This is a genomic window from Bernardetia sp., assembly GCF_020630935.1.
Lineage (GTDB): Bacteria > Bacteroidota > Bacteroidia > Cytophagales > Bernardetiaceae > Bernardetia.
Genome location: NZ_JAHDIG010000025.1, coordinates 1 through 57,671 on the forward strand (window position 1 = coordinate 1; position 57,671 = coordinate 57,671).

The 57,671-nt window shown below is 33.6% G+C and carries 54 protein-coding genes and 5 tRNA genes (1 of these 59 running past the window's edge); 28 read left to right on the forward strand and 31 right to left on the reverse strand.

Annotation, left to right across the window (positions count from 1 at the left end):
• Positions 1-164: 164 nt before the first annotated feature.
• Positions 165-908 (forward strand): hypothetical protein, encoded by a 744-nt coding sequence (locus QZ659_RS08700; protein ID WP_291725000.1) that lies wholly within the window; start codon positions 165-167, stop codon positions 906-908.
• Positions 909-1,037: 129 nt separating this feature from the next.
• A complete protein-coding gene (locus QZ659_RS08705) occupies positions 1,038-1,784 on the forward strand; it encodes a vWA domain-containing protein (protein WP_291725003.1) in 747 nt (248 codons plus the stop codon).
• Between the two features lie 43 nt (positions 1,785-1,827).
• Here QZ659_RS08705 and QZ659_RS08710 read toward each other — a convergent pair whose 3' ends face one another.
• The 10 genes from QZ659_RS08710 to QZ659_RS08755 form a co-directional block, all read right to left on the reverse strand.
• Positions 1,828-2,550, reverse strand: a complete 723-nt coding sequence (locus QZ659_RS08710) for a hypothetical protein (RefSeq protein ID WP_291725007.1) — start codon at positions 2,548-2,550, stop codon at positions 1,828-1,830.
• Positions 2,551-2,771: 221 nt separating this feature from the next.
• Entirely contained in the window at positions 2,772-4,106 is a 1,335-nt protein-coding gene (gene ftsA / locus QZ659_RS08715) for a cell division protein FtsA (protein ID WP_291725010.1), read from the reverse strand.
• A gap of 75 nt (positions 4,107-4,181) precedes the next feature.
• Positions 4,182-4,952: a cell division protein FtsQ/DivIB gene (locus QZ659_RS08720; RefSeq protein ID WP_291725013.1), complete on the reverse strand. Its 771-nt coding sequence runs from the start codon at positions 4,950-4,952 to the stop codon at positions 4,182-4,184.
• Between the two features lie 197 nt (positions 4,953-5,149).
• Positions 5,150-5,758 (reverse strand): OmpH family outer membrane protein, encoded by a 609-nt coding sequence (locus QZ659_RS08725; protein WP_291725017.1) that lies wholly within the window; start codon positions 5,756-5,758, stop codon positions 5,150-5,152.
• A 132-nt stretch (positions 5,759-5,890) separates the two neighbouring features.
• Positions 5,891-6,409: an OmpH family outer membrane protein gene (locus tag QZ659_RS08730; RefSeq protein ID WP_291725021.1), complete on the reverse strand. Its 519-nt coding sequence runs from the start codon at positions 6,407-6,409 to the stop codon at positions 5,891-5,893.
• A 74-nt stretch (positions 6,410-6,483) separates the two neighbouring features.
• Positions 6,484-7,062, reverse strand: a complete 579-nt coding sequence (locus tag QZ659_RS08735; protein WP_291725024.1) for an OmpH family outer membrane protein — start codon at positions 7,060-7,062, stop codon at positions 6,484-6,486.
• 195 nt (positions 7,063-7,257) lie between these two features.
• Positions 7,258-9,888 carry an outer membrane protein assembly factor BamA gene (bamA, locus tag QZ659_RS08740; RefSeq protein WP_291725027.1) on the reverse strand — a complete coding sequence of 877 codons (2,631 nt, stop codon included), beginning with the start codon at positions 9,886-9,888 and terminating at the stop codon, positions 7,258-7,260.
• A gap of 105 nt (positions 9,889-9,993) precedes the next feature.
• Positions 9,994-10,791, reverse strand: a complete 798-nt coding sequence (locus tag QZ659_RS08745; RefSeq protein ID WP_291725029.1) for an isoprenyl transferase — start codon at positions 10,789-10,791, stop codon at positions 9,994-9,996.
• Positions 10,792-11,130: 339 nt separating this feature from the next.
• Positions 11,131-12,300 carry a PP2C family protein-serine/threonine phosphatase gene (locus QZ659_RS08750; RefSeq protein WP_291725033.1) on the reverse strand — a complete coding sequence of 390 codons (1,170 nt, stop codon included), beginning with the start codon at positions 12,298-12,300 and terminating at the stop codon, positions 11,131-11,133.
• Positions 12,301-12,414: 114 nt separating this feature from the next.
• The gene (locus tag QZ659_RS08755; RefSeq protein ID WP_291725036.1) at positions 12,415-14,010 is read right to left on the reverse strand and encodes an Ig-like domain-containing domain; all 1,596 of its coding nucleotides are present in this window, start codon (positions 14,008-14,010) and stop codon (positions 12,415-12,417) included.
• Between the two features lie 391 nt (positions 14,011-14,401).
• On the opposite strand from QZ659_RS08755, the gene QZ659_RS08760 reads away from it, so the two are divergent.
• From QZ659_RS08760 to QZ659_RS08770, 3 genes are all read left to right on the forward strand, one after another.
• Positions 14,402-14,476 (forward strand) — tRNA-Val (locus QZ659_RS08760).
• A 43-nt stretch (positions 14,477-14,519) separates the two neighbouring features.
• Positions 14,520-14,594, forward strand: a tRNA-Val gene (locus QZ659_RS08765).
• Between the two features lie 97 nt (positions 14,595-14,691).
• Positions 14,692-15,327, forward strand: coding sequence for an HAD family hydrolase (locus QZ659_RS08770; RefSeq protein WP_291725039.1), 636 nt, complete (start codon positions 14,692-14,694; stop codon positions 15,325-15,327).
• 58 nt (positions 15,328-15,385) lie between these two features.
• Here the strand turns inward: QZ659_RS08770 and QZ659_RS08775 are convergent, their stop codons facing one another.
• Both QZ659_RS08775 and cdd read right to left on the reverse strand, forming a co-directional pair.
• A complete protein-coding gene (locus QZ659_RS08775) occupies positions 15,386-19,459 on the reverse strand; it encodes a LamG-like jellyroll fold domain-containing protein (protein WP_291725041.1) in 4,074 nt (1,357 codons plus the stop codon).
• 140 nt (positions 19,460-19,599) lie between these two features.
• Positions 19,600-20,094, reverse strand: coding sequence for a cytidine deaminase (gene cdd / locus QZ659_RS08780; protein ID WP_291725044.1), 495 nt, complete (start codon positions 20,092-20,094; stop codon positions 19,600-19,602).
• 191 nt (positions 20,095-20,285) lie between these two features.
• Here cdd and QZ659_RS08785 point away from each other — a divergent pair, with 191 nt between their 5' ends.
• The 8 genes from QZ659_RS08785 to QZ659_RS08820 all read left to right on the forward strand — a co-directional run bounded on the left by QZ659_RS08785 (position 20,286) and on the right by QZ659_RS08820 (position 27,590).
• Positions 20,286-21,536 (forward strand): glycosyltransferase family 4 protein, encoded by a 1,251-nt coding sequence (locus tag QZ659_RS08785; protein WP_291725048.1) that lies wholly within the window; start codon positions 20,286-20,288, stop codon positions 21,534-21,536.
• A 139-nt stretch (positions 21,537-21,675) separates the two neighbouring features.
• Positions 21,676-23,112 carry a phosphoglucosamine mutase gene (gene glmM, locus QZ659_RS08790; protein ID WP_291725052.1) on the forward strand — a complete coding sequence of 479 codons (1,437 nt, stop codon included), beginning with the start codon at positions 21,676-21,678 and terminating at the stop codon, positions 23,110-23,112.
• Between the two features lie 184 nt (positions 23,113-23,296).
• Positions 23,297-23,686, forward strand: a complete 390-nt coding sequence (locus QZ659_RS08795; protein ID WP_291725055.1) for a hypothetical protein — start codon at positions 23,297-23,299, stop codon at positions 23,684-23,686.
• Between the two features lie 43 nt (positions 23,687-23,729).
• Complete coding sequence (locus QZ659_RS08800; protein WP_291725060.1) at positions 23,730-24,356, forward strand: hypothetical protein; 627 nt, start codon at positions 23,730-23,732, stop codon at positions 24,354-24,356.
• A gap of 251 nt (positions 24,357-24,607) precedes the next feature.
• Entirely contained in the window at positions 24,608-25,540 is a 933-nt protein-coding gene (gene hemC / locus QZ659_RS08805) for a hydroxymethylbilane synthase (protein ID WP_291725063.1), read from the forward strand.
• Positions 25,537-26,058 (forward strand): 3-hydroxyanthranilate 3,4-dioxygenase, encoded by a 522-nt coding sequence (locus QZ659_RS08810; protein ID WP_291725066.1) that lies wholly within the window; start codon positions 25,537-25,539, stop codon positions 26,056-26,058. Before hemC ends, QZ659_RS08810 begins: the two co-directional genes overlap by 4 nt.
• Positions 26,059-26,318: 260 nt before the next feature.
• Complete coding sequence (locus QZ659_RS08815; protein WP_291725069.1) at positions 26,319-26,603, forward strand: RNA recognition motif domain-containing protein; 285 nt, start codon at positions 26,319-26,321, stop codon at positions 26,601-26,603.
• A gap of 363 nt (positions 26,604-26,966) precedes the next feature.
• Positions 26,967-27,590: a hypothetical protein gene (locus tag QZ659_RS08820; RefSeq protein ID WP_291725071.1), complete on the forward strand. Its 624-nt coding sequence runs from the start codon at positions 26,967-26,969 to the stop codon at positions 27,588-27,590.
• A 48-nt stretch (positions 27,591-27,638) separates the two neighbouring features.
• Here the strand turns inward: QZ659_RS08820 and QZ659_RS08825 are convergent, their stop codons facing one another.
• The 5 genes from QZ659_RS08825 to trpA all read right to left on the reverse strand — a co-directional run bounded on the left by QZ659_RS08825 (position 27,639) and on the right by trpA (position 30,491).
• A complete protein-coding gene (locus QZ659_RS08825) occupies positions 27,639-28,151 on the reverse strand; it encodes an acetyl-CoA carboxylase biotin carboxyl carrier protein subunit (RefSeq protein WP_291725074.1) in 513 nt (170 codons plus the stop codon).
• A gap of 65 nt (positions 28,152-28,216) precedes the next feature.
• A complete protein-coding gene (locus QZ659_RS08830; protein ID WP_291725078.1) occupies positions 28,217-28,627 on the reverse strand; it encodes a DUF983 domain-containing protein in 411 nt (136 codons plus the stop codon).
• Positions 28,584-28,913 carry a hypothetical protein gene (locus QZ659_RS08835; RefSeq protein ID WP_291725081.1) on the reverse strand — a complete coding sequence of 110 codons (330 nt, stop codon included), beginning with the start codon at positions 28,911-28,913 and terminating at the stop codon, positions 28,584-28,586. Before QZ659_RS08835 ends, QZ659_RS08830 begins: the two co-directional genes overlap by 44 nt.
• Before the next feature lie 106 nt (positions 28,914-29,019).
• Positions 29,020-29,676, reverse strand: coding sequence for a DUF4328 domain-containing protein (locus QZ659_RS08840; RefSeq protein ID WP_291725083.1), 657 nt, complete (start codon positions 29,674-29,676; stop codon positions 29,020-29,022).
• A 17-nt stretch (positions 29,677-29,693) separates the two neighbouring features.
• Positions 29,694-30,491: a tryptophan synthase subunit alpha gene (gene trpA, locus QZ659_RS08845; protein ID WP_291725087.1), complete on the reverse strand. Its 798-nt coding sequence runs from the start codon at positions 30,489-30,491 to the stop codon at positions 29,694-29,696.
• A 649-nt stretch (positions 30,492-31,140) separates the two neighbouring features.
• Here trpA and QZ659_RS08850 point away from each other — a divergent pair.
• The gene (locus QZ659_RS08850; RefSeq protein WP_291725091.1) at positions 31,141-33,258 is read left to right on the forward strand and encodes a tetratricopeptide repeat protein; all 2,118 of its coding nucleotides are present in this window, start codon (positions 31,141-31,143) and stop codon (positions 33,256-33,258) included.
• A gap of 67 nt (positions 33,259-33,325) precedes the next feature.
• Here the strand turns inward: QZ659_RS08850 and QZ659_RS08855 are convergent, their stop codons facing one another.
• From QZ659_RS08855 to ccsA, 3 genes are all read right to left on the reverse strand, one after another.
• On the reverse strand, positions 33,326-33,730 hold the full coding sequence (locus QZ659_RS08855; protein WP_291725094.1) for a DUF3127 domain-containing protein: 405 nt from the start codon (positions 33,728-33,730) through the stop codon (positions 33,326-33,328).
• A gap of 131 nt (positions 33,731-33,861) precedes the next feature.
• A complete protein-coding gene (pheS, locus tag QZ659_RS08860; protein WP_291725097.1) occupies positions 33,862-34,878 on the reverse strand; it encodes a phenylalanine--tRNA ligase subunit alpha in 1,017 nt (338 codons plus the stop codon).
• A 161-nt stretch (positions 34,879-35,039) separates the two neighbouring features.
• Positions 35,040-37,718 carry a cytochrome c biogenesis protein CcsA gene (gene ccsA / locus QZ659_RS08865; RefSeq protein ID WP_291725100.1) on the reverse strand — a complete coding sequence of 893 codons (2,679 nt, stop codon included), beginning with the start codon at positions 37,716-37,718 and terminating at the stop codon, positions 35,040-35,042.
• Between the two features lie 267 nt (positions 37,719-37,985).
• Between ccsA and QZ659_RS08870 the strand changes: the two genes are divergently transcribed.
• Positions 37,986-38,408: a hypothetical protein gene (locus QZ659_RS08870; RefSeq protein WP_291725104.1), complete on the forward strand. Its 423-nt coding sequence runs from the start codon at positions 37,986-37,988 to the stop codon at positions 38,406-38,408.
• Positions 38,409-38,412: 4 nt separating this feature from the next.
• Here the strand turns inward: QZ659_RS08870 and QZ659_RS08875 are convergent, their stop codons facing one another.
• Positions 38,413-39,345 carry a hypothetical protein gene (locus tag QZ659_RS08875; RefSeq protein ID WP_291725107.1) on the reverse strand — a complete coding sequence of 311 codons (933 nt, stop codon included), beginning with the start codon at positions 39,343-39,345 and terminating at the stop codon, positions 38,413-38,415.
• 82 nt (positions 39,346-39,427) lie between these two features.
• On the opposite strand from QZ659_RS08875, the gene QZ659_RS08880 reads away from it, so the two are divergent.
• The 4 genes from QZ659_RS08880 (at position 39,428) to QZ659_RS08895 (ending at position 43,704) form a co-directional block, all read left to right on the forward strand.
• Positions 39,428-40,966: a glycosyltransferase family 39 protein gene (locus QZ659_RS08880; protein ID WP_291725109.1), complete on the forward strand. Its 1,539-nt coding sequence runs from the start codon at positions 39,428-39,430 to the stop codon at positions 40,964-40,966.
• A 168-nt stretch (positions 40,967-41,134) separates the two neighbouring features.
• Complete coding sequence (locus tag QZ659_RS08885) at positions 41,135-41,854, forward strand: head GIN domain-containing protein (RefSeq protein ID WP_291725112.1); 720 nt, start codon at positions 41,135-41,137, stop codon at positions 41,852-41,854.
• Positions 41,855-42,095: 241 nt separating this feature from the next.
• A complete protein-coding gene (locus QZ659_RS08890; RefSeq protein WP_291725115.1) occupies positions 42,096-43,007 on the forward strand; it encodes an SDR family oxidoreductase in 912 nt (303 codons plus the stop codon).
• 154 nt (positions 43,008-43,161) lie between these two features.
• Positions 43,162-43,704, forward strand: a complete 543-nt coding sequence (locus tag QZ659_RS08895; RefSeq protein ID WP_291725118.1) for an isochorismatase family protein — start codon at positions 43,162-43,164, stop codon at positions 43,702-43,704.
• Between the two features lie 5 nt (positions 43,705-43,709).
• Here the strand turns inward: QZ659_RS08895 and QZ659_RS08900 are convergent, their stop codons facing one another.
• Positions 43,710-44,156, reverse strand: a complete 447-nt coding sequence (locus QZ659_RS08900; protein WP_291725121.1) for a hypothetical protein — start codon at positions 44,154-44,156, stop codon at positions 43,710-43,712.
• 85 nt (positions 44,157-44,241) lie between these two features.
• A complete protein-coding gene (gene rnhA / locus QZ659_RS08905; protein ID WP_291725124.1) occupies positions 44,242-44,718 on the reverse strand; it encodes a ribonuclease HI in 477 nt (158 codons plus the stop codon).
• Positions 44,719-44,949: 231 nt separating this feature from the next.
• Between rnhA and QZ659_RS08910 the strand changes: the two genes are divergently transcribed.
• Positions 44,950-46,206, forward strand: a complete 1,257-nt coding sequence (locus QZ659_RS08910) for a tetratricopeptide repeat protein (protein WP_291725127.1) — start codon at positions 44,950-44,952, stop codon at positions 46,204-46,206.
• A gap of 5 nt (positions 46,207-46,211) precedes the next feature.
• On the opposite strand, the gene QZ659_RS08915 is transcribed toward QZ659_RS08910, so the two are convergent.
• The gene (locus tag QZ659_RS08915) at positions 46,212-46,850 is read right to left on the reverse strand and encodes a CatB-related O-acetyltransferase (protein ID WP_291725129.1); all 639 of its coding nucleotides are present in this window, start codon (positions 46,848-46,850) and stop codon (positions 46,212-46,214) included.
• A gap of 41 nt (positions 46,851-46,891) precedes the next feature.
• Between QZ659_RS08915 and QZ659_RS08920 the strand changes: the two genes are divergently transcribed.
• Positions 46,892-47,941, forward strand: coding sequence for an endonuclease/exonuclease/phosphatase family protein (locus tag QZ659_RS08920; RefSeq protein WP_291725131.1), 1,050 nt, complete (start codon positions 46,892-46,894; stop codon positions 47,939-47,941).
• A gap of 85 nt (positions 47,942-48,026) precedes the next feature.
• Here the strand turns inward: QZ659_RS08920 and QZ659_RS08925 are convergent, their stop codons facing one another.
• Together QZ659_RS08925 and QZ659_RS08930 are read right to left on the reverse strand one after the other, a co-directional pair.
• Entirely contained in the window at positions 48,027-48,824 is a 798-nt protein-coding gene (locus QZ659_RS08925) for a sulfite exporter TauE/SafE family protein (protein ID WP_291725133.1), read from the reverse strand.
• 167 nt (positions 48,825-48,991) lie between these two features.
• Entirely contained in the window at positions 48,992-49,804 is an 813-nt protein-coding gene (locus QZ659_RS08930) for a 3'-5' exonuclease (protein WP_291725135.1), read from the reverse strand.
• Positions 49,805-50,085: 281 nt separating this feature from the next.
• Here QZ659_RS08930 and QZ659_RS20525 point away from each other — a divergent pair, with 281 nt between their 5' ends.
• Both QZ659_RS20525 and QZ659_RS08945 read left to right on the forward strand, forming a co-directional pair.
• Positions 50,086-51,339 carry an effector binding domain-containing protein gene (locus QZ659_RS20525; protein WP_366935858.1) on the forward strand — a complete coding sequence of 418 codons (1,254 nt, stop codon included), beginning with the start codon at positions 50,086-50,088 and terminating at the stop codon, positions 51,337-51,339.
• Positions 51,340-51,652: 313 nt separating this feature from the next.
• The gene (locus QZ659_RS08945; RefSeq protein ID WP_291725138.1) at positions 51,653-52,225 is read left to right on the forward strand and encodes a hypothetical protein; all 573 of its coding nucleotides are present in this window, start codon (positions 51,653-51,655) and stop codon (positions 52,223-52,225) included.
• A 56-nt stretch (positions 52,226-52,281) separates the two neighbouring features.
• On the opposite strand, the gene QZ659_RS08950 is transcribed toward QZ659_RS08945, so the two are convergent.
• From QZ659_RS08950 to QZ659_RS08960, 3 genes are all read right to left on the reverse strand, one after another.
• A tRNA-Lys gene (locus QZ659_RS08950) sits at positions 52,282-52,354 on the reverse strand.
• A 53-nt stretch (positions 52,355-52,407) separates the two neighbouring features.
• Positions 52,408-52,491: transfer RNA gene (locus QZ659_RS08955), tRNA-Leu, on the reverse strand.
• A 45-nt stretch (positions 52,492-52,536) separates the two neighbouring features.
• A tRNA-Lys gene (locus QZ659_RS08960) sits at positions 52,537-52,609 on the reverse strand.
• A 201-nt stretch (positions 52,610-52,810) separates the two neighbouring features.
• On the opposite strand from QZ659_RS08960, the gene QZ659_RS08965 reads away from it, so the two are divergent.
• The 3 genes from QZ659_RS08965 to QZ659_RS08975 are packed head-to-tail and all read left to right on the forward strand — an operon-like array spanning position 52,811 to position 54,955.
• Positions 52,811-53,581, forward strand: coding sequence for an SH3 domain-containing protein (locus QZ659_RS08965; protein WP_291725141.1), 771 nt, complete (start codon positions 52,811-52,813; stop codon positions 53,579-53,581).
• Between the two features lie 28 nt (positions 53,582-53,609).
• Entirely contained in the window at positions 53,610-54,146 is a 537-nt protein-coding gene (locus QZ659_RS08970; protein WP_291725144.1) for an NADPH-dependent FMN reductase, read from the forward strand.
• 20 nt (positions 54,147-54,166) lie between these two features.
• Positions 54,167-54,955: a hypothetical protein gene (locus QZ659_RS08975; protein WP_291725147.1), complete on the forward strand. Its 789-nt coding sequence runs from the start codon at positions 54,167-54,169 to the stop codon at positions 54,953-54,955.
• A gap of 16 nt (positions 54,956-54,971) precedes the next feature.
• On the opposite strand, the gene QZ659_RS08980 is transcribed toward QZ659_RS08975, so the two are convergent.
• On the reverse strand, positions 54,972-55,307 hold the full coding sequence (locus QZ659_RS08980) for a GRAM domain-containing protein (RefSeq protein ID WP_291725150.1): 336 nt from the start codon (positions 55,305-55,307) through the stop codon (positions 54,972-54,974).
• A gap of 55 nt (positions 55,308-55,362) precedes the next feature.
• On the reverse strand, positions 55,363-56,745 hold the full coding sequence (locus QZ659_RS08985; protein ID WP_291725153.1) for an OmpA family protein: 1,383 nt from the start codon (positions 56,743-56,745) through the stop codon (positions 55,363-55,365).
• 134 nt (positions 56,746-56,879) lie between these two features.
• Here QZ659_RS08985 and QZ659_RS08990 point away from each other — a divergent pair, with 134 nt between their 5' ends.
• Together QZ659_RS08990 and QZ659_RS08995 are read left to right on the forward strand one after the other, a co-directional pair.
• Positions 56,880-57,650 carry a CDP-alcohol phosphatidyltransferase family protein gene (locus QZ659_RS08990; RefSeq protein WP_291725156.1) on the forward strand — a complete coding sequence of 257 codons (771 nt, stop codon included), beginning with the start codon at positions 56,880-56,882 and terminating at the stop codon, positions 57,648-57,650.
• A 14-nt stretch (positions 57,651-57,664) separates the two neighbouring features.
• Positions 57,665-57,671 carry part of the coding region annotated (locus QZ659_RS08995; RefSeq protein ID WP_291725159.1) for a DUF4303 domain-containing protein on the forward strand (this coding region is incomplete at its 3' end). Its footprint extends 259 nt past the window's final position, so 7 of the 266 annotated nt are shown.

A 57,671-nucleotide genomic window follows, 5' to 3' on the forward strand; every position in this document is an offset into this window, starting at 1 on the left:
AAATTGAAAATTAATCCCTAATTTACGATTTTGCAACTAAAATCATATAGTGCCAGGATTTTTTTAAAAATATGAAATACTTAAGCGAAATTTATAAGAGAATTATCAGCCGAGAGCCTTCTCTACTAATTTTCATTTGTCTTATTGGCTCTTTTTTAATGATTGTGGATTCGTTTTTTATAGAAATTAAGCCTTTAGTTGATAATTTCAGAAGTGAAATAGTATTATGCTGTCTTCTGTTCGTTATTGTGCTATCTGTATTAATAGATTTACATAAGAAAAACTATCAAATATACAGATGGTTGATAGTATTAGTGATCGGAATACTGATTGCTACTCAAGTAATTTTCAATAACGGGAATATCAATGTACTTCATATTGTTCTCTTTGCTGTATTATTATTAGCAATAAACAAAAGAGCATTCATTAAACTTGTAAAAAATATGCCATCTGTAGGGCTTCCTGCTATGTATATTTTGACAAAAGTGGAGCAAGAAATAGAGCTAGAAAGTAAGCAAATAATAGATAAAAACATTTATGATAGCTATAAAAAAGCCATTAATCATAATAATACAATAGACTTAGCAATAATTGATATAAAGTTTAAAATAAAACAAGAACTCAAAAACTTCTACGACAAACACAATGAAGTAACAACCACAGAACTAAGCAAGTTACTAGAGTTTTTATACCCAAGAATTGAAGAAAGTTTAGAAGAAAATATTTTTCAGAAATTTTTAGAATTAAAAACAATAAAGGACGAGAATAAAATTCGTTTTTGGGAAATAGGATATGAAATGTTACTGCTAACCAAAAGGTTAGCAGCAGATGATTCTTTAAATGTTCAGAAAGCTCATAAAGATTTTATAGATAAACCAAAAGGGATTGAAATTCAAAAAAATCCTTAGCCAGAGTTCATCTCAGAAAATGAAATTGTTTGCAAAGTAAGTCTTTTAGATTCTAAAAGGAATCGTTTTCCTTTACAAACCCTAAATGAGACACATTTTGAAGTTTGGGAAGATGGTAAAAAAGTTGAAGTGATATCAGTAAAGCCAACTGATGAGCCAATTAAACTTAAAGTATTAATGGTAATAGATTCAAGTCGCTCCATGTTTTTTGAAGATGACACAAATAATCCTGTAGATAGGTATAAAAATGTAGAAGAAGCAATAGAAAAGCTTACAGTTAATTTAAATAGTTTATCTAAAATAGATTGGTATATTTCATTACTTTTATTTAAAGTTGATTCTCAATTTGTTTTAGGAGATGGCATTTGGTCTAACAAGACTGAAGATATAAAGAGGGGACTAAAGAAACATACAAAATTAGTAAATGAGGGTACAGCTATATGGGATACCCTATATAAAGCCGTCAATGTTATTGAGAAGGAAAAAATAGGTTATAGAGTAATAGTATGTTTGACTGATGGAGAGGACAATAGAGATAGTACAGGAGAAAAATTTCAATTAGTTAAACGTAAAGTTGAAGAAGTAAGTATTCCAATATACACAGTTGGATATGGTTTAAAATCTAATTTACTAAAAGAAATAGCTGTAGCTTCTAGATATGAGGGAGGAACTAGCAAGTATTATGGAGGGACAGATATAGAAGGCATCAAGAAAATGTTTAATGAATTACCAAAATTAGCTTCTCACGCATATAATATAAAATTTAATCGTAAAAAAAAGGACAGTAAGATTGAAATCATGGTAAAACTCTATGATATCTATGAAAAAGAATACTTTAAGGATAAATTTGAAGTGCCAATAAAGGAGATTAGTTAGCCCTAAGTATTTTTCAATATATTACTTTATAATGTAAAAAATATCAACTAAACTCAATTTTATACTCTAATCCAATTTGCTCAAAAAAACTTTCTTTCTGATAAAATATTTCCTTCTGTTCTTCTGTGAGTTCTTTTGCCTTGCCAACCACAACAAAATCTATGGCTTTCTGTGGATTTCCTTTGCCATCACAGACTAAAAAACTAATGATTTCATTTTCAAGATTCTCAAATTCTTCAAAATTTTGTTCTTCTAAAAAGACAGAAATAGCAATTTGAGGATAGACAAAATGTTCCTCTCTACGAAGCTGCTTAAAAAACTGTAAGTGTTGAGAGGTAGGAAAAATAGATTTTATCTTTCCAGAAAATTGTAATGAATTTTTTGTCTTTGCTTTTTTAGCTTGTCTTTTTTCTAAGGCACCTTTACAACTTTCACACAAATAAGGCACAGGATTTTCCCACGGCTGATATTCATACACTTTTCTGTTAGAGTAGAAATCATTTCTGCGATTGAGAAAATGAGTAGGTATACCACATAAATCACATTTTGACTTTTTGATATAAGCACGACTATACTGAGCAACCTTATTATGAATCTGACGAGGCTTTAGACGAAAATTCAGAGCCAGTTCAGAAAGTGTATAACGAAATTTTTCTTTGGCATCGAAAAGTTCTTGTTCTTCTGTGTTGAGCAGCCAATAACAACGACAAAGTTCTCTTTCGTCCTCATCTTCGGTCAAATAATCTATTTCAATCTCTGGTAACATAAACTAATTATAAGTTTTTAATGATTAGTGATTAATAAATACAAGTAGCTAGAGTACGAACAGATATTTGTTGTTTTCTGTGTTACAGAACAGGGAAAAGACTTAAATGCAGTCATCAACGAGGATAAAAAAACAGACTTAAATTTCACTTTAAATCTGTCTTCATAATTATAAAAATATGAATTGTATTCATTAATCATTAATAACTAACAATTCATCATTTAGTAGGTGCTTTTATCATCAAAATCATCAATCAAGAGTTCTTTGGTTTTTTTCAAAATATTAGCAAAAAATCCTCCTGTTGGTTTTGCAGCTTGTTTCTTTACTTCTTGTCCTTGGCTATTAATCTCATAACCTACGTCTAATGCCTTATCGTAATCTCTTTGATAAACATCTCTATCATCTAAAGTTCTGAAACCAGCCAACACCAAACCTACACCAGTAGCGTACATCGGATTCTTGACACTTTCAGATTGACTTCTTCCTAAATATTCATTCGGATAACCAATACGAACATCTAAGCCTGTTTTGTATTCAAAAAGTTCTTTCAAATATTGCAAAAGAGAACCTCCACCCGTCAAGACCACTCCACCAGCCAAACGATTTTTATAGCCCGAACGCACAATCTCTCCATAAACAAGCTCTACAATTTCTTCCATTCTCGCCTCAATAATATACGACAAGTTTTTGATAGAAATTTCTTTTGAAGAACGATTGCGAAGCCCTGGGATTGATACAACTTCATTGTCTGGAGCATCTTTTGCCAAACAGCGTCCGAATTTTACTTTCAAAAGTTCAGCTTGATTTTGCATCACAGCACAGCCTTGCTTTATGTCGGAAGTGATAATATTTCCACCAAAAGGAATCACAGAAGTATGACGAATAATTCCATCAATAAAAATGGCTAAATCAGTCGTTCCTCCTCCAATATCCACAATGGCAACACCCGCTTCTTTTTCTTCTTCACTCAGCACTGAAAGTGCAGATGCCAAAGGCTCAAGAATTAGATTATCAATCTCCAAACCTGCACGCTGCACACATTTTTTAATATTTCGAATCGCATTGGTTTGAGCTGTAATGATATGAAAATCAGCTTCTAGCTTTACACCAGCCATTCCGACAGGGTCTTTTATATTTGGTTCATAATCAACAGTATAATGTTGTGGCATTACGTGAATTATGTCTGTACCAGGTTCGGTTACGATACGATACATATCGTTGGTTAGGCGATTTACGTCAGAAGGTGTAATTTCTCCATCTTTAGAATTTCTTGTAATCCCTCCGTGATGTACCGAACTTTTGATATGCTTACCTGCAATTCCTACATTTACAATACGAAGATTTACGCCCGAATTGCGCTCGGCTTCCTCAACAGCTTGTGTTATAGCTGCTACTGTTTTATTGATATTACTGATTATTCCTTCTTTCACACCTTCAGAAACGGCTTGTCCCATTCCCAAAACTTCCAATTTATCGTATTCATTCATTCTGCCTACGATAACACAAATTTTTGTTGTTCCGATGTCTAGTCCTGCTACTATTCTTTGATTTTGCATATTTCTTTATGTCGGAATGAATATAGTGTCTTTAAAAAATTACCATATTCATCAATTAATTTTATGTTTTACTATTTATTTACAGACAATCTGATTGTCGTATCTAACACTTACCATTTGATAACTTCCCCAGCCTTTCAGAGGAACAACTTTATCATAAAAAGTCTTCAAACGAGCTAGTTTGTCTTCCATATTTTCTGGTGTACCTAGCTCAATGAGTTGCTCGCCCACCTGTGGATAAGCTACCAAATTTCCCTTTGTATCTCGCTCTAGCTGCGTAATTTGGGCTTTCCAAAACGGCTGTTTGTCTATTTCTTTGAGTGCATTTATAAATACTTTTCCCTCTGGCATCTTCCAAAAAGCAGTATCTAAAAGTTCTGTATCACTCTTTTTTTCACTTGAGAGCAACATTACTCTTGCTGTAAAATTAGGAGAAAGTGGAATTAACTTTCCTGTTTCGGTAATATAAGCACCTTTAGATGTATTTTTGTTCAAAATTCGTGCAAGAGGCTTTAATTCTTCTACCTCTATACGTAAGACTCCTTTCGAATCTATTGTTACCTGACACTCATCTACAAAGTTATTAGTTTTTATGGAGTTTTCAATTTTTTTAGTGTCTATCTCTTTTATTTTGAGGTTGTTTACATCAATTTTGGCATCCTGCCGAACCAATTTCAAAATCTCTACATCTGTCAGAAAGTGAGAAGTATCTTGAGGATTTTGGGCTGCATTCTTTACTAAAATATGTACATTTTTTACCATCTGTCCACGCTGATAGACTTCTGTAACTGCCACAACTACACAGATAGCCAAAACAAACAAAATTATTTTTATAGGGATTTTCAAATCAATTAAAAATTAAAAATTAAAAATTACGAATGAAAAGACCTTTTCATCAGTTGATTTATTTTATTCAAATCATATTGTAATTTAGCCATACTAATTCTAATTGTCTAAATTTATCATTTAGTTTTCATCAAAAATACAAAAAACCTTATTCTTTTTCAGAATAAGGTTTTTCAAGAATCAAAAATAAAGATTTTTTAGTTCTGTGCTTTCTGTGCAGCTTCCATTTGAGCTTTTAGCTCGTCTTCTAGCTTCTTGTTAGCAGCAGCTAATTCTTCTGCTGTCATTTTCACGCCTAATTTGTTCAAAACTAAAAGTGTTACATCAATTTGGTCAGTAGAGTAAAGGAAGTTGTCTTGTCCCATTCCGTCTTGGCTACTCAAAATGAATGTATAACCATTTTCTTTTCCTACTTCTTCGATAGCTGTTTTTACTTTTTTCAAAATAGGCGTTTGAAGACTCGTTTGCATTTTTTGAAGCTCTCTAGTGTAGAGTTCTTGCTCTTGTTGAAGTTCTTGCTGGAGTTTTTGAAGTTCTGCTGCCTTAGTTTGAAGTGCAACAGGAGGAATATTTGGGTCTTGACGGTCTTTCTCAAACTTTGCATATTTTGCTTCAAAATCTTTTTGCTTATCTGCTAAAATACCACTAAGTGCAGCTTCTGTTTTCTTGAGAGAATCTTGCGCTTTTTGATATTCAGGAACGTGAGGCAAAATAAGATAAGCACTTGTATAACCAATCTTTACATTTTGTGCATTGGCAGCAAAACCAAATGCAAATAGTGTGAGTAGAAGAAATATCTTTTTCATCGTTTGTTTTGTCTTGTATATAGAATTATAGTTTTTCTTTGAGCTATTGAAATTAGCTGCACTCAAAAATAATTCTGCAAAGGTAAGTAATTAATTAATTTTAATTGTTGTAAGGGTCAGAATTGATTTTTATTATTGAAGTCCTAACTTTTTGATTACTAAGTCTGTAATATCTGTTCCTTCTGCCGAATAAAGAATATAAGCTGTATTTGTACCATCTAATTCATTCAATATCAGAACATAATTTCCTTCCTTTCCAACTTCTTTTATGGCTTCACGGATTTTTTCATAGATAGGAAAAAGTAAATCGTTTTGTTTTTTCTGAAAACGCTCTTCTGCTTGTTTTTCCTGCTCTTGAATTGCAGCATACATGGTTTGAAGTTCTTGTTGTGCAGCTTGTTGTTGTGCTTGATTAGTTACAGTTTTTTCCAACTCTGCTTGTCTAGCTTGGAGTTTCTGATATTCTCCTTGTAAGTTTTTCTGAATTACTTTTTGTAATCCTTCTAGTTCAGAAGTTGCAGCTTTGTAAGCTGGCATCATACTAGCCACAGAATCTACTTGTACATAGCCTATTTTTTGAGCATTTGCTTGTGTATTGATAAAAAATGCAAAAGCAAATAAAAGGCTTAGAGATAAAATTATCTTTCTCATAATTTGAATAAGTTTTGTTTTAAGTGAGTTTGAAGGGTATTTTTTTATTTGTTGGAGATTTTAAATATTTAAGTTTATCCTTTATCGATAGAAATATTAGGGTCTTGAATACCTAGTTCTTCCAAAACGAAGTCGGTAAAGTTGTATGTCTCATCGTAGAAAAGCATGTGCAAGTCACTAGCTTTGTCAAACATAAAATGCAGTTTCTTTTGCAACGAAACAATACGTACAGCTTCCATAATTTTGTCTTGAATCGGACGAATAAGTTCACGCCTTTTCTTAAAAAGAAGTCCGTTTGCACCAAAAATACTTTCTCTGTATGTAATTAAGTCTGTTTCTTTTTGAGCAATTTCTTTTTGTTTTTCAGCATACATTTCTTCTGTCAAGAGTACTCTTTCAGCTTCTAATTTTGTACGACTGTCCAAAATCTCTTGTTGTTTTTTGGCTAGTTCAGCCTTCCACTGCTTGGTCATTTCTTCTAATTCTGAATTGGCTTGCGAATATTCTGGCAAACGCTCCAATATTTTTTGAGAATCGATATAACCAAAACGCTGAGCAGAAGCTATATTCGGATTTACTAAAGATACTAGCCCTACCAAAAATAGAGCAGAGACAGCAAAACGAATAGTTGTATTAAAAAAGGTTTTCATCATATATAGGGATAAAATTCAAAATCATTGCCAAATTTTTCAGTTACCAGTTATCAATTAGCAGTTATCAGTTTTTAACAGTTATCAAATTTAAAAAAATAAAGTAAGCTCTTTATATCATTCTGAAAAACTTTTATCTAACAAAGTCTTCCATTTCGAATTTTATTGGTAATTGATAACTGTTTACTGACGACTGATTTACCTAAGCATTTGTCCGATAGTAAAGTGGAACTGAGGACCGTTTGCAGCAGGATTGCCTGGTATTTGGTCAAATCCATACGCCCAGTCTATTCCTAAAAGACCAAATGCTGGCATAAAAATACGTGCGCCTACTCCAGCAGAACGTTTCAAATCAAATGGTTTGAAGTCTTGAAAACTTCCCCAGTTATTCCCACCTTCTGCAAACGCAAGAACAAAAATAGAGGCTGCTTGATTGAGGGTAACAGGATAGCGAAGCTCCATTACAAACTTATTGTATGCTACACCACCTTCTCTTTTTGAATCACTTGGAACAACAGAATTATCTTCATAACCTCTCAAACCAATAATATCAGAACCTAAAAGTAAGTTACCAAAACCAAGACCAGCACCACCCAAAATAAATCTTTCAAATGGACTTGTCGGAGCATTTTTATTGTATGAGCCTATGAATCCCATGTGTGCTCTTGCACTAAAGACAAGGTCTCCAGCTATTGGCGTGTACCAAGTATTGTCAAACATCCATTTGTGATATTCTACAAACTTAAATATATCAACATCTTCAGCTGTTTGGTAATCTATATTTCTGAACGAAGAGTATGGAGGAGTGAGTCCTAAACTAAGAGAAATAGTAGAACCATTGCGTGGGTAAATCGGACTATCTACACTAGAGCGAGAAAGTGTTGTATTGAAAACAATATTATTGAAAGAACCATCAATGATATTTCTAAAACCTGCTCTTGTGTAATTATTCAAACTATAACGCAAGAAAGATAGTGAGTTGCTAAGTGTAAAGTAGTTATCTGGCACTCTCAAACGGCGACCTAAAGCAAGTGTAATACCCGAGACTTGGAAATTACCTGTAATTTCTCTACTAAAATTGAACTCGCTTTGCTTTGAGTGTTGTAAACTAATAGAGAACGAGTTTGGCTTTTTGCCTCCCAACCAAGGCTCAGTAAATGAGAAAGAATACGTCTGGAACTGACGCCCACTTGCTTGAAAACGCAATGAAACTTGCTGTCCATCGCCTTGTGGAAGTGGCGACCACGAACTAAAATCTAACAAACGACTAGAAGAGAAATTATTAAATGTTAGTCCAAGAGTTCCGATGAAACCAATAGTTCCACCTCCCCATCCCCCAGAGAGTTCAATTTGGTCGTTTGGTTTTTCTACTACTGAATAGTGAATATCTACTGTTCCGTCTGCCATATTCGGAATAGGATTTATACCTATTTGTTCAGCATCAAAATATCCGAGTTGAGAAAGTTGTTGTTGTGTTCTTAATAATGCTGAACGGCTAAATTTCTGCCCTGGAACGGTATAAACTTCTCTTAAAATAACATGGTCTCTTGTACGAGTATTTCCTGTTACGATGACTTTACTTATAGTTGCTTGGTCTCCTTCAAAGATTCTCATTTCTATATCAATAGAATCATTTTCTACTCTTACCTCAATAGGCTGAATATTGAAGAATAAATATCCATCATCCATATACAGAGAAGTAATATCTAAACCTGTTGGGTTATACGACATACGTTTCTGTAAATCTTCTGGGTTGTAAACATCTCCTTTTCTGATACCTAAAACTGAACTCAAAAGTGTATCTGAATGAATATAGTTACCCGACCAAGTAATATTTCTATAATGATATTTATTTCCTTCGTTTACAGTCAATTTAATTTTGACATTGTCTCCTTCTTTCTTGACTGTATCCGAAATAACATAAGCATCTCGGTAACCTTGTTTGTTGTAGTAAGCAATAAGAGATTGTTTGTCGTTTTTAAATTCTTTAGGGATAAACTTAGAAGAGCGAAATATATTCCACGCTACAAACTCCTTTGTTTTTTTCATTTTACGCTTTAACTTCTTATCTGCAATCGCCTCGTTGCCTTCAATTTCAATATCTTCTATTCTTACTTTCTTGCCTTTATCTACATCGATTTCTAATCTAATACTGTTGGCTAGTGTAGTATCTTTTTTCTGAACGATATTTACCTTGATATTATTAAAGCCTTTTTGAATGTAGTGTTGTTTAATGGCAACTTCTGTATTTTTGATAATAACATCGTTTACAATACGTCCACGCACGAGCGTTACTTTGTCTTTCAACGTATTCTGTTGTCCTTTTGGAATACCTGTAAAATCAAAACGAGATAACCTTGGTCGTTCGGTCAAGATAAGTTTTAGAAATATTTTTTCTCCCTCTACTTTATCTACTTCAATACTCACATCTCCTAGAAGTCCTTGTTTCCAAAGTTTACGAATAGCAAGTCCGATAGTCTCTCCTGGAACGATTATTTTGTCTCCAATACGTAATCCTGTAAGTGAAATGAGTGCATTTGGGTCAAGATAGCTTGCTCCTTCTACACTAATTCCTCCAATAGTATATTCTTTAGGGTTTGCATAATCAAAATCTTTCTTAGAAGAAGTTCCAAAACTGCCTAATCCTTTAAACGGTGTAGTTTGGGCAACAACTGAAATTACATTTCCGAAGAATAAAGAGAAAAACAATAAAGAAAAAACAATACCTTTCGTAATGTTTTTTTCTGATAGAGAATGAATAAATTTATTATGAGAATACATAGATTCAAACAAGGATAATGAATGAGTAGAATAGCGTAGCTTTTTCATAAACTAAATGATGCAAAACCTAGTGATAGATTCTGCCAATTTTATATTTTCTTTTAATCTAAAGATTGATATTTTATTTTCTTATTAAAACTTGTTGTCGTTGTTTTAAATTTGGTCTTCTGTTTTTCCAAAACGCCTTTCTCTATTCTGATAACTAAGAAAAGCCTCAAACAAATGTACTTTTCTGAAATCAGGCCACAACACGTCTAAAAAAGCAAGTTCGGAGTAGGCTAACTGCCAAAGCAAGAAGTTACTAATTCGCATCTCACCACTTGTACGAATCATAAGTTCTGGGTCTGGAATAGATGTAGTGTAAAGATGTTTGGCTATCAGTTCTTCATCTATTTGGCTTGCCTTAATTTCTCCTTGCTCTACTTTTTGAGCAATTTTTTGAATCGCTGTTTTCATTTCTGTACGCCCACTATAACTTAGAGCCAGTGTCAAGACCAGTGTGTCGTTATGTGCCGTTTTGGCAATAGATTCATCAAGTTGTAGCTGACATTTATTAGGAAGTGAAGCTAGTTCACCAATCGCTCCTAGTTTTACACCTTTTTCGCTCAATTCCTTTACTTCACTTCGCAATGTTGAAACCAAAAGTTGCATCAAGCTATTTACCTCATCGGCTGGGCGTTGCCAGTTTTCAGTAGAAAATGTATAAAGTGTAAGGTATTTTACTCCCATTTCCACACATCCTTCTATCGCTTCTCTGACAGCTTTTACAGCATTCTTGTGTCCAAAAACTCTAGAAAAACCTCGTTGTTTTGCCCATCTTCCATTACCATCCATAATAAGCGCAACGTGAGAAGGTATCCGATTTTTATCTAATAGTTCCTTTACCTCTTCTTTCGTACGAGAAGAAGTTGGAACGAGTGCTGTAAAATTTTCTACTTTTTCTGGTTTCATAATGTACTTCCCTTCTGATGCTCAAATCGTATTTAATAGATTATAATTTCAAACAAAAAACTGTTTTGTTTGTATTTTTTAGATTCAAGCTATTTCAATTTGGGGCGCAAGTTACGAAAAGATTAGCCAAATTCAGTTTTATATCTTCTTAAAACCTTCAAAAAAGGTATTTATAATGATAAATAACCAAATTAATTTAAAATTCTTTTTAAGAATCTCGTAATCAAAAACTTAGACAACTGGTAGAAAGACGAAGCTAAAGGGGGAAGTGTCGCAGAAAGTTTGGCAAGTCTTTTATTAAAAAATGTAAAACAGGAGTTCAATAGACAGTGTGCCTGTTTAGGTTCTGATGCCTACCACCACTACATCATCGGTTTGGCGAGTTATTTTTTTCCAGTTTTCAAATGCCGAATATATTTCTGTTTGCATTTGAAACATAGATATGGAATGGCGTTCGTTGAGAAGCTGTCTAAAACGACGACTACCAAATTTTTTATCATTCTTTCCTCCAAACTGGTCGGTATAACCATCTGAAAATAGATAAAAATGAGTGTTTTTTACATAATCAAAGGTATTGATAGTAAATACTTTTGTTTTTTTTCTTCTTTCTCCTCCTAGAGCAGCACGACTACCTTTAATCACTTGGATATGTTCATCATTTGGAGTTCTATAATACAAAGGACGGTTTGCTCCTGCATAATGCACCTTTTTGCTTTCTTCATCAAAAACAAGTATTGAAGCATCCATTCCCTCTCTTACTTTTACAGCCTTGCTACTATCAGTATGTTGTGAGGAGGTAAATGCCTCTGTAATTCCTTCATCTAAGGCTTCTAAAATGTTATGAGGCAAGACTACTTTTTCTTTCTCTATAATTCGCTCTAAAAGAAAATAACCCACAATAGTCATAATAGCTCCTGGAACGCCATGTCCTGTACAATCTGCCACAACCATCACTTTATATTTTTTTGTATCTAATTCTATATTTCTAAACCAATAGAAATCGCCACTGATAATATCTTTTGCCTTATAAAAAACAAAGGCTTCTTCAAAATTAGACTTTAACAAGGATGGGTCTGGCAAAAGAGCAAGTTGTAACCTTTCAGCAGTACGAACACTTGATTGAATGTCAGCAAATAATTGTTCGACCTGTACACGCTGTTCTTTTATCTTTTCACTTTGGGCTTCTAATTCATGAGAGTATTGTGTTACAATCTGATTTTGTTGAACAAGTTCCTCATTGTAAGTTTCTATATCTCTCTGAACTTTAGTTACTTTATCCAAATTGCGTCCAGCAAACCCAAAAGCTATACCCAAAAAAATGGGCGCACTATCAATAATGAAATGTAAAGGATTTAAAGAATGCACACTTACCAACCCATTCCAACTAATGGGCAATTCTTTTAGAAATATACCATCAAAAAGTAGAGCAAAAATAGGAAAGCAAAAACCAAAACCTATACCAAATAAAGCATATTCGAGTGTATATGATTTTTGTAATGATAATTTCATTTATAAGGTAAAAGTAACGTAATAACAGAAATAAGCAATTTTGAATAGGAACTAGCCTATTAAAGTACGAATTTTTCACTTAAAATGTTAATTTTTTTCGATTTTAATCATCATCTAACTTCCTAAATCTATATTGATATCTTCAAATTCCCAGTTGGGTTTGACTTCAATTTCTCTGTTTAAGTTTATGACAGGTTCAGGCAATACTCTATTTTCAAAATCGCCATTATCCCATTTTCCATTTGCATTTATATCTACCAAAACTCTGATGGTTTTGTTGCCCTTTGTTAGATTTTCAAATCTGTATTTGCGTTCATTTTTTATAGTCTGTTCTACTTTACCCTTATCATTAAGTACTTCGATGATGAAATTATCATACGCTCCTAAAACTTGTCCACTAATAACACCATAATTTGATTCTGCCCCTTGTGTGTACTCTAAGTTTTTAGCATCTTTCAAGGTATCATTTTCTACGGAAACAAACGTATTTGGTCGTATTTGTAACTGAAAGGCTTTTTCCCTGTCTGTGGAAAGTTCTATTTCTTTTATAAAGGAAAGTTCTGTTTTATTCTTATTAAATTTCCAATCGGCTGCTGTAGTTAGTGTTCCTGTACTGTCTCCTTTAAAACCAGTAACGATACTGTCATATTGAATATGAACAACTGGCTTATTGAAAAATAATTTGAGTTCTAATTCTTTATTTGGTAAAATAGGCGTTGCAGAAGGTGGCTCTTCTCTCATTGTAAAAGCATTTTCACGAAGTTTTCTAACTTTTCCAAACTGTACTGTCAGAGTAGTATCGATAGTATTTCCTATGGAATCAGTAAACGACATTTTTGCCACAACAGAATCTTCAGTGTTTATATTTTTATTATAAAAATTGATATATTCTTCTTGCAAAACGGGATAAAATAAAGTGTCATAATCTTTGTCTAATCCTTCATCTTGATATTCAATCGTATAATCAGCTAGTGTTTTATTGAATTTTATTTCAAAATACTGTCCTCTCTGCCTAGCTCCAGACACACGAAAAGGCAAAATATCGTATCTCAGCACTTCAAAATCAACTCCAGAATAACTTGCTCCTATTTGTAAAGGCTCTTCATAAAAACCTATCATTTCTGTATTTTTGTTGTACACATAGTCTCTTTTATCTTTTGGCTCTGCTAATGCATATACTTTATAATTTCCTGCTTTTATATTTTCGATAGCATATCTTCCTGTTGAGTCTGTAAGAGAGAAATAAAGAGGGCGACGATTAGTTATATCAAAAGAATCTGCTTCTACATCATTGAAAGCATACAAACCCACCATTGCATTTTCCAATTTCCTACCACCCATCAAATCAGAGACTGTTCCTGTAATAAGCAAAGAATCTATTTTATCGCCTGTACTGAAAGCCAGTTTGATATTTTTGGGAACATTTTTTTCATTAAAATCAACAACTCCTTTTCCAAAAGAAAAAGTATAGGTAGTATTTTCAGCAAAAGGCTGGTCAAATTTTAGTGTTAGACGATTTCGCTTTACTGTTGATTTATATGTTCCATCAATAAAAGGGGAAATTTGTAGCTCTTCTTGCAGTCTTTGTGTGGCTATGTCTTCGTCAAACTCCAAAATAATAATATCACCATTGAAATTAGTCGACTGGTCAATTGGGTAAGTAGAAATGAGCTTAGGGGGAGTAATATCTTTTGGTCCTCCTGAGGGCATACTTTGACTGGCACAAGCTGCTAAAAAAACAACAAACGAAAAAGATACTAGGATATATACAAGGCGATTGAGCTTCATAAACAAACGAAACAGACTAAAATTTGGATAAAATTATTTTCAAAATTACTAAATTCATTTAGCAAGAATAGTATTTCTTAAAATTAAAGATCTTTAAAAATTAGAAAAACTGTCAAACAAAAAAGATGAGGAACTATTTTCACTCATTAATCATTGATAATGAACAGTTTACAAAAAACATGAAAAAATAAACACTTTTTTTTAAATAATTACTTGACTGATATTAGTTTTGTGCATACCTTTGCATTCTCAATTCGGACAAAGAGATGATAAAAAGAATGTCAAAATTTGTCCAATGTAAAGATTAAAGAATGGGCCTATAGCTCAGCTGGTTCAGAGCACCTGCCTTACAAGCAGGGGGTCATAGGTTCGAATCCTATTGGGCCCACATTTTTTACTTTACAATTTCAAAATTGAGAAAACTATTAAAAGGGCCTATAGCTCAGCTGGTTCAGAGCACCTGCCTTACAAGCAGGGGGTCATAGGTTCGAATCCTATTGGGCCCACACTTTTAAAAAGGTTTTAAGAAAATTAATTTTGATTAGTTTTTTTAAAGCCTTTTTTTTGTGTCTATATTTTACATCCACCAATTTTTATTCTCTTATGTCTGAATCCACTCCAAAATTATACGATTATGAAGCTATTATTTTTGATTTAGGAGGTGTAATTATCAATTTGAGTTATAAAAAAACAGAGCAAGCCTTCAAAAAAATCTTTGGAACTGATTTTTCAGAAGCGTATTCGAAGCAAAGTCAAACAGAAATTTTCAATCAGTTAGAAACAGGACAGATTTCAGAGAAAGAATTTGTAGAGGCAATGCAAAAATCCTCTTCCAAAGAAGTGAAATATCAAGAAATTATTGATGCTTGGAATGCAATGCTTTTAGATATTCCTAAAGAAAGAATTGAGTTATTGAAAGAGATAGGGCAAAAAAAACGTATTTTTCTTTTGAGCAATACCAATGAAATTCATAAAAAGGCTTTTGATAACATTATTTTTCAAAGTCACAATATGGACGGTTTAGAACCTCTTTTTGAAAAATCTTATTTTTCTCATTTGGTAGGAATGCGCAAACCCAACAAAGAGATTTTCGATTTTGTTATCAAAGAAAACAATCTTAATCCTCAAAAAACACTTTTCATAGACGACAGTCCACAGCATATCGAAGGCGCAAGAAAAGCGAACTTAAAAGCCTATCATTTAGAAATCAGTACACATTCTGTTTTGGATTTGATATAAAACAATATCCCTAACCAAAAAGAAATTGATAAGGGATATTTTTTATAGTTTGAAACCATTATTCTTTTTCTATTTTCACAAACTTGGTGCGAGTAGGCGTAATAACTTTTACTAAGTACATTCCTTTTGATAAACCTTCTAAAGACATTTTTATTTTAGATGAATTACCACTGGTCTTAGTTTTTAAGAGCATTCCCACACTATTATAAATTTCAGCTTTATAAATAGTGTTAGCTAGATAAATTTCGTTCAAGTCAATCGTAAATTCATTGCTAGTAGGGTTTGGATAGATTTTAATTCCACCTTCCACTCCTCCTTCTATTTTGGCACTCACTACTGGACTAGCTTTATCTTGTGCGTTATTACTCATTTGTTTCAGATAATAATAATAAACTAAGTTAGTTTTTACTTCTTCATCTTCAAAAATATATCTATTAGCACTCTTTGCTTCTACCCAGCCTACTTTTGCAAACGTTTGGTTGTCATCCGAACGCCAAATTTCATACCCTTCAATATCTATTTCATTAGCTGTTTTCCATTCTATCAGAATAGAATTATATAATGGCTTTGCTGTGAGAGAAAGTAGTTCTACTGGCAGAATTACAGGGTCTAAAGTCATTGGTACGCCAAAATCTGAAAATCCACTCATCCATTCCATAGCCGTCGAAACAACTGAATTATCATAGCAAAGCGCAGGTAAATTAGGGATTGACCAAGGGTCTGCACTTGTATTACGCTTCATAATAGCTGTTTGGGGACTTCCACATGCTCCAGCATTGGTATAGGCGTTATTGAAAAGTGTAAGACGATATTTTCCATCGCCTGCTACTTTTGTAGAAAGAGTAGAATCTGAATATGCTGAAAGTGTCCAAAAACCATGGTCAAGTACAGGACAGCTTCCAAAATTGGCTTGACAACGACGCTCATTTGGAGAGTTAGGCACACTTCCATACTGATTGAAATAACTCAAAATGTATTTTCCATCTGTAATCGGATTTTGAAACTCTACCTTTGCTTGCTCATATTGTAAAGGATTGACTGTACAGTTTCTTAGCTTGTGGTCTGCTATTCCAAAACCATCTTCTAAGTCATAATTTCCTATCAGTTCTGGAGGAATCGTACACTCATAACGTACACAGTAATTTGAAGCTATTTCGGCTTGCGCTCTAGCTACATTCCAAATACGAATATTATCATATTTTCCAGACAAGTACCAATTGTTTCCTGCATCACTTCTGTACCTGCCCACATAAAATTTATTATTTGTAGCTGATGTGATGGTGGTATTCAAATCTGTAACGTTGTAATTAGCTGTCGGAACTTCATTTCCATCAATGTAAACAACGATTTCTGAGCCATTGTATGTCATAGCAAAGTGATGCCAGTTATAGGTTGTGGTAGAGGAGCTAAGTAGTCCACTGTATGTAAAATCTTTTACAACTCCTCCTCCTAAATCAATTCTAAAACCAGTAGTTGTTCCATTTTTGCGAAGGGCAAATAACTGTTTAGGCTTATCTGTTCCCATATAAAAAATAGCTCCGTTGCTAGGGCTAGGATTAATAGAGACCCAAGCCTCCAAAGTACGTGGGTTATTACCCAAAATAGCTACATCAGCAGGAAACTGTAAATGCCTAGCTGCCACAGCATCTGGAACAGAAGATTGATTATCTGTCAAGTGAATAATACGATTATTGAGTAATGGATTTAACTGACAGAACTTATCACTTGTAGCAGTAGGAGTTACCCAGTTGGCAGCTGTTGTATTGACAATATTTGCTCTTTTAGTAGCTACCACAGTAGCAACACCTAGATTTTCAACTGCCAAACCAACAGGAAAATTATATGTTCCCATTGTATTTATGGCTCTTCGCAACCTTCCACCTACAAAACGGTCAGTAGAGTTGTTGGTAAGTACGAACCCTGTTACTGAATTTGAGTTCGGATTTTGTATCACAACTTCTTTATTTCCTTCTGTTTGTAGTATTCCTCTGATAAAAGTAAGTGAACCTGTCTTGCTAACCACCATATTTTGAGTGCCTGCATCAGATACTTTTACTCTAGGAACATTTGGAGAAGGTGTTTGATTATTGACCCATAAGTTCTCAAAATTACCTTTTCCTGTGGCAGTTCTTGTATAGGTTTGTGGTTGTAAACCTATAAACTGTAATGTAGAATTAGTAGGCATAAAAAGAGTTCCTGAATGCACCATATCTCCACAGACGTCCAAACGCTGATTTGGATTGATAGTAATGCTTGCCCCATTTTCTATAATAATATTTCTACACGAACGATTTGCCTTGATAATAGGAAATGAAAACGGTGGAATACCATTTACGAGTGCTGGAATTACAATATCTTGACTACAATCTGGAATACTTGATTGTCCACAAGGCGCACTCCAGTTTTTAAAATCTCCATATTCTCCTGTATAAATCCCTGTTATAGGGTCTTTTTGGTCGCCTACCCAAACATATTCTACCGTTCCGACACAAATCGTATCATAGACATAACATTGTCCTAAGTTCACCCTTACAATATAATCTCTTGTTCTGCGTACATCAACAGTAATTTGAGGAGTAGTTTGCAAATCTGGATACCACAAATAGTCTAATGCTCCAAATGTTTCAGCATCTAAGGTCGCATTCGAACCATAAAAAATAGAAATATCAGGTCCTAAATTGAGCGAGTTGAAGGCAGAAAAATAACCATAACGACATCCTCCAGTAGCATTTCCGTTGGTTACGCCCATGTGAAAAAGTGTAGTTGTGTTACGAACAGAAGCAATCGCTCCAGATGCTACTTGTGCTGTGGTAAGTGTAATTCTTGCCGATTTCCAAGCTGTTGTTCCACTTACATTGGTAAATGAGCTTGCTGGAATAGCTGTATTAACTGCTCCTCCATTCAAAGAAAAGTTGGCTTCTCCTCCAGCTTTCACTAAAATAGTGAGCGTAAAGTTGTCTGTTGTAGAACGTCGCACTTGTGTTAGACGAGACCCTGTACATTCAATAGGAGGCAAAATAGCTGCTCCTGTTTCGCATCCATAACCAGACATGTGAAGTACATAAACAGGCTTATTAGAAGTAATGTAAGCACTCGGATGTGTACCTTCAGTTAGATCAAAAGCATACTGCTGTCCTGCTGCTAAAGTAGGAATACCTGCAATACTTGCCCCTCCTCTATTGATGGTTAGTGTTGTTCCTGCTTGAGTAGCCAAAACATATACTTTCTCGGGTTGGGCTGTACCTCCAACACCTAATGAACCACGCATAACAATATATTCTGTTCCCAAAACATTTGTAGGTACAAGCTGATCGCCAGCCAAATCATAACAACTGCCCTGTCCAGTCAGAATGGTGTCATGGAATAGTGTAACTGCAACAGGCTTATCAGAAACTACACGAGAACCTACTGGAGCATTTCCTGCTGTGGGTTGCTGTGAAGCTACGTTAAATGTTTCTCCTCTATTGAGCATAATAGTACGTGTTCCTGCTGCTGCAGTTGTGCCAGATGCACCTGTTGCACTAAAAGTACGAGTAGGTCTAGTAGTAGTGATAGTAACAGAGGTATTGTCTTCTGTTGCTACAATGACAAATCCAGAATAAGCATTTGGAGTTCTGGACTGATGATTCCAAGCTGTCTGCATAGGAATCCAAAAATCTTTACCCAAAGCATTTTTACCCTTTAAAGCAAACATTTCAGGATTGTTAGTAGAAGATGCTTCATAGTATGCTGTTATTTTAGCAGTAGATTCTATGAGTATTCCATTCGGAAATTTATTATTGTAGTTTCTATTTGCATCAACTTCATCAGTAGCTTGTACTCCAGTAATGGTAGTCATGCGAGGAGTTTCTACCAAGTTTATCCATGTTGTTAAATCCAGTTCTCCAGTAGAGTAAGCAGCTAAGTTGATTACCTGTGTAGGAAAAGCAGCATCTCTTGGCATACTAACTACTACTGTGGCAGGCTTATCTAAAGTAGAAAAGCGTAAAAAAATGGGTCTATCATTATGCCCTCTCGTAATATCTGGGGCAGCAAACCAAAAACGGTCATCGATTTGAGCAAAGCTATCATTAGCCTTTACAACACAGAGAAGCAATACAAAAAACACTAAAAAGTTGTATATATTTTTCATTACAAATGACAAGTAAAAAGTAAAAAAAAAGTACCTACCAAACCAAAATCAGAATGCTAGATACCACATTTTTTATAGTCAAATCTTATGCTAATATGTAATGATTATTGCTTACAATTCAAAATATTCGTCGAATATTTTTACTCTATATTCAAGCTACTTTTAGAAAACTTTAAAGGCAATAAATCAGCTATCGAATGAATAACATAAATAGATTTGTTTTCGCCTTCCATAATCATTCGTATAGGTTTTTCTTGTTTGTTTTCGTATTCTGACATTACCTGTCGGCACGAACCACAAGGAGAAATTGCTATAAAATTAGTTGCCTTTTGTGGCTTGGCTGCAATAGCAATCGTTTCGATAATTTCATTGGGAAACTGATTGGAAGCTGAAAAAATAGCTGTTCGCTCAGCACAAAGTCCAGAAGGGTAGGCTGCATTTTCTTGATTACTTCCCAAAACAACTTCTCCATTTTGTAACTTGATGGCAGCTCCTACTGAAAATTCTGAATAGGGTGCATAAGCTCTTTTGGTAGCTTCTCTAGCTTCATTTAGCAATGAAACATCTTCTTTTGAAAGCTCACTTTCATTTTCATAAACCGTAATCTGTATTTGTATTTGATGTGTTTTTGACATATTTATTTAATTGATAATTAGCTTCGCTCGCTTTTAGATGGCTCTGCTGAGCTAAAGGTTAATGATGAATAATGAGGAAGATAAAAAAGCGTGTTCTGTCAGAATATAAAAAAAGCTATTTTTGTAACTTCAAATGATTAATTTTTTCTCAAAAAAATCACTCATTAACCATTCATCACTAATAATTAGCCTTGAAACAAATAGCTATTTTTTCACCCAATTATTTCCCCGAACTCGGTGCGTGTTCGTCCCGTATTCAATATTTGGCAGAGCGTTTGAAAAAGGAAGGCAATAGTGTAACCGTTTATACTACGTTTCCAAATTACCCCACAGGAACAGTTTTTTCTTCATATAGAAGGTTTCTTTTCAGAAAGTTTATACATAAAGAAAATATAAATGGAATAACTGTAATTCGTTTTTCTTTTTATCCTTCCAACTCCTCGTCTGCCTTGGTTCGTCTTTTTAGTATGGTAAGTTTAGCTTTGAGTTGGTTTTTAGCATTTCCATTTCTCAAAAGACAGCAACCTAATATTATTTTTGTTCAAAGCCCTCCACTTTTGCCTGTCCTGAGTGTTTGGATGTTATCAAAAATGATTAGTAAGAAAGGCTATATTCCTTCGCTTATCTTGAATCTTTCCGACCTTTATCCTCGTGTTCTTTTAGACCTAGACAAAATAAAAGGGCAGACAATATACAACCTCCTTTTGAAAATTGAAGCATTTTTATACAAAAAAATGGATTTTATTGTTGGTCAGTCAGAGGAAATTATAAATTATGTACAAGAAATTGTTCCTCATAAACCTATTTTTCTGTATCGCAATGGTGTAGATACAGATAGTTTTAAGGTCAAAGAAAATTATGAGATTGAAAAAGATAAGCCAATAAAATTAGTCTATGCAGGGCTTTTGGGAGTAGCACAAGGAGTTTTGGAAATGATAAAAAATGTAGATTTTGAGGAAATAAATGCAGAACTACATTTATATGGAAATGGAAACGAAAGAAATCAGATAGAGCGATTTCTTATAGAAAATTTTAAAGATAAAAAACAAACTGTATTTCTTTATGATGCTATTCCCTCAAAGGAAGTAGCTCAAAAATTAGCTGATTACGATGCAGCTATTATTATTCAGAAAAAACAAATTTTGGGAACTGTTCCCTCCAAAATATATGAAGCAATGGCAGCAGGATTGCCTATTTTATTACTTGGAAGGGGCGAAAGTGCAGATATAGTCAGAAAATACAGCACTGGAATTGTGATAAAAACAACGATGAATAAGCAAACTAATTCGACGAATTATGAACTATTGCCTAAAGAAATTCGTACCTTGAAAAAAATGACTTTGAAAGAAAGAAAAGCCTTTGGAGAAAATGGAAGAAGAGCAGCCCAAGCTGTTTTTGATAAAAAAAATCAATTCAAGAATATTAAAAAGTTATTTGAATAAACCATTTTATCTCTTAAAATGTATATCTGTAAAAAGCAAATCTATCAAAAAAATAAAGCTGTTTTTTTACTATGAAAATTGCTTTTTGCTCACTACTTTTGCAAGTCTGAAAAACTAGCTAATATAAAATACTGAAATTTTGAGTTTAATAAAATCAATATCTGGAATACGTGGAACAATCGGTGGGAAAGTGGGCGAAGGTCTTTCTCCGATTGATGTTGTAAAATTTGCAGCAGCTTATGGAAAATGGGTAAGTAATGCTACAGCCCAAATGACAGAGGAAAACGCAGAAGAAACTACATCACAAAACCAAAAGATAATCATTGGGCGTGATGCTCGTGTGTCTGGAGAACTTGTTTCGCAACTTGTTAGCTCTACTTTACAAGCAATGGGTTTTGATGTCTTAGATTTAGGACTTTCAACAACACCAACCGTTGAAATGGCTGTTCCGATGGAGAATGCAAATGGTGGAATTATCCTTACAGCAAGTCATAACCCTGGAAATTGGAACGCTCTCAAACTTCTAAACCAAAAAGGAGAATTTATTTCAGCAAAAGAAGGCGAGGAAATTTTGAGAATTGCTGAAAGTGATGATTATGAATTTGTAAAAGTATCTGACTTAGGAAGCTATTCTACTGATGATACTTACCTTCAAAAGCATATTGAGAAAATATTAGAACTGCCTTTAGTAGATAAAGAAGCTATTGCTGCAAAAGATTTCAAAATTGCTGTTGATGGGGTAAATTCTAGTGGAGGGATAGCCGTTCCAATGCTTTTGGAAGCTCTAGGCGTAAAACAGGTAGATAAGTTTTATTGCGAACCAACAGGCATTTTTCAACACAATCCTGAGCCACTTCCAGAAAACCTAACACATATTTGTTCTACTATTAAAAGTGGAAATTATAATTTAGGAATTGTCGTTGACCCAGATGTAGATAGATTGGCTCTTATTTGTGAAGACGGAACGCCTTTCGGAGAAGAATACACATTGGTTGCCATTTCAGACTATGTATTGCAGCATCAAGACGAAGGACAAACAAAAAATACAGTTTCGAATCTTTCTTCTACACAAGCACTCAAAGATATAACACTAAAAGCTGGAGGTGAATACCACGCTGCTGCCGTTGGAGAAGTGAATGTGGTAGAAAAGATGAAAGAATGTAATGCTGTTATTGGAGGCGAAGGAAATGGGGGAATTATCTATCCAGAATTACACTACGGACGTGATGCACTTGTTGGGATTGCCTTATTTTTGACGCAATTAGCAAAGTTTAAGGGAAGTACAAAAATGCTCCGTGCAAAATACCCAAGTTACCATATCTCAAAGAATAAAATTGAACTTACTCCAGAGATAAATGTAGATAATGTTTTGGTTGAGATTTCTGACAAATACAAAAGCTATCCAGTCAATAAAATTGATGGTGTCAAAATTCAGTTTGATAGCGAATGGGTACATCTTCGTAAGTCAAATACAGAACCTATCATTCGCATCTATTCAGAATCACAATCCGAAGCCACAGCCGAACACTTGGCAAAGAAAATTATGCAGGATATAAAAGAGATTATTACGCAGTAATTTTACTTTTTTCTATAAATAAACCTTTTGAAAACCGTTTTGCTTACAAAGAGTAAAACGGTTTTTTTACACATATAAAACACAAATTATCAAAAACTTGGTTCTTCTGATTTCTTATTTTAAACAACATGTGTTAAGGTAAATTTTAAGAGATAAACTTATACACAATCATTGATACACGACTATGAAATTCTTTAAGCAGTTTATAATTCCATTGTTATATCTTATACCAGTTTTTTACGAAATCGGATATACTTTTTTGAATATCAATGTAACAGAAGACTCAGTACATCTGATATATGGTATCGGAGTAATTTTCTTTATTGTCCTTTCTTTTGGGATGATATGGAGTAAGGATTGGTATAAAATGTATAGCGAATCTGGAGTTATAATCAAACTACCAAATAAACAAGAGATAGAAATTTGGAACTTGGAGAATGTGTTTGTCGTTTTTGTACTTACACTAAGTTATCCTAGTGATATGATTCACTCTTGGACACTTTATTATTTATTTGCTTTTGGAACATTTACTATAGCTTCGATAAGAATTTTTCGTATCAATTCAGACAAATAATACTAGATTCAATTTTAAAATAAAAGATTTGTATTTTTGATATATGATTCAAAAACTATGTAAACTTATTTCCTATATCTTTCATCCTGCTATTATGCCAACAGTAGGGTATTTGTTGTTTTTCTTTTTGTTGAGTAGCGAGCCTTTTGGAAAAAGACAGATACTGCTTCTAAGTTTGATTTTCTTAGGAACTTTTATTGTACCTGCATTTTTTATACTGACACTTCGCTATACAGGCTTTATCTCTTCTCTAAATGTGGGAAGTAGAAAAGAGAGGATTGTTCCGTTTATGTTTACTACCATTTTTTATACACTATTGGCTTACTTGATGATGCAAAAAGTGGGATATGATATTCAAGTAGTACTCTTGACAGGAGGTGTGGCACTGTCTATGTGTCTTACTACATTGATTACACTTTTTCACAAAACGAGTGTCCATACCATCGGAATTAGTGGACTACTAGGTTTTTTGTTTAGTTTTCAAGCTGCTAATACTTCATTGGAACTACTTTTTCCTATTGTGATATTTTTTATCTTGACAGGCATAGTCATGAGTTCTAGGCTCTATTTAAAAGCTCATACTCCCAACGAAGTTTGGAGTGGCTTTTTGATTGGTTTTGGAACATGTTTTGGAGTTGTGGCTGTGGTTTTGCAAAATATTTCCATCTAAAAGAATCATATTTTAAAAAGATATTGGACCAATATTTTGATATAAATCAGTTTTTTTAGAAAAAACAGAACTTTTATACAAAAAAAATTGCAAAAAACTTGCATGATAATCATTTTTTTTTGAATATTTCTGTATAAGCACTAAAGTTGCCTATTGTGTAGCTTTTTTAATAAAAAAACTAAAAAGAGATACTCTATCCTAGTTAAAAATAAATCTTTCAATTTATAGCTCACTACATAAGCGCAAAAAAATTGGCTAAAAAAACTATCAAAATCGGAACAAGAAACAGTCAGCTTGCGATGTGGCAGGCAGAGCATGTGCAAAGTTTACTCGAATCACATGGCTTAGCGACTGAAATTATTGCCATCGAAACCAAAGGAGATAAAATTTTGCATAAAGCTATCTCCAAAATTGGTAGTAAAGGCGTTTTTACAGAAGAATTAGAAGAAATGCTTCATACTGGCAAGGTAGATTTGGCTGTTCATAGTGCAAAAGATATGGCTTCTACACTTCCTAATGGACTTGAACTAATAGCTTATACAAAGAGAGAAAAAGCGCACGATGTAGTAGTAAGTTATAATTCAGATTTTAAACTAGACGCTGCCGATAAGTGGCTTGTAGGAACTTCTTCTACACGCAGAATAGCAATGCTCAAACATTACTATCCTAACATTAGAACAACGAATATGCGTGGAAACTTACAAACACGTATGAGAAAACTAGAGGAAGGACAATGTGATGCGCTTCTTTTGGCTTATGCTGGCGTGCACAGGATGGGATATGAAGAATTTATTGTCGAACATCTGACCCTAGATGAGTTTACTCCACAAGCAGGGCAAGGCTCTGTAACGATTGAAGTTTCTAGCAAAATAAGTGATAAACTGAAAGCTGCTATTCGTGAGGCAATAAATGATGAGGAAACCGAATATTGTTTGCTTGCAGAACGTGCCTATTTAAAATATTTAGACGGTGGTTGCAGTATTCCTTCTTTTGTATTGGCAAAAGTAGAAGGAGATATGCTCCGTATTGATGCAGGACTCATCAGTCTATCAGGAAAAAAAATCATACGTAAATCAGGAGAAATTCATAAAGAAAAAGGACAAGAACTGGCTGTCAAACTTGCACAAGAAGTGTTGAAAGCTGGGGGTGATAAAATTTTAGAAAAAATAAAAAATAAGAAATGAAAAAACCATTCAATCTCCAAAAATGGATAGATGATAACCGACACCTTTTAAAACCTCCTGTTGGAAATCAGCAAGTTTATTTAGATAATGAAGATTATATTGTGATGGTGGTGGGAGGACCAAATAGCCGAAAAGATTATCATTACAATGAAAGTGAAGAACTTTTTTATCAGTTGGAGGGAAATATTGTCGTTAAGATTATAGAAGATGGCAAATTTGTCGATATTCCTATTAAGGCAGGAGAGATGTTTTTACTTCCTCCGAAAGTGCCTCACTCTCCACAACGTACAGAGGGTTCTATCGGACTTGTCATTGAAAGATATAGGCGAGAAGGCGAAGAAGATGGCTTTATGTGGTATTGTGAAAATTGTGGAAATAAACTCTATGAAGAGCGTTTCGAACTCACTGATATTGTTGCCCAACTACCCAAAGTGATGCAAACGTTTTATAATTCAGAAGAACTAAGAACTTGTAACAAGTGCAATACAGTAATGCAACCTCCTCAAAAAATTAAATAGATAAAAAATTGATAATGAAAATCAGCCAAATATTTTTGGTCTCATACTATGAAATGTCGTTATACAACACGCCTCATAAACATTTGATTTTCAAGCAAATACACTAAAAATACACTCCAAGTAGTTTTTAAAATAAAATTTTTACAAATTTTGAAAAATAGTTGAAAGAAATAGTAGTTTTCTTATAATTTATCGTATCTTTGGAGCGAAGGCACAACTTAGAGCCTTCAGTTTATTAGTTTTTTTCGTTAATTAGTTTTATGAATCTTTACGTATCAAACTTGCCTTATTCTATTTCAGAAGAAGAATTAGAGGCAGTATTTTCAGAGCTTGGTGTAGTTACATCAGCAAAAATCATCACAGACCGTGAAACACGTCGTTCAAGAGGATTTGGTTTCGTTGAAATGGAAACTGAAGAAGATGGTCAAGCAGCCATCGAAGAATTAAACGGCATCGAACTTAAAGGTCGTGAAATCCAAGTAAAAAAAGCCATTCCTAGAGAAAACAGAGGTGGAGGAAATTTCCGTCCATCACGTGAATACTAAACACAACAATTGAGTTAGTTATCAATAGTTAGTTTCATCATCTGTTTTTAATTGAATCAATATACGTTTGGCACAATGTAAATTTTATTTTTTCTACATTGGCGACAAAAAAAAGCAACTTTCTAAAGAGAGTTGCTTTTTTATTGCTTCATATTTTTCTAAGTATATGAGCTTTTCAAGAGTATTTTATTGTATGTACATATAGATGAAATTATATTTTTTAATAGATACTGGATGCCGATAGATATTTGCTGTTCTGTGACTCACAGAACAGGGAAAAAGTACCATTCGTTGGTGTATCAACACCAACAATTTTTTATCTCAAGTCCAGTACTCTAATTTTTTAACTTTATTAATTCAACTATGTCAATTTCAAATAAAACAACTCGTTTTTTCAATTTTTTATGTATCTCTTTATTTAGTATTTTATTTTTATTTTCCTCTTGCAAAAAAGAAGAAGAAATTCCTCAAGTAGAAACAGATTATTTTCCACTCCAGACAGGTTCTGTATGGACATATCAAACAGAAAATGGAAACTTTGTCCATACACTTACCAATCAAACCAAAAATGTGGGTGGTTTTGATTGGAAAATACTAACAGTAAGTCCAAATGTAGCAGATGAAAATATTTTACTTCGTATAGACCCAGCTTCTAAAATTGTCTATCGTGCTATTGATTTGTCAGATAATGGAGGGATTTTACTTATTGAAGCCATCACAGACCTAGACGCTAAAGTAGGTGATACATGGACACAAAATAATGAACAAGATGGTGTGTTTTTAAATTTCTCGTACAAAGTTTTGGAAAAGGATGCAAAAAAGACTGTTGGTGGAACAGAATACGATAAAGTAATGGTTGTAAAAGTTGATGCAAGTAGTAATTTTTTTGATACGGAAAGTTCTACACTTTATTTTGCAGATGGCGTGGGTCTGATTGCAGAAGAATTTGAAGATGGGGATTATATTCATCTGATAGATTTTAAATAAATTTCAAAAAAATAGGGAAAAGTTGCTTTTTCCCTATTTTTTTATCTATTACTGAAACTCTATCAGAACAGCTCCTTTTTCTACGTTTTGTCCTTTATTTACTGGAATACTCTTTATCTCGCCTTCTCCTGCTGCTTTCAAAACATTTTCCATTTTCATAGCTTCCAAAATCATTAGAGGAGTTCCTTTTTCTACTTTTGCACCTTCCTCTATCAGAATATCCAAGACAAGTCCAGGCATTGGAGCTTTAAGGTCAGTTACTTTGGCAGAGGCAGCATTTTCCATACCTAAACTTTCCAAAAGTAAATCCATTCTATCTTTTGCTTTTAGTGTATGAATATTTCCATTGATACGAATTTCAAATTCTTTAGCTTCATAGTCTGCCTTCAAAACTTCCACTCGGTAAGAAACATTATTTCTCAAAACGTGAAACTCTCTTTCAGAAATTTGTTGAATATCTGATTCGATTAAATTATCATTCAAAAAAAGAGAAGTTGTTTTAGAAGATGTGTTTTTTTCTTTACGAACTTGGTAGGTATTTGATTGGGTTGTGATTTGCATGAAATGAATGATAAGTGGTAAGTGATGAATGATAAATTACTTTCTATAGCTTGGAGTTAAATTGACTACTCTCCTTGTGCTTCCCAAACTTTAGGGTCATTGCTGTACTTGACATTCGAAAAAACAGGTAAGTGTAGAGTAATGACTCTTGAATATCTGAAATAGAAAGGAATGAAAAAAATAAATGTACCTAAAATAGACGCAAAATAAACCCACAAATCAGGACGATTTTCCGATAAAATATTGACAGCAAATAATACCGTAATAACATGGGCTACATTGAAAGCATAACTGATATACATAGCTGTCCACCAAAAGCCTAAAGTACGTTCATATTTTAGATTGCATACAGGACAATTTCTATGAGTTTTGGCAAACTTATAATGAAAAGCAGATTTTACAAATATATCTCCTTGTCTGCATCTAGGGCATTTACATTGAAGGATGGCTTGAAATTTTGAGCGTTCTTTTCCCATTTTTTTTATTTTTTTGTTTGTTTCTGTACCAAACGAAAGCGACTGTTCCGATAAGTACATACGGCATACAAAGCAAATACAAAATGCCTGAATTGAGGCGTGTACTTGCTTCTCCTGCTCCATTATTAAAATTATTTTCTACGGTTGCTCTACACATAGCACACTGTGCTTCTGCATCTATGATTCCGAAAGTAAAAGTAAATACCATCAGAACAACAAATACAAAGAGTAGTTTTGAAACATTTGAGTTATTCAATGAATATGTATATTGATGTATTTTTTTCATTAAACTATGTATGATTAGTTTTATTGTTATTTATTTTATTAACATCTTGACAGAAACAAAGTTCGGTATTTTTTATTATTTATTCTATGATAAACATCATAACATTCTAAAAATCACCGTGTTCTCTGAGTTCTTTTTCGGTTTCACTTAATGCTCTAACCACCAAAATTGTAAATAAAGCATCTAAACAATTTATTATGTTTTCAAAAACAGTTCCCCAAGTCGGTTCGTGTAATTGACTAGAAAAAGTCAATTCTACTCCTGTTTTAAATGAGATATAAGATACGATAAAACTAAGAAGCCAAATAAACCACCACCATCCGTGTATTCCTCCCCACAAATGATGTTTTATATCGTTTCCTTCTGCTGTGAGTTTCATTTTCTGCCAAATTTCAGTCATTATGTTATATGGATAGTATAGACCAATAATAGGAACAAAAAAACCTCCTACAGCCCATCCGTCTCTATGTCTTGTCTCATATCCTATAATTTGGATATTTTTATATGCTCTTCTAAACCAAAAAAGAAAAGATATAAAACCAACAAGAATACCTAAGCCATAAATCATTGAGAGCAAAGCATTCGGAAGTGCTATATCTACTCCTCCTAAAATAGCATATATATCACTAAGAGTAAGACCAATAGCACAAACAAGAACAACTATATAAGTATAAATAGTAAATTTTGCTCTGCCAATGTTATTACGCATTGTGCCTTCTTGCTTATTACCAAAATTATTGTCGTCTAAAATCTGACTTTCCATTTTTTTATTGGTTTACCTTATATGATTGATGTTACAAATTCTTTTACTGATTTTCCACTTTCCAAATGACGAATAAAAGCAGAGCCGATAATTGCTCCATTGGCATAAGAAGTTGCTTGCTGAAAAGTTTTTTTATCTGAAATACCAAAGCCAATTTGTGTTGGATTTTTGAGTTTTAGATTTTTAATTTTATTGAAATATTCGCTTTGCTTTTCAGATAATTCTGAACTATTTGTTTTACCTGTAGTGCTGTTAGAAGATACCATATAGACAAAGCCACTACTCAAATCATCAATTTTTTTGATGCGTTCATCAGATGTTTGTGGTGTAATGAGAAAAATGGTGTGTAGTCCATATTGTTTGAAAATAGATTTGTAGGTGGTTTCGTATTCAAAAACAGGTAAGTCTGGCAAAATTAGTCCATCAATTCCGATTTCTTGGCACTTTTTACAAAAATTTTCAATTCCAAACTGCAATACAGGATTGATATATCCCATCAAAACAATAGGAGTATCTTTGATTTTTCCACTCTCATTTCGGATTCCCTCTAGCTGTTCGAACATTTTTTTGATACTCATTCCGTTGTCTAAAGCTATTTTATTGCTGTACTGGATTGTTTCTCCATCTGCAATAGGGTCAGAAAAAGGCATTCCAATTTCTATCAAATCAGTTCCTGCTTCTGCTAGTTCTGTCAAGATTTGGCGAGTGTCGTCTAGTTTTGGAAAACCTGCTGTAAAGTAAATGGTCAGAACACCATTTGATTTATTTTGAAATAAAGAATCTATACGATTTTTTGTGGTTGTTGCTGTTTGCATAAAAAATAGTCAGAATTTAATTTTATTATTGATAACATTACCAATAATGGTAACACTAGTATAATATCTGTTCTCCTAAACTTGTATGTAAAAGATTACAAACAATTACACTCAAGATTAATTTTTTTAAAGACTCTAACGATTTTAGAAAGTTTTTTTGCAAAATAATTTTGCAATTTTCATTTACCTTGAGCATATTACAGGTAAAGCAACAAAGATAGTTATTTTTAAGCTATCGAAAACACAGAATGGAATGAAGTCGTAAAAGTAACCTTGGCTTTAATAGACTTTTTAAATAATGTTAGTAGCAAAAAAATTAGACATTTTTTTATTTAGTAATAATAATTTTGGTTATCCTCAAAGCAAATATTTTTTTATACTAAAATTGCTTTTTTTCCAAATTTTAGCTACCTTATAAGGCATGTTATTGTATAAAAACTTTTGTCAAGCTTTTTAAATAGTAGATAAAGTTAAAATGCTCTTTCCTTATCCAACACTATGGTTTTAAGACACTAGTAAAGTAATTTTTTATTTATTATTCTTTGAGTTCAATTAATTATTAATGAGTATTTTGTTACGTTTCATATATACTTTTATATTTTTATGGTTTAGTTGTCAAGTTTTTGCCCAATCTCAAAAAATAGATAGTTTGAAGCAAATTGTTTGGCATCAGACTGTATCTGACACTTCGCATTTGCGTACTCATGTAGAACTGGAAGCCTTATTATTAGAGCAACAATTAGATTCAGCACTAGTATATATGCAAAACTCCTTAAAAAAAGCTCAACAATTAAAAAGTTTAAAATGGGAAGGAGAATTTAAGTTACTGATGGGTAGATATTATTGGTACAAAACTGAAAATCAAGAAGGAACAAAAGTATTTGAAGAAGTATTGGCATTAGCAAAGAAAATTGATGATAAGGATCTACTCGCCCGAGCTCAGCATCAGAGTGGAGTGTTTTATTCAGAAATGGGAGATAATCAGAAAGCTCTCAACAATTTATTTGGAGCATTAAAATATTATGAAGAAAATAAAATCTCTAATAGCTTACCTTCTATTTATACTGACATTGGTGTACTTTATTATGAACAACAATTGCTAGAAAAAGCAAAACTATACCATCAAAAAGTGCTTGATATTAGCAAAAAAGAAAATAAACTCGCATTTAAAATGCGTGCTTATAATAATCTTGGTATTATTTATTTGGCAGAAAAAAATTATCAAGAAGCACTCAATAATTATAAAGCAGCCCTAAAAATCAATGAAACAATCCGTCATAAACAGGGAGACGTTATTATTTTTGGAAATGTGGCAGAATCGTTCAATTATTTAGAACAATATGACTCAGCTATTTTTTATGCACAAAAAAGTATTGAAATAGCTAAAGAAACGGACTTCAAGCGTGGCTTGGTTCGAAGCAAGACTATTTTGGGAGATGCTTACCTTAAAACGAATGCACTTTCAAAAGCACTTAGAGAGTTGGAAGAAGGTTTGTACGTTGCTAAAGAAACACAGCAGAGTAGAGAAGGATTGAACGTTCTTGAAATACTTTATCAAGCGTATGAAAAAGATGGAAATCCTCAAAAAGCCTATCAGACCTATAAAGAATACATTGTTTTGAGAGATAGTCTTTCCAAACTAGACGATGTAAAACAACTCTTACAAAAAGAAGCAATCTATAAAGAAGAGCAACTCAAAGCCGAAGAGGAACGAAAAGAGTTACAACGACGCACAGAACGAGCAGAAGAAGCACGAGTTAGAAATATGTATTTGGGTGGGCTTTTTATGGTTAGTGTTGTATTGCTACTTTTGGGAATTGGTTATCGTCAAAAGAAAAAAAGTAATACCAGACTAGAAGAGCAAAATCAAGCTATCAAGCTTCAGCAGATACGGATAGAAACCCAAAATGAAGAATTAAATGTAACCAATGAAGAACTACAAACACAACAAGAAAAACTAGAGCAAACCTATAATAGACTCCGAACAACCACAGAAAAACTTGACGCAAGTATAAGATATGCCTCTGATATGCAGGAAGCAGTATTACCAAAATTAGATACACTTACCTCTTTTTTTAATAATTTATTTCTGATTTATCGCCCTAAAGATATAGTTTCTGGAGACTTTTATTGGTTTTCTCAAATCAATCAGCAAGTGGGAATATTGGCATTAGCAGATTGTACAGGACACGGTGTACCGGGCGCATTTATGTCTATGTTAGGAGCGACACTTTTACATGAAACCATAAATATCAAAAAAATACAAGATGACCCTGCCCGTATTTTGAATAACCTAAACTCAGGAATACGTAAAATACTAAAACAAGAAACAGGACAAAATGATGATGGAATGGATATATCCATCGCTATTTTTGAAAAAATGCCTACTCAAAATAAAATTAAAGTCATATTTGCAGGTGCAAAATCAACTATGTATTTTGTAGAAAATAATGAGCTTACCGAAATAAAAGGGAACAACAAACATATTGGAGGAAGAAATAAAACATCAGTTACATTCCAAAATACTATATTTGAAGTGAATAGTGATACACTTTTTTATCTCTTTACAGACGGACTTTCTGACCAACACAACGTTAATCGAAAAAAGTTTGGTTCGTCTCAACTCAAAACATTTTTATTAGAAAATCATCAAAGACCTATACAAGAACAAAAGCACTATTTGGTAGAAAAATTAAAATCACATCAAGGTAAAGAACCACAACGTGATGACATTTCGTTTATAGGGTTTAAGATAGGACAAGAATAAATCAACAAAACCCTAAGAATCTTAGAGAAACTTAGGGTTTGTATAATGATATAAATAATTTCAAAATTTAGAATGGCAAATCATCGTCTCCCATTGAAGAAGTATCTTCTGTTGGAGGAGGAATATCGCCAGTAAAAGGACTATCATTATTCCCTGTATCTTGGTTTATATCTTGCATCATTGGGTCGGCATGTTCTATCGAACGAGCAGCCAAACTATTGAACCAACGAGGCTCGTCTTGTGGCGAACGTTGCCACTTTTTACCACGAATCCAACTGCTTACTTTTACTTTTTCTCCTTCTTTGAATTTATCCAAAATATCACAATCATCTTGTGTAAATTGAAAAATAATTTCTTGTGGATAATTTCCCTCTTCTACATTAAGTACAAATTCTCGTAACTGGAAACGTTCTGATTTTACGCTAGTAGGAAATATTTTTACGAGTGTTCCCTCGGTTTCGAATGAAGGCATTTTATTTATATTTTTTGTGTTCTGAAATTTTTATTTTGTTTCTTTATCTCAACGATGCTTTTAAGCTCGTTGACAGCTGTAAAAGTAACCGTCGTTGAGGCTCAAATGCAGCCGTCAATGAAGATATGTCTTTAGAATTGCTTTAAAAAACGCATCTCATTTTCGAAGAGCATACGAATATCTGGAATATCGTAACGCAAAAGCGCAATTCTTTCAATTCCCATTCCGAAAGCAAAACCATTATATTTTTTAGAATCTATATTTACGTTTTCCAAAACATTAGGATGCACCATTCCACAACCTAAAATTTCTAACCAACCTGTTCCTTTTGTGAGGCGATAATCGGCTTCTGTTTTTGTTCCTAAATACACATCTACCTCTGCACTAGGTTCTGTAAATGGGAAATAAGAAGGACGAACACGAATTTTGGCGTGCTGACCAAAAAACTCCTTTGCAAAATAAAGAAGTGTTTGTTTGAGTTGTGCAAAACTAACTCCTTCATTTACATAAAGCCCCTCAATCTGATGAAACATACAATGCGAACGAGAAGAAATAGTCTCATTTCTAAAAACACGCCCAACAGATAATGTTCTGATAGGTGGTTCTTGGTTTTTCATCACACGAATCTGTACAGGTGATGTATGTGTGCGAAGCAAAATATCTGGGTCTTTTTCTATGAAAAAAGTATCCTGCATTTCTCTAGCAGGGTGATTTTCTGGAAAGTTGAGTGCCGTAAAATTATACCAGTCTAGTTCTATTTCTGGTCCTTCGGAAAGATTGAAGCCAATTCTTTCAAAAATCTGAATTATCTCATCACGCACTTGCGAAACTGGGTGCAAACTTCCCAAAGACTCATAAGCAGATGGAAGTGTAATATCTATATCTGTTCCAGCCGTTGCATCTTGTGCCTCTTCAATTTCCTGTTTTTTGTTGCGAAACTTCTCTTCAGCAGTCTTTTTCAAAACATTTATTTGCTGCCCAAGCGTACGTTTTTCTTCTTTCGGTACGGTCTTAAATTCATCAAAAAGCGAAGAGAGTTTGCTGTTTCGGCTAATAAAATCTAAACGGAAATTTTCTAACTGCTCAACACTTTGTATTTCAAAATTTTCTACTTCTGAAAGAAGTGAATTTACCTTTTCTTGTAACATAAAAATTTTATGACTAAATAACTGATGAATAAAGACTTTTTTCTATAAAATTAGGTTGCAATTTCGTTAAAAAAGTGGTTTTGTGCAAATCAATACCACCTTACTATTTTGCATAAACATTTAACGAAAAAATAATCTAATTTTCTCTATACAATTTGCTTTTAAACCAACTCCACCTCATTTTTAGGCTTTTTAGCGTCTGTTTTTTTAGAAACAGTTACTTTTTTAGCTTCTATATACCTTCTCCACATTGCCACCAAAATACCGAGTGTCATTACACTTACACCAAGCCAAAGCAAACTGATATACGGTTTTTCTAGGGCTTTCATAATTATCCAGTCTCGTTGTGTTGTTCGAATTTTGAAAGTAAACTTTTCTTGTTCTGGATTAATGTTGATCAGAGTAATTTCTACTCCTGCTGACTCTACAATTTCAGGGATGCTTCTCGCTGTTGCACCTTCGCCTTGCATTTTTATTTGATATTTTGGTTTGACTGTATAGGTTTCCTCTCTGTCTAAAATTCTAATTTCAGCATACACCATTATATCTTCGTCTGCCAAAGGCTTTCCACGATGAACACCATCAAAAACAGCCACAAAATCATTCACAATAAACGTATCTAAAGGAGCTAGTATTTTTTCTTCTGGATTACTCCACGTACGCTCTTCGGCTGGGTCTGGCAAACTACTCAAATGCGTATAAAGGTCACTTTTTATACCTTGTGAAATATCTGGACTGACCACAAAACCCATCTGTGGATTTTGCTGAACACGAGGAAAAAGTGTAAACATCTCTTTTGTAAGTGTATCTACATAATCAATTTTGTAATAGGTATTTTCTTCAAAAATTTGGAGCGTATCGCCTGCTTTTACCTTTACTTCCTCATTGTGAATCAAATCTTTTTGAGCTACTACTTTATGAGAATAAGCTGTTGCTGTCACATCTTCTTTATTCACATACGTAGGAAAGCTAGGCGAATCCCAATATTGTCCTTTATAAGTAACAATATATTTACTCATTTTGGTAGGCTGGCTACGGAAAAGCAATACATTTTCTCTATTGACCTCATCAGAAAACTCTTTGTTGTATAAAAGCCCAGACATATTCATAGAAACAATATCGTCATATCCAGAAGAAGACAAAATACCAAAAAACATGAGTGCAACACCAATATGCGCCAATGCGCCACCTGCTAGTTTTGGATTAAATTTGATAGTTCTGAAAACTGACATTACATTTGTAATAACTGCATACACCGAAGTCAGAATCAGAATGATATATGGAATTTCTTTTGCTTTAATGATTGCCTTTACCAAAGAATAGAAAGTTGTATAGGTATAATCTTTAGGCAGAGTTAGTTTTATTTGAGCTATCGCAATAATAGCTGTCGTAATAATGGCAGTCAAGACCAAAGGAAGGATGAAATTATCTTTCACATTTGATTTTTCAATACGTTTCCACCAAAATATTTGTGCTGTAGCTGAAAGAAATGCAATTCCTATACTAAACCAAATTTGCCATTTTGTATAAAACATTTCTGGGTCGGCTGGAGGAGCAACATTTGAATCTATTCCCAAACTATCTAAAATAGCATTATAAACAGGAATAGACGTTGGAACTAATACTTGCAATGCAGAAAGTCCTAAAACTAATACACCAAGCGTTGCCCAAAACTCACCAGAATATAATTTAGAATCTTCTTTTGCCTTTGGGAAATTATTCCAATTCATAAAGAACAAGACTGTTGCCCCACCAACAAAAAACAAAAGATAAATCAGAAGCTGCCCTGAAAGCCCTAAGTCAGTAAAAGAGTGAACCGAAGTATCTCCCAAAATTCCACTACGAGTAAGAAATGTAGAATATAAAATCAGAAGGAAGCTAGAGAGCATCAAGATAGCTGAAAGTTTTGCCATAGAAGGGCGTTTTTGTTGCATCGTCATGGCATGAATGCCTGCAATCAAGACGAGCCAAGGAATAAAAACAGCATTTTCCACTGGGTCCCAGTTCCAATATCCTCCAAAATTTAGCGTTTCATACGCCCAATATGCTCCCATTACAATACCTACGCCTAAAACAGCAGCAGCAAGCAATGACCATGCAAAGGTTGGTTTGAGCCACTTTGTAGTCTCTTTTTTCCAAAGACCAGCGATTACGAAAGCAAAAGGGACAAGACAGAGCGCAAAGCCTAAAAACAATGTAGGAGGATGAATTACCATCCAATAGTTTTGTAAGAGTGGATTCAGACCTGTTCCATCGACAGGAATATAGTCAGGTTGTGTTTGGAAAATAGGAGCATCCATTGCATCACGCAATAAAATAAAAGGAGAACTTCCAATCTTTACTTGTTTCCAAGGGATTATAACACCTAAAATCATAGAAGCCAAAAATGCTTGTACGGCAGAAAAAACCATCATTACAGGAGCTTCCCAAGTGTTATTTTTCTTATGTCTGACAAAAATAGAACGCAGAATAATCACTCCACCAATACATACATGCCAAAAAATCCAAAGTAAGAAACTTCCCTCTTGTCCTTCCCAAAAACAGGAAATCATATAATAATAGGGCAAATTATTGGAAGAATGACTCCACGCATAATGATATTCGTACTGATGATTATAAATAATAGAAAACAAAACTACCACAACACCAATCACAGCCAAGCCATGCAAACCAAACATCGCACGAGCCATGTTTTTCCAAGACTTGATTTCTCTATCTTTTCTATCTGAAGAAAATTCGTTGTTTTGGCTCGCAAAATAATATGAAATAGCTGCTACAATAGAAGTAACAAAAGAAATAATGACGAGTAGGTGTCCTATCTGACCGATGAGTAAGTTCATATAAGGAACAAAGTCTATAATAAATTTTTATATATTTTTATTCACTCTTTAGAGTGAACTACAATTTCAGAAGAAATAAGTCATCAAGCTATTCTGTTTGACTAGCATTTTGATAATCAACATCTTAGCTTGCCTTTCTAATTTTTTGCAAAGGTACGACCTAAAACATTCATTATCAATTAAAAAAATGTTATACGAGCTTTAAAGTCAAAACTTTTATCTTTGTTTTTTTGTATTCAACTCTATTCCAAACAAAAATATAATCTTATGAGATTTTCTATTCATCATCTAACATACAGCGTACTTTTCATAATTACGACCCTATTTTTTTCTTGTTCCAATCCAAATGGAATCACAGAAGAAGAGTTTGATAGAAAGGCTTGGCAACTTGATAGAAATGGATGTGAGACTGTACGTGCAGGGTTGTTAGATGACTTAGAGAAAATAAAACCCAAGTTGGAAGGGTTAGATGAAATAGATTTGAGAAAAATTTTGGGAAAACCAGACTTTACAGAACTATATAGCCGAAACCAAAAATTTTATACCTACTACATAGATGCATCTGAAAAGTGTGAGGATGTACAACAAGACCTAGAGCGTGGAGAGCGTAGGCTCGTACAAATTCGTTTTGATGCTATCAATGCAGTCAATGAAATTGTAATAACAAGAGAAGAACGAAATAAACAGTGATTTTTTACCAATAACAACCATCTTCCACTTGATTTGCCTTTTGAGGTACTTCTTCTGGAAGTGGTCTTGTCCAATAATCATTGTATAAGTTTTGAAAGAATTCTATCTCATCCCAACGTTTGCCTTTTATTCCAAATAAAATTTGTGTTGCTCCTCCCATGTGTACAGCTTTTTTTCCTAATTGTTTTACAAAAGATGCTAAAGGAAGACCATACGCACCAGCACCAATAATGGCAATATCAAAATCTCGTTTTTCTATTTCTCTACACATAAAATCATAAGCCTCAAACCAATCATTAAATGGAGTTTCCTGTGTGGCAATAGATTGTACAGCTTTCAAGGTTTGAAGCTCAAAAGAAGGCAAAATATCTGGATGTTCAAATAAATGCTCTCTATTTTCAAACTGTTTGTCAATAGAAACTGTAAAAGGATGAATCACTAATACTTTTTTATTTTCTAATGCTTTCGTCCAAGGAATATCATTTTCTCCGACTGAATAATAAGATTCGATAGATTTTAATACAAAAAGTTCAGCAGTAGGGCAGTATTTTTTATAAATGGTATCTTCTCCTTCATTAAACCAAACTCCTAAACCGTCTATATTTTTTGTGTGATTGAGAAACTCTTCTGAAAAACGAACTAAATTTTTTGGAGTTGGAGGAAATACTCCTGAAGCTACACTAATATTATGAACTACAAAATCCCACCATTCTTTTCCTCTTTCTCTTTCATAATTTATAATGCAAGACAGTTCCGTACTACCAAAACGAGCAATCATACAAGGTTTATCCCCTCTTAATAAGTCATAAATAATTTTGTTTCCCTCTTGAGTCGATTTAATTCTTTTTCCAAAATAACTATCTTTAATAATACGCTCAGGAGAATATTTTTCTATGCCTAAAATTCTCTTTATTTTTCTCTTTATGGTAGGTATCATAATATTTTCTTAGTAAAACTTTGTACATTCAACATTAAACCCTTTCAACAAAGATACTCAAAACAAAAAACATTCATTATCAATGTCAATCAAAAATTGGTTTCTGCTTTCTTTTTTTGCACTCCTAAAACTACAAACACCTTTTTTTATTAGTAAAGCCTATAGTTTTCATAGAGATGAGCTTCTTTATCTTGCACTAGGGAGGCATTTGGATTTTGGCTTTTTGGAAGTTCCTCCAATGGTTGCACTTTTTGCTTCGCTTGTTCAAAATACAGTTGGCGAGTCTCTTTGGGCAATTCATTTGGTTTCTGGTTTGGCTGGAATGGCTCTAGTTATTCTGACAGGAATGATAGCTCACCAAATGGGAGGTAAAACCTTTGCAGTTCTTTTTTCTGGTTTTATTGTTATTTTCTCTCCAGCATTTTTGCGTACACACACACTTTTTCAGCCTGTGGGATGGGATATTTTGGGCTGGACGTGGCTGATTTATTTTTGGATTCGCCATATCAAAACACAAAAAGGACGCTATTTGGTAGGAATGGGGACAATAGCTGGACTATTTTTTCTCAATAAGTACAGTATTGTTTTTTGTGTATTAGCTATTCTGATAGCCACCTTATTTTCAACAGAAAGAAAATGGTTTGCCAATAAAAAATTATGGCTTGGTATAGGTATCGGACTTTTGATTGTTCTTCCCAATCTGATTTGGCAAGCCTCTTATAATTTTCCTGTAATGAATCACATGAAACAGTTAGGAGACACCCAACTCAAAAATGTAAATGCTTTAGATTTTATTATTGACCAGTTTTTGATGCACCTACCCATTACTTGGGTTTGGGTTTTGGGCTTTACAGGTTTTTTAAAGAGCAAAATACTTCGCCCTTTTCGAAACGTAGCTATATTTTTTGTAGTGGTAATCTTGATGCTCTTATTTTTGCATGGAAAAAGCTATTATACCTTAGGAGTTTTTCCAGTGATGTTGGCTGCTGGGGCAATTGCTATCGAACGCCTAACTCAAAACCGTACTTTTCTACGTGTGCCTGCTGTTGTAATTCCGATAATGCTCATTTTACCTTTGTTGCCTTTCAGCATTCCGATACTTAGTCCAGAAAAACTTACAAAATATACAGCTACCTTTACAGAAAAGACAGGCATAGAATCCTTCAACCGTTGGGAAGATGGAAAAATACATCCTATTCCACAAGATTTTGCAGATATGTTGGGATGGCGAGAAATAGCACAATTTACAGCAAAAGCCTACTATGAAGTCCCTCAAGAAGAGCGAAAAAATACAGTTATTATTGCTGAAAACTACGGACAAGCTGGAGCAATAGATTTGTATGGAAAAGAATCTAATCTACCAAATGCGTATAGCTTTTCTAGTAGTTATATGCTTTGGTTGCCAAATGAAATACAAGCCACCAAAATAATTTATGTAAACAACGAAATCTCTGAAAATTTAGAAAAAACGGTTGGAAAGAAGACCCTCATTGGAGAAATCATGAACGAATATTCACGACAAAACGGAGATAAAATTTGGCTCTTAGAAGACTTGAAACCTAGTTTTTATGAACTTTATAAAAATGCTGTGCAGCGAGAAAAGGCTTTTTTAAAAAATTAATCATTGAAAGTGAGCTACTTATCCAAATATATTACAAAATATTCACGAAATAATACTTTTGATGCAACCCATAAAAAAAAATAGTGTCTTTGATGATAAACCAATTAAGTAAGACTCACTAACTTAAATAAAATCATCATTATTATCAACTCAATTTTTTATAGAACTATGAAAACTCTCAATCACAAACTAACTGCCTTCGTATTTGCTTTTGCATTATTTTTTACATTCTCTACTGCTTTTGCACAAGAAACACGTAGTGTAGGCAAATTTGATGCTGTTTCTTCAGCAGGAAGCTTTGATGTTAGAATCGTAAAATCGTCTAAAAATGAAGTCAAGATTGAAGGCGCAGATGATGACTTATTAGAAAAACTGGAAACTGAAGTAACAGGCGACCGTTTGAGAATAGGTATCAAAAAAGGACTTAACTGGAGGTCAAATGGCTCAAATAGAGTAACCATTACGGTTTATCATACTGAAGAACTAAATGGTCTTTCTATGGCTGGTTCGGGCTCAATAGAATGGGATGGTTCACTTCATAGCTCTCGTTTAGACATTAATGTAGCAGGCTCTGGAAAAGTATGTGGACGTGTGGCACTTTCAGATTTAGATGTTGATATTGCAGGCTCTGGAAAAGTATGTTTGAAAGGGGCAGCAAGCACACAAGACATAAGCATTGCAGGCTCTGGGGACTATGAAGCAGACGAACTCAAAACTGAAAAAACTGAAATTAGAATTTCTGGTTCGGGTGATGCAGAAGTGTATGTTACCAAATCATTAGAAGCAAAAATTTCTGGTTCGGGTGATGTTCGCTACGAAACTGGAGGTAACAATTTGGAAAGAAAAATTGTAAAAGTTAGTGGTTCTGGAAAAGTACGAAAAAGCTAAATCACAACTATTTCTATCTATAAAAACTCTTCAAATTCTGTATAAGAACTTGAAGAGTTTTTTATTGTGCCAATCTCAACAATGCTGATTGTTCCTGTACAAAACTTTTACTTTGTTAGTCAAACAATTAGCTTTTCATAGCATAAAAACAAAACAGATAAAAATTGTTTCTACTCACAAAATCTGTTATCTTAGAAAAATTTTATCAAAATAATTCATCAAACTTAACTCTAGCATAGCTATGGAAAATGGAAAGCCAGCCTACGCACATCCAATGATGCGTGAAGATGCTCTTAAAGGAAAAACAATCGTCGTTACAGGTGGAGGAACAGGTTTAGGACGTGCGATGGGAACATATTTTTTGAAATTAGGCGCAAACCTAGTCATTACAAGTCGTAAATTAGATGTTTTGGAAAAAACAGCTAAAGAAATGGAAGAAGAAACAGGAGGAACTGTACTTCCACTAGCATGTGATGTTCGTAATTACGACCAAATTGAGAAAATGCTCAAAGATTCTGTAGAAAGATTTGGTAGTGTCGACGGACTACTCAACAATGCAGCAGGAAACTTTATCAGCCCAACAGAAAGACTTTCTCATCGTGCTTATGATACGATTGTAGATATTGTTTTGAAAGGAACATACTATTGTACGCTTGCTTTTGGAAAATATTGGATTGAGGAAGGTAAAAAGAATAATTATGCTGACCCAAAAACTGTGTTGAGTATCGTTACTACGTATGCTGAAACAGGTTCTGGATATGTCGTTCCTTCTGCAACTTCAAAAGCTGGTGTAGTTGCTCTTACAAAATCTTTAGCTGTAGAGTGGGCAAAATATGGCATTCGTTTCAACGGCATTGCCCCTGGTGCATTTCCAACTAAAGGAGCTTGGGAACGCCTAATGCCAGAAAACTTAAAAGATAAATTCGACATCAAAACTCGTGTTCCTGTAAAACGTGTAGGAGACCATCAAGAACTTGCTAATCTTGCAGCCTATTTGATTTCTGATTATTCAGCCTATATCAACGGACAAATTATTACGATTGATGGAGGTGAGGTAGCACAAGGTTCGGGTCAGTTTTCTATGTTAGAACACGTCCCAGCACAAATGTGGGATATGGTAGAACAAATGACACGTAGCGCAAAAAGTAGTTAATCAATTACGAATAGCTTAATTACGACCTGCCAAAGCAGCGAAGCTAACCGTTAGCTCGGCGAAGCCAAATATCTATTCAGCGAAGCTAATTACGAATGAAGGCTACTCTATTTGGTTTTCATTCGTAATTTTTAATTGAACATTGAGAAAAATTATGCAAATCAAAAAAAACGACAGCCTTTTACTTTTTATAGACGTACAGGAAAAATTATTTCCTCACATCAACCAGCATTTCGAACTAGAAAAAAAACTAGGACAACTCATTGAGGGAATACAGGTTTTAGATGTTCCTATAATTATTTCAGAACAGTACACCAAAGGATTAGGAAAAACTATTTCTTCTGTTTCTGAAAAGCTAAATGACGATATTCTTACCTGCGAAAAAATGACTTTTAGCTGTATGCGAAACCAAGAATTGGCAGCAGCTATTGAGCAAAGTGGAAAAAGAACCATTATTTTAGCTGGCATAGAAGCTCATATTTGTGTTCTTCAAACAGCTTTAGACTTGTCTGAAGAAGGTTATGATGTAGCATTAGTACTAGATGCTGTGGGTTCAAGAACAGAAGAAAATAAAAGTATTTCAGTTTTGAGATTGCAAAATAAAGTTGCCTTCACAAGTGTAGAATCCATACTTTTTGAGCTTTGTGAGGAAGCAGGAACAGAACAGTTTAAGAAAATTTCTAAGATTATTAAATAGAAAAACTATCTCAACACCTCTAATTCGCTATTCTCAAAACGTCCAGAATCTTTCAAATAACCAATGATGAACTGACGAAAATTTTTATCAAAATCTGCTTCATCAAAATGTTGAACCAAAACATCTTTATCTTCTTCAAACTCTCTGTTTTTTCTCAAAAAATCTGGGACATTGTGCTGCACAGAAAAACGTAAAAAACGAACTTCTACATTTTGAGTATCTTCTTGTATGGCTTTTTCAAAGAAATCAAAGCTCTTATTTACTTGTGATAATTTGGTATAAGGATTCCAAGCAAATTGTGCTATCATAGATTCGCAAGCAGCACGATATGCCAACAAAATTGGTGAAGGATTTTTTATCTGTTTGAGTTCTTGGAGTAACTTTTCTATTTTTCGCTCATTACCAATGGCATCAAAATATTTTTTTCGTACTTCTTTTTCGTCTGTATTCATAAAATAATTAATTATTAAAGTAGTAATAGTAATTAAGGTTCTTTTTTACGCTACACGAAAATTTAGAAAGTAAAGTTGTCTATTTTTATTTCATCTGATATTTTTCATAATACTCGTCGGCTGGTAAGTCAGATTTAGTAGCAGCAGCTACAGCTAGTGCATCACAACGCTCATTTTCTGGTATGCCTGCATGTCCTTTTACCCACTGAAATGTAACTTGATGTTTTCTATAAATTTCTAAAAATCGTTTCCAAAGATCTGCATTAAGGCGTGGTTCGCCTTTATTCATAAAGTTTTTTTTCTCCCAACCAAAAACCCATTTTTTCTCCACAGCATCTACTACATACTTTGAATCTGAATAGATTTTTACTTTCATATTGGGCTTTTTTAGAGCTTCCAATCCAATAATTACAGCCAAAAGTTCCATTCGGTTATTGGTCGTACAGCGAAAACCTGCTGAAAATTCCTTTCTCAAGCCTAAAGATTTGGCAAGCAAAACTGTTCCATACCCTCCTTTTCCCGGATTGCCTTGTGCTGCTCCGTCGGTGTACATTTCTATCATATAGTATTAGTTTTTGTTTAGTCAAATTGTTTCTATCTGCCTACTTTTATTCAAAAAAAAATGTTTCATTTGTCGTAAAAAAATATAGCTTGGCAGAATTAAAAAAAGTAAAAATGATTTATTACACAAAATTGTCCGAAAATTGTTTATATAACAATTACAAACAAATCTAAGAAAAATACTACATAAAATTTTTAGAGCTTTATTGAAGTAGATTTTTTGCCAACTATTATGAAATTATCCTTTTCTGATACAATACTTCTCGTCTTACTCGTCTTTTGTTCTTCGTGTAGCACAGAAGAAACTAAAAGCACAGAAGAAATCGTCTTGACAAATTCCTCTGAACCTATTTCTGCCACTACCCCAAAAGAAAATAGAGTTGAAGAAGACAGCGTTTCTTTCGTAGCTTATAAAGATTCTGTTGAAAATATCCTTAAGGATTTGAAAGTAAGTGAGGCACAGGCAGAAGAACTTTCTGAAACAATGAGTGAAATGATACAGGAAGTCAAAAATCTTCAAAAAAGCAATCAGAATGTAGATGCAGCACAAAGTTCTGATTATACAGATGACGAACTGCCAAAAAATTTGAGTACGTATTTGTATATGAAAATAGATTCTTTCCCTCAAAACTTATTGCCAAAAAATACAAAGCAGCTTTATGTAGGAGGAGCTTCTGACAGCGAAGACCAATATTTATTTGGACTTAGCAACGAGGGAAATTTGAAAAAACTAGCCAAGTTGCCTACCGATTTTCGCTTTAACTCTACTAAAAAAACAAAATCGTATTATAAAGAAGGGAAAATTTTTATTTGTTCGGAAGAGAGTTATAAGGCAACTGTCATTTGTGGTATTTTTTCCTTCGACTTAGCTAAAAATATGCTCACTTTAGAAGACGAAACAGCCACTGATTTTTCAGTAGAAGCTATTGCAAAAGCACAAGCAGCCTTAGAAAAAGGAAAAATAGTAGAAGCCGTTGGATTTTATGAACAAGTAATGTATCCTCACAACTATATGCAGGTAGAAACTGAAACTATTCAGCTTCTCAAAAAAACATATTCTGTCTTACAACAACTAGAAAAAGAAAAAAATTATGACTCTGCCACACTCGTTTTAGAAAGTGTTTTTGACTTTTGGGGAACAGAGTTTTTACTAAATATTGAAACACCTGAACAACTACAAGAGCTTTTTAAAAGCAATAATTTTGAACTCTCCAAGAAAGAGTATATTTCTATATTGGAAAAATATGGAACACTTTTGTTACAATCTAGCAACTACATAGATGCTGTAAAAATCAATAAAAAACTAACTCAAATTACACCTACTTCAGCCCTTGCTTACCTCCAACTTGGGAATGCGTATTACAAATTAGAACGCTTAGAAGATAGCCAAAGCGCATACAGAAAATATAAGGAAATTATGAGTAAGACAGGAAAAAAAGTGGATAAAGAAACACTAGCAAAAATTGAAAAAAGACTCTTAGAAAAATAAACATGTTAGGAATGAAGAGAGATAAACTTATCAATATTTTCATCAGTCAATAATTGTGAGTTTTCTGTAATTTTTTCTATTTCCCAGTCCCACCAACTTATTTTCAATAGAGCTTCTATTTGAGCCTCTGAAAAACGTTTTCGTATTAGTTTTGCTGGATTTCCTCCCACAATACTATACGGTTCTACATCGCTCGTTACAGTAGAATTTGTAGCTATGATTGCTCCATTTCCGACTGTTATACCTGCCATTAGAGTAACATTATGTCCAATCCAAACATCATTTTTAATTTCTAAATTACCTTTGTTCGGATATGATTTTCCATCCATCGCACTGCTCCAGTCTTTTCCAAAGATAGCAAAGGGATAAGAACTGACAGCCTTTGTGAGATGATTTGCCCCATTCATAATAAACTTTACACCAGAAGCAATCATACAAAACTTACCAATAATGAGCGTGTCGTTATTGAAGTCAAAGAAATATTTTACATTTTTTTCAAAGTTGTGGACATCTTCAAAATCATCGTAATATGTATAATCCCCAACACTAATATTCGGATTCTTGATGACATTTTTTAGAAAACATAGCTTTTCGTAACCTTCTAAGGGAAAAACAGCGTCTTTATTTGGTATATTTGATTTCATCGAATTAAGATAGATATGTATTTCTGAAATAACAACTTGCTATGCTCAAAAAATTTACTTTATCTGCCATTGCCCACTTATTTCTTGTAGCTAACTTCATCAGCTTGTTACCTATTTGGCTAGGCGATTTGTTTTCTCATTTTAGAATGTTTTGGACACTTCTAAGCCTATTTTTATTTGTTATCTATTTTCTATTATTAAAGCAAGGAATAGTTAAAGGTAAGTTGGTAGGTATTGTTTTTTTTTCGTTGTTTATCAATTTTGTAGCTTCTCAACCATTTTGGACAAATTCACAAACATATAGTTACCTATTTTTAGGAAGTCCAGATAAAGTAGAAGTTTCAGAAGAAACAGAATACGAAATACAAAATGGAAAGCCTACAAAAAGCCTTCTGCTGATGAACGTACTTAGTTCGAATACAAATTATGAAGAAGTGAAAAGAACTATAAAAAATACCAATGCAGATTTTATAGTGATTTTAGAGCTTAATCAAAGATGGAAAAAAGAATTCGAAGAGCTAAAAACTACTTATCCTTATAATTTTTTAGATGTTAGAGAAGATAATTTTGGAATGGGAGTGTATTCAAAACAACAGTTTCAAGATAGTCTTAAAATACGAATTTCTCAACGTGTCATAAAAGTAGGGGGAGAAAAGGAAGAGCTTGATGATTTTATCAAAGAAAACTCTAGTAAACCTGCAAGTATGCGTATTGACTATACAATGGATAACCTCACTTTATTAGTAACACATCCTATCCCTCCTATAAATTGGGCTGCTTACAAGGAAAGAAACGGAATACTAAAGTCACTTGCAAATATTCCTAAAAAGAATAGTTCCAAAACTCTTTTAGTCGGCGATTTTAATTGTTCTCCTTTTTCTGCCGATTATAAAAATTTTCTAGCAAAATCTACTTTAAAAGACTCACAAGAAAACTTTGGTTTTCAGCCTACTTGGAATACTTCTTTTCCATTTTTGATGCAAACACAACTAGATCACGTTTGGCACTCTAAAGAAATTGAAATTCTACACCGTCAAACGCTTCCCATCAAAGGCTCTGACCATAAAGCTGTTTATGTTGTTTTTAGATAAAAAATTGTTTTTTCTACCTATCTGTAAGGAAAAGGCATGCCTTTTCCCTAACAACAAAAAATCATTTTAAAAAAAAATTTAATGCTTAGAATAATTTCTCTACTACAAAATCATAAATTCCCAAAAAGCGAACAATAGCAATAATAATAATTCCTATCAAGATAGCTCGTATCCAATAGTTTGCCTTCGGATGCCCAACGGCAAATTTGGCTGCCCAAACTGCACCTATCATTTGCGCTATAGAAAGGGTAAGTCCTGCTATCCATTCTATTTGTCCACTCAAAATAAAAATGGCAAAAGCTGGAATATTTAAAAGAAGAGTAAGCAGAAGTTTAACTGCATTGGCGTTAGTAAGGTCGTAGGTGGTTGCTGACATCAAAACGACAAGCATAATCACACCCACACCAGCTTGTACAAATCCTCCATAAAAACCAACAGCTAGAAAAATAATCATTAGCCACGGTAGGGCAAGTTCTTTCGTATTTGTGTTTTCTTGTACCCATTTTTTTGGATTGTTCAAAACCAAAAATAGCATAAAAACCATCACACCACCGATTACACGACTAAGCCAAATATCATTTGCCTTTCCCACTTCCACAGCCGTATATGCACCTAAAATAGAACCCAACACTGTAGGAACAGCTATTTTCCAGATGCCTTTAAAATCTGTTTTACCACTTTTTAGAAAGGTGCGAAGTCCTACCAAAACTTGAAATGTAACGCCCACTCGGTTTGTTCCATTTGCCATTCCGACAGGAAGACCAGCCACAGCCGAAAGTGCCGTAATTGTAAGGATAGAGCCATTTCCTGCCAATGTATTGATAATTCCAGCCAAAAAACCTGCTGCTAATAAAACTACATAAACCCAAACTGTATATTCCATTTCAGTTACCAGTAATCAGTTACCAGTAATCACTCAATGACAACTACTAACTGTTTGTACATTTCTTATTTTTAGATTACAAAATATTGAGAGATATTTATTGTTCTGTGTCTTATAGAACAGAGATAAATTGCATTTTATCAAAAAATCACTAAACATTTACCTAATTATTTACTTCCCAGTAAGCCCATACTTAGCTTAATGCGTGTCAGTTCTTGCTTTGTGTTGAGAGGAAAATTATTTTTCATTATCCAATCGTAATAAGAAGGTTCTTTTGTCAAAACATCTTCTACTTTTTTGTCTCTATGCTTTCCGAAGGCAAAAACAGCTTCATTCTTATCATTATAAACCATTCTACCAGCCAAATCTACACGGTTAGAGAAGCTAAGTTGGTGTAAAGCTGCCATATCATTTTTGACAGGAACAGTTACATTTCCTTGACTGTCTTTATGTTCTTTGTCTTCATACATCTTTACTTGTTCCTTCAAAATATCTACACACGCCACTGTATCTACTTCTGCGCTGTGCGCTCCTTCTAGTTCTTTATCACAATAAAATTTATAAGCTGCTGAAAGCGTACGAGGCTCCATCATGTGATAGATTCTTTGCAAATCGATGAGTTTTCTACTTGAAATATCAAAATCTACACCTGCTCTCAAAAACTCTTCTACTAGCATCGGAACATCAAAACGCAAAATATTAAATCCTGCCAAATCACAACCTTTCAAAATACTGGCAAATGTTTTTGCCATTTGTTTAAAGGTAGGCTTATCTTTTACATCTTCATCACTAATTCCGTGTATGTTAGTCGTAATTTCTGGAATTGGAATAGTAGGATTTATTTTGTGTGTATGGATTTCCTGCTCGCCATTAGGCATAAGTTTGACAATAGAAATTTCTACAATACGGTCGTTGATAGTGTCTATTCCAGTAGCTTCTAAATCGAAAAATGCTAAAGGGTTTTTGAGATTGAGATTCATAATTTATGAGAAGAGTGCTAGATTTTGAAGTAATTATACAAAAATAGTAAAATATTGATAAGTCTCTTATAGTTAAGAGCCTGTTTAAAATTATTTCTTTGAGCTACAAATGGTAAACTTCAGCTTGTATCTGCATTATTTTTTCGTCAAATAACTGACTATTCTCCTTTAAAATGCCTTGATACGTCAAAAATTTTCTCATTTTCGCTAGTAAAACAAAATTTAAACAAGCTCTAAGTCATTTATTATAGCTATTCTACTCAACAAAAAATATTTACAAAATGAATGACCTTAAAAGATTATCTAGGCTGACAGCTATCTTAACTCAACTACAAACCAAACGTATTTTGAGAGCTTCTGAATTAGCTGACAAATTTGAAGTAAGCAAGAGGACAATTTACAGAGACATAAAAGCATTAGAGCAAGCTGGTGTACCTATTTTTACAGAAGAAGGGAAAGGCTATTCTTTGGTAGATGGCTATAATGTTCCTCCTATTATGTTTACAGAAAGTGAAGCTAATGCACTCATTACAGCAGAGCAACTAATTCTACAAAACAAAGATGCTTCTTTTGCCAAAGAGTATGTAGCAGCGATACAAAAAGTAAAATCTGTTTTGAAACATCATACAACAGACAAAGTCAATTTGCTTTCTAACAGAATTCAGTTTCGTCATAATGTTGGAAATCATACTACTAGCAATTATTTATCTACACTACAACTTGCTCTTACCAACCACCAAGTTTGTTATATTGAATACCTTTCATTAGAAACCAACCACAAAACAAAACGTCAGATTGAGCCTTTTGCACTCTACAACACACAAGAAAATTGGTTGCTTATTGCCTTTTGCAGATTAAGAGATGATTTCCGTAGTTTTAGATTAGACAAAATACAAAAATTAGAAGTCTTGAATGAATACTTTTCTCCACACAATATGACAATTCAAGAATACTTTACGATACATTGGCAAAAATATTTTGAATCTTTTTACACTTTTATTCCACCCTTGCCACAGGGCTGTCACTCTCCTAGTTTAGATTTGTATTCAAGTTCATCACATAAAAAATCTATACAAATGAATACACAAAAAATTGAAGCCTTTGATATTATCGGAATTGCCGTTCGTACGACAAATGAGAATCAACAAGCAGCAAAAGATATTCCTGCTCTTTGGGTAAAGTTTATGAAAGAAGCTATTTCAGAAAAAATTCCTAATAAAGTTTCTAATGAGATCTATTGTATTTATACAGAGTTTGAAAAAGACCATACAAAGCCCTACACTACTATTTTGGGATGTAAAGTAGATAATTTGGAAAATATACCCAGTGGTATGATTGGAAAAAGTATTGAAACATCAAATTATTCAAAATATGTTGCAAAAGGAGATGTTCAAAAAGGTAGTGTTTATAATGAATGGGTCAAAATCTGGAATTCTGACTTAAAACGCACTTTCACAAATGATATTGAAGTATATGGAGCGAAATCTATGCAGAAAGACAAGTCAGAAGTAGATATATTTGTTGCTATAGAATAAGTTAGTAATAAAGTTTATAACAGTTTTTTACAGGTCTGATTTTCAGCAATGTAGCAAAAATTAAATTGTGTCTATTTCTACATAGAGTTGAATTTGCAAAATTTAACTGTGATAAGGTTTAATGTAAAAAAACAGTGTTTTTTATCTACCCAAATGCTAGAAACGCCACAGTATCTAGCATTTTTTATGTTTCCTGTATTCTTATCTGTATTGTTTTTGTGTAAATTTACAAGCTCCTTTTATAGGAAAATGGCATATTATTTTCCTGTCTTATCACTTTAAACAAATTCTATACACCAATTTTCAAACAGATATGAAATTTCGTCCTTTTATTTTAATCCTACTTTTTAATTTGCTTTTTATTTCTCAAAATAATCTTTTTGCTCAAAATGCCTCTATTGATTCTGTTCCTATCATAGACCCATATAACTTTGAAGCTACCTTTGATTATCAAGGTTCTCATTACAAATACGCTATTTCAGAAAAAGGAAAAGATGGATATAGCTTGGTTATATGGCGAAAAAATACGCTACTAGAAGGAGAAGCCAAAATGATGGAAGTCTATTCGACAAATGTTCAGATTGAAGATGAAATAGCAAATACAAACAATAAAAACGCTCGTATTCGAATTGAATATGCAGAAAAACAAGGTTATGTTTGGAAACCTCAACAACACGATTTTATGCAAGTGATGTTTTTATTTGATACAGAAAATATCAACTATGCTCCTTTTGGGGAAAAAATGATTGATAGAAGCAAACACAGTAGCATTACTAAAGAAAACTTGGTAGTAAAGTTTGATAAAGAAAAGTTTACCCTTGCAGATGCTATCCAAACAAGTGTTGAATTTTTCATTATGAAATATCCAAAACTATTTTATATGTAAAACATAAAAAAAGCCATACAATAAAATTGTATGGCTTTTTAATTCAAAAAAAAATGTGATCCCGCTGAGGCTCGAACTCAGGACCCCAACATTAAAAGTGTTGTGCTCTACCAACTGAGCTACGGAATCAAAACAAATTATCAACTTAATTACTAAACCTTTTATCTATCTAATTTTTAACGTGCTCACGGAGCGATTCGAACGCTCACACACGTACGTGCACCACCCCCTCAAGATGGCGTGTCTACCAATTCCACCACGTGAGCAAATATAATTCTGATTTTGATTATCAGAATTATAAATAATACAAGTGATCCCGCTGAGGCTCGAACTCAGGACCCCAACATTAAAAGTGTTGTGCTCTACCAACTGAGCTACGGAATCATATCTTTATGCAACAACAGCCTTAAATTATAAATGGTTCAAAATATTGCTTAAAATTTTTAAGAAGTTTCTAGGCGATTTTTAAACTGATTTATTTCAAGCTATATTTGTCTGCATATTGTATTAGAACAAGCTGAAAATTTTCACAAAAAACAGAGGGCGTTTCCCTCAAATGCGTTGCAAAGGTACTACAATAATTTTATGATGCAAAATATTATTACAAAAAAAATCAAAACTCTTCATTTTTTCTGTCAATTCGTATTCAGAACGTGTCTTTTCGCCTTTTTCATTGGCATTTCTTTTTTTAGCTATGCTCAAAATGATGTACTCTTAAAACGAGGGGACTCTCTGTTTAGTGCTGGTCGTTATCAAGAAGCTCTTACCACCTATACACACTTGCTTAGTCAGAAAAAAGAGTTTAGCCCTCAAATGCTTCTCAAGATGGCTTTTGTAGAAGAGAGTAAAAATAATTATCCTAAGGCTCTGTATTATCTCAATCTACATTACAGAATTAGCCCAGACAAACAAGTGCTTAGTAAGCTAGAGGAACTTGCCAAAACCTATCAGTTGGATGGCTATGAATATACCGACAAAACTTATTTTTTATCGCTCTATGATTCTTATAGGTGGTATATCATTGTATTTTTTGGAATTATGATATTTTTAATGGCTATTTGGCTTATTAGTAGAACACGACAAGAACGAACGATTGTTCCTCCACTAGCTGTCGGTTTTTCGTTTGTGGTTCTTTTGCTTATACTTCATAACTTTGCTACTCAGCGTACACTTGGCATTATTCAGAATGATTATACTACCTTTGTTGAAAATCCTTCGGCTGCTTCTCCTGTTTTGAAAGTGGTAAAAAAGGGAAATCGTTATCCTGTTTTAGAAAAAGAAGATTCGTGGTACAAGGTAACAATAGATAATCAAGTTGGTTATATACGCTTGCATAACACGCTTGTTGTGCAATAAAACGTCCATTAAAAATTTATAATAAAAAATGATAACAATTATTTCTGGAACAAATAGAAAAGGTTCAGTAACTTATAATATGGCTCTCTTTTATCAAAAAAAATTAGAAGAAAAGGGAGTTCAATCTACCATTTTAGACCTTAAAGAACTTCCTCACGATTTTGCATTTTCTGCATTATATGAAAATACAGGAAAGAGTGAAACATTTAACCGTCTTATTTCTCCTATTAAAGATTCTGAAAAACTTATCGTAATTACTCCAGAATACAACGGTTCTTTTCCTGGTATTATAAAAACCTTTTTAGATGGATTGGAATTTCCCAATACGGTAAAAGGTAAAAAAGTGGCTTTGGTAGGACTTTCATCAGGCTCACAAGGAGCAGTTTTGGCAACTAGCCACTTATCTGATATTTTTGGGTACTTAGGAGCTGCTATTTTGCCATTGCGTGCTAGAATGCCATTTATTGAAAAACACTTTGATGGAGAAAAAATCGTTAATGATAATGAATATGCCAAATACAACGATTTGATAGATTTACAGATTGAAAATCTTATTGCTTTTTAAGAATTAGCCAATAAAAAGTTATGCACAAAAAACTTCCAACGTCATTATTGCTTCTTTTTCTTAGTTTTCTATTGATGCTTACTTATACAAATTCTGCTTTTGGGCAGATGATAAAAGTTAAGAAGAATAAGGAGATTTCACATTGGCAACATCGGTTTACCTTAGCGTTGGGAGTTGGTAACGAACTTGGTGCTGGCTCTTTAGGTTATGCAGCTATGTACGGCTTTGGAGAGTCGCAGCGTTTGCGAATTGGTGCTGGCGTGCGCTTAAATCTAGCTTTAGGAATTACAGATAGTGTTCCTTATCGCTCTGCCATCATAGATACGCTTGATAATAGATTTAGAGATACTTTGCTAGTAGAAAAACCATTTCTAGGCAGCGCAAACTTAGGTTTTTATATTAGCTATGATATTAGCGACCGTTTAGAAATTGGAGCAAGCACCGATTTGGTAGGTCTTGGGTTTGGAGCAGACAAAAACGCCCTTCTCATCAATGGAATAACAAGAGATACACTTTCAGTAGAAGCAGAAGTTCGTTCTTTTGTAAGTGCTTACAAAATTAGAGGAACGCTCAACAATGAAATTTTTGTAGGCTACAAGTTCAATCCTCGTTGGCGTTTGCGCTTAGGAATGCAATATCTCATCACAGAATATCTTACTAAAGAAAAGATTTTCAATAATAACAATGTATTCAAAAACAGAGGCGTGTTAGGCTTTATCTCCATCACTTTTACACCTTTTGGCGATACTGTAAACTGCCCTAAATTTAAAAAAGAAAAAGTTCGTTATTTGAAAGAGGGAGAAATGTAAAACCTACAAGTATAGGCTACCTTTTCTGTTCTTCTATCATTTTCATAATGCTCTTTACAGGCAAAATTCCCCTATCAAAAATATGTACTTCTTTATCTTTCATTTGGATATGAAGCTGATTAAAAAGTAACATTACTTTTTGAGTTGCCATTGCGTTTATTTCTGTTAGGGGAATCACAAACCCACCTTCAATCGCACTTACACTAAGGTTTTCTATCTGAAAATTGCCTTTGAAATATAGATTTTTATTTGTCAGATACAATACACCATTGTATTTGTTTTGGGCAGGAGAATGATAATGAAAAGTCCATTTTCCCTTTAGAGTTTCGTTTTTTGGAAGTTGAAAAGCCATTTTTTTATAAGTTTCAACCGTCGTTGAGGTCAAGACCTTCAATGAGGTAAGATGATTAATCTACAAAGATAACTTCTACTCTTCTATTTTCCTTCATTTGTTCTCTACTCATAGTAATTGGACGAGTTCCTCCATAGCCTACCGTTCGAATTCGGTTTTGACTAATTCCTTTTCTGATAAGATAATTTCTAACCTCAACAGCTCTTTGTTCGGATAATTCTTGATTTTTCTGTGCATTTCCGATAGGTGCAGTATGTCCTTCTATCAAAATTCTGATGTCTTGATTTTTTTCCATAAAACTAGCTAGTTCATTTAGCTCTACTTCATATTCTGGTAAAATATCAGCTTTTGCCGTCTTAAACTGAACTTTAAGTTTTAGTTTTTTTCCTTTTATAGTTTCTACTTTTTCAGTTTGAAGCAATTCGGAAATCGTTTTTTCTTCTTCAAGTTCTTCCAAGTTTTCAATCATTTCAATTTCTTGCTCTGTATTTTCTTCTTTAGCTGTTAATTTTTCTGGATAGTTTACCCTTACAAAAAGTCCTCGTCCTTCTGTTCCGACCCAAATATTATCATTCTTGTCCACAGCTAAAGAAAGTGCTGACCTACTTTGAAAACCCTGTTTTTCGCCAAACTCTGTCCATTTTTTTGTTGTGAGATTAAACTTTGCCACTCTGTCAGCAGCTACCCACAAATTTCCCTCACTATCAAAACTCATTATGTTGGGAACTTGATATTCAAAAGACTCAGAAAGTGAATAGGTTGTCCATTTCTTACCGTCTTTTGTGGTTTTCAAAACTCCTTTGTCTTTTTTATCATACCCCAAGACCCAAAGCTGATTTTTATAAACTTTCATTTTGTTTCCCTTCGTAAAATCTGAAACTGATTTGAATTTGTGTTTTTTGTCGTTTAATGCAATATTTTTTGTGTAATAAAGTCCTGTTTCGGTGGCAGTCCAAAGCATTCCTCCGAAAAAAGCAATATCGTTTATATTTTCATCATTTTTTTCTACTTCTACTTTTGTAGGTTTTGTATTCTGACTTGATGATTTTTTCCAAAGTCCATTTCCTCGGCTGGCTATCCAAATGGCATCAGATAAAAAGACTACATTACTCATTATTTTTCCTTTTAGAAAATCAAAGTTTTGTTTTTCTTGCTTTTTAGTTTTGTTATCTACAATAATAATTTCATTAGAGTATGTAATAAACCATGTCTTGTTTTTTGGAGCTTTTTTGATGTGTAATATGGAAGTTTTGGGTAAAAACTCATTGGCATTGACTAGAGCTTCTTCGGTTACTTCTTCAATTTGATACACTCCTTTTTCTGTTCCTATCCATTTATGATTATCTTCGCCTATGAAAATAGAATGAACAGGCAATTTGCCATCTGATAAGGTTGTATCTAATTCAACAGGTAAAAATACTTGTGAAAAAAGAAACACAGATTTTAAGAAAAAGAAACTTATTAAAATAAAAATTCGTACAATCATTTTTTTGTCATTTATTTTTTAATTACGATAGTACAAGGTGAGCCTTGTACCTACAAACTACCTATATCAAACAAAAAACTATCCGAATGAAAAAGCATATTCCTAACTTCTTGACGTGTTGTAACTTATTTTTTGGCTGCATCGGAATTATTTTTAGTTTCAAAAATTCTCTTGACATTGCTGCCTACTGTATCGGAATTGCTGCCATTTTTGATTTTTTGGATGGTTTTGTTGCTCGTATGCTCAAAGTTAGCTCTCCTATCGGAAAAGAACTAGATTCTTTGGCAGATTGTGTAACTTTTGGTGTTTTGCCAGCTTTTATTTTGTATCATCTTATGATTAATGCAAGTTTAGAACAGGCTTCTCAAAACTTGGTAGAAGGGCAACTCCCAACAGCTACGGTTTCTTATTTACCTTATATTGCGCTCTTAATTGCTGTTTTTTCTGCGTTGCGCTTGGCAAAATTCAATGTAGATACTCGTCAGTCAGATTCTTTTATTGGAGTTCCTACACCAGCTAATGCTATTCTGATTGGTTCGATTCCTCTTATTTTATTACAAAACCCAACATATTCGGAAGCTATTCTCAATCCTATTTTGCTTTCTGTTTTGGCTGTCGTGATGAGTTTGCTTTTAGTGGCAGAACTTCCACTTTTTGCGCTCAAGTTTAAATCTTTTGGGTTTAAAGGCAATGAAATTCGTTATATTTTCATTCTTTCAAGTGTTCTTTTACTCGTTTTTCTGCAATATTTAGGCATTCCGTTAGTGATTCTGCTTTATGTTTTGCTCTCTATTGTAAATAATGTGGTTTCTGTAAAAACAACTGATGGAAGTAAAAAAATGATTGAGAAAGAATAAATAAACTCTAACAAATGACTT

Coding starts and splice junctions, on each gene's coding strand:
- QZ659_RS08710 (WP_291725007.1), bottom strand. CDS start 2,550: ATGTTACCAGAGATTGAAATAGATTATTTGACCGAAGATGAGGACGAA.
- ftsA (WP_291725010.1), bottom strand. CDS start 4,106: ATGCAAAATCAAAGAATAGTAGCAGGACTAGACATCGGAACAACAAAA.
- QZ659_RS08725 (WP_291725017.1), bottom strand. CDS start 5,758: ATGAAAAAGATATTTCTTCTACTCACACTATTTGCATTTGGTTTTGCT.
- QZ659_RS08730 (WP_291725021.1), bottom strand. CDS start 6,409: ATGAGAAAGATAATTTTATCTCTAAGCCTTTTATTTGCTTTTGCATTT.
- QZ659_RS08735 (WP_291725024.1), bottom strand. CDS start 7,062: ATGATGAAAACCTTTTTTAATACAACTATTCGTTTTGCTGTCTCTGCT.
- bamA (WP_291725027.1), bottom strand. CDS start 9,888: ATGAAAAAGCTACGCTATTCTACTCATTCATTATCCTTGTTTGAATCT.
- QZ659_RS08745 (WP_291725029.1), bottom strand. CDS start 10,791: ATGAAACCAGAAAAAGTAGAAAATTTTACAGCACTCGTTCCAACTTCT.
- QZ659_RS08750 (WP_291725033.1), bottom strand. CDS start 12,300: ATGAAATTATCATTACAAAAATCATATACACTCGAATATGCTTTATTT.
- QZ659_RS08755 (WP_291725036.1), bottom strand. CDS start 14,010: ATGCCCTCAGGAGGACCAAAAGATATTACTCCCCCTAAGCTCATTTCT.
- QZ659_RS08770 (WP_291725039.1), top strand. CDS start 14,692: ATGTCTGAATCCACTCCAAAATTATACGATTATGAAGCTATTATTTTT.
- QZ659_RS08775 (WP_291725041.1), bottom strand. CDS start 19,459: ATGAAAAATATATACAACTTTTTAGTGTTTTTTGTATTGCTTCTCTGT.
- cdd (WP_291725044.1), bottom strand. CDS start 20,094: ATGTCAAAAACACATCAAATACAAATACAGATTACGGTTTATGAAAAT.
- QZ659_RS08795 (WP_291725055.1), top strand. CDS start 23,297: ATGAAATTCTTTAAGCAGTTTATAATTCCATTGTTATATCTTATACCA.
- QZ659_RS08800 (WP_291725060.1), top strand. CDS start 23,730: ATGATTCAAAAACTATGTAAACTTATTTCCTATATCTTTCATCCTGCT.
- QZ659_RS08810 (WP_291725066.1), top strand. CDS start 25,537: ATGAAAAAACCATTCAATCTCCAAAAATGGATAGATGATAACCGACAC.
- QZ659_RS08815 (WP_291725069.1), top strand. CDS start 26,319: ATGAATCTTTACGTATCAAACTTGCCTTATTCTATTTCAGAAGAAGAA.
- QZ659_RS08820 (WP_291725071.1), top strand. CDS start 26,967: ATGTCAATTTCAAATAAAACAACTCGTTTTTTCAATTTTTTATGTATC.
- QZ659_RS08825 (WP_291725074.1), bottom strand. CDS start 28,151: ATGCAAATCACAACCCAATCAAATACCTACCAAGTTCGTAAAGAAAAA.
- QZ659_RS08830 (WP_291725078.1), bottom strand. CDS start 28,627: ATGGGAAAAGAACGCTCAAAATTTCAAGCCATCCTTCAATGTAAATGC.
- QZ659_RS08835 (WP_291725081.1), bottom strand. CDS start 28,913: ATGAAAAAAATACATCAATATACATATTCATTGAATAACTCAAATGTT.
- QZ659_RS08840 (WP_291725083.1), bottom strand. CDS start 29,676: ATGGAAAGTCAGATTTTAGACGACAATAATTTTGGTAATAAGCAAGAA.
- trpA (WP_291725087.1), bottom strand. CDS start 30,491: ATGCAAACAGCAACAACCACAAAAAATCGTATAGATTCTTTATTTCAA.
- QZ659_RS08855 (WP_291725094.1), bottom strand. CDS start 33,730: ATGCCTTCATTCGAAACCGAGGGAACACTCGTAAAAATATTTCCTACT.
- pheS (WP_291725097.1), bottom strand. CDS start 34,878: ATGTTACAAGAAAAGGTAAATTCACTTCTTTCAGAAGTAGAAAATTTT.
- ccsA (WP_291725100.1), bottom strand. CDS start 37,718: ATGAACTTACTCATCGGTCAGATAGGACACCTACTCGTCATTATTTCT.
- QZ659_RS08870 (WP_291725104.1), top strand. CDS start 37,986: ATGAGATTTTCTATTCATCATCTAACATACAGCGTACTTTTCATAATT.
- QZ659_RS08875 (WP_291725107.1), bottom strand. CDS start 39,345: ATGATACCTACCATAAAGAGAAAAATAAAGAGAATTTTAGGCATAGAA.
- QZ659_RS08880 (WP_291725109.1), top strand. CDS start 39,428: ATGTCAATCAAAAATTGGTTTCTGCTTTCTTTTTTTGCACTCCTAAAA.
- QZ659_RS08885 (WP_291725112.1), top strand. CDS start 41,135: ATGAAAACTCTCAATCACAAACTAACTGCCTTCGTATTTGCTTTTGCA.
- QZ659_RS08890 (WP_291725115.1), top strand. CDS start 42,096: ATGGAAAATGGAAAGCCAGCCTACGCACATCCAATGATGCGTGAAGAT.
- QZ659_RS08895 (WP_291725118.1), top strand. CDS start 43,162: ATGCAAATCAAAAAAAACGACAGCCTTTTACTTTTTATAGACGTACAG.
- QZ659_RS08900 (WP_291725121.1), bottom strand. CDS start 44,156: ATGAATACAGACGAAAAAGAAGTACGAAAAAAATATTTTGATGCCATT.
- rnhA (WP_291725124.1), bottom strand. CDS start 44,718: ATGATAGAAATGTACACCGACGGAGCAGCACAAGGCAATCCGGGAAAA.
- QZ659_RS08910 (WP_291725127.1), top strand. CDS start 44,950: ATGAAATTATCCTTTTCTGATACAATACTTCTCGTCTTACTCGTCTTT.
- QZ659_RS08915 (WP_291725129.1), bottom strand. CDS start 46,850: ATGAAATCAAATATACCAAATAAAGACGCTGTTTTTCCCTTAGAAGGT.
- QZ659_RS08920 (WP_291725131.1), top strand. CDS start 46,892: ATGCTCAAAAAATTTACTTTATCTGCCATTGCCCACTTATTTCTTGTA.
- QZ659_RS08925 (WP_291725133.1), bottom strand. CDS start 48,824: ATGGAATATACAGTTTGGGTTTATGTAGTTTTATTAGCAGCAGGTTTT.
- QZ659_RS08930 (WP_291725135.1), bottom strand. CDS start 49,804: ATGAATCTCAATCTCAAAAACCCTTTAGCATTTTTCGATTTAGAAGCT.
- QZ659_RS20525 (WP_366935858.1), top strand. CDS start 50,086: ATGAATGACCTTAAAAGATTATCTAGGCTGACAGCTATCTTAACTCAA.
- QZ659_RS08945 (WP_291725138.1), top strand. CDS start 51,653: ATGAAATTTCGTCCTTTTATTTTAATCCTACTTTTTAATTTGCTTTTT.
- QZ659_RS08965 (WP_291725141.1), top strand. CDS start 52,811: ATGATGCAAAATATTATTACAAAAAAAATCAAAACTCTTCATTTTTTC.
- QZ659_RS08970 (WP_291725144.1), top strand. CDS start 53,610: ATGATAACAATTATTTCTGGAACAAATAGAAAAGGTTCAGTAACTTAT.
- QZ659_RS08975 (WP_291725147.1), top strand. CDS start 54,167: ATGCACAAAAAACTTCCAACGTCATTATTGCTTCTTTTTCTTAGTTTT.
- QZ659_RS08980 (WP_291725150.1), bottom strand. CDS start 55,307: ATGGCTTTTCAACTTCCAAAAAACGAAACTCTAAAGGGAAAATGGACT.
- QZ659_RS08990 (WP_291725156.1), top strand. CDS start 56,880: ATGAAAAAGCATATTCCTAACTTCTTGACGTGTTGTAACTTATTTTTT.